This is a genomic window from Aquimarina agarilytica ZC1 (genome assembly GCF_000255455.1).
GTDB classification, from domain to species: Bacteria; Bacteroidota; Bacteroidia; order Flavobacteriales; family Flavobacteriaceae; genus Aquimarina; species Aquimarina agarilytica.
In genome coordinates this window covers 95,105-144,271 of sequence record NZ_JH621247.1, presented here as the reverse complement: position 1 = coordinate 144,271, position 49,167 = coordinate 95,105, and the positions used below count along the sequence as shown (strand labels likewise).

General features: G+C 32.2%; 40 protein-coding genes (1 of these 40 running past the window's edge). 13 read left to right on the top strand and 27 right to left on the bottom strand.

Annotated features, from left to right (window positions below; all coding sequences use genetic code 11):
* The 3 genes from KQA_RS19425 to KQA_RS0201625 all read right to left on the bottom strand — a co-directional run.
* A partial coding sequence (locus KQA_RS19425; protein ID WP_081483224.1) for a DUF547 domain-containing protein occupies positions 1 to 1,100 on the bottom strand: 1,100 nt, incomplete at its 3' end.
* A 59-nt stretch (positions 1,101 to 1,159) separates the two neighbouring features.
* Complete coding sequence (locus tag KQA_RS0201630; protein ID WP_010177430.1) at positions 1,160 to 1,642, bottom strand: dihydrofolate reductase; 483 nt, start codon at positions 1,640 to 1,642, stop codon at positions 1,160 to 1,162.
* A gap of 3 nt (positions 1,643 to 1,645) precedes the next feature.
* Positions 1,646 to 2,092 carry a 2TM domain-containing protein gene (locus KQA_RS0201625; protein WP_010177429.1) on the bottom strand — a complete coding sequence of 149 codons (447 nt, stop codon included), beginning with the start codon at positions 2,090 to 2,092 and terminating at the stop codon, positions 1,646 to 1,648.
* 452 nt (positions 2,093 to 2,544) lie between these two features.
* On the opposite strand from KQA_RS0201625, the gene KQA_RS0201620 reads away from it, so the two are divergent.
* Entirely contained in the window at positions 2,545 to 3,912 is a 1,368-nt protein-coding gene (locus tag KQA_RS0201620; RefSeq protein WP_010177428.1) for a T9SS type A sorting domain-containing protein, read from the top strand.
* Positions 3,913 to 4,126: 214 nt separating this feature from the next.
* Complete coding sequence (locus KQA_RS0201615) at positions 4,127 to 4,426, top strand: isoamylase early set domain-containing protein (protein ID WP_010177427.1); 300 nt, start codon at positions 4,127 to 4,129, stop codon at positions 4,424 to 4,426.
* 500 nt (positions 4,427 to 4,926) lie between these two features.
* Here the strand turns inward: KQA_RS0201615 and KQA_RS20430 are convergent, their stop codons facing one another.
* The gene (locus tag KQA_RS20430; protein ID WP_198283093.1) at positions 4,927 to 6,537 is read right to left on the bottom strand and encodes a hypothetical protein; all 1,611 of its coding nucleotides are present in this window, start codon (positions 6,535 to 6,537) and stop codon (positions 4,927 to 4,929) included.
* A gap of 514 nt (positions 6,538 to 7,051) precedes the next feature.
* On the opposite strand from KQA_RS20430, the gene KQA_RS0201605 reads away from it, so the two are divergent.
* Positions 7,052 to 7,909, top strand: coding sequence for a M57 family metalloprotease (locus KQA_RS0201605; protein WP_010177425.1), 858 nt, complete (start codon positions 7,052 to 7,054; stop codon positions 7,907 to 7,909).
* 155 nt (positions 7,910 to 8,064) lie between these two features.
* Here KQA_RS0201605 and KQA_RS0201600 read toward each other — a convergent pair whose 3' ends face one another.
* The 4 genes from KQA_RS0201600 to KQA_RS0201585 all read right to left on the bottom strand — a co-directional run bounded on the left by KQA_RS0201600 (position 8,065) and on the right by KQA_RS0201585 (position 11,659).
* On the bottom strand, positions 8,065 to 8,889 hold the full coding sequence (locus KQA_RS0201600) for a thymidylate synthase (RefSeq protein ID WP_010177424.1): 825 nt from the start codon (positions 8,887 to 8,889) through the stop codon (positions 8,065 to 8,067).
* A 151-nt stretch (positions 8,890 to 9,040) separates the two neighbouring features.
* Positions 9,041 to 9,661 (bottom strand): bifunctional nuclease family protein, encoded by a 621-nt coding sequence (locus KQA_RS0201595; protein WP_010177423.1) that lies wholly within the window; start codon positions 9,659 to 9,661, stop codon positions 9,041 to 9,043.
* Between the two features lie 177 nt (positions 9,662 to 9,838).
* Positions 9,839 to 10,798, bottom strand: coding sequence for an electron transfer flavoprotein subunit alpha/FixB family protein (locus tag KQA_RS0201590; protein WP_010177422.1), 960 nt, complete (start codon positions 10,796 to 10,798; stop codon positions 9,839 to 9,841).
* 114 nt (positions 10,799 to 10,912) lie between these two features.
* Positions 10,913 to 11,659 carry an electron transfer flavoprotein subunit beta/FixA family protein gene (locus tag KQA_RS0201585; protein WP_010177421.1) on the bottom strand — a complete coding sequence of 249 codons (747 nt, stop codon included), beginning with the start codon at positions 11,657 to 11,659 and terminating at the stop codon, positions 10,913 to 10,915.
* Between the two features lie 355 nt (positions 11,660 to 12,014).
* Here KQA_RS0201585 and KQA_RS0201575 point away from each other — a divergent pair, with 355 nt between their 5' ends.
* Positions 12,015 to 12,992: a pyruvate dehydrogenase complex E1 component subunit beta gene (locus tag KQA_RS0201575; protein WP_010177420.1), complete on the top strand. Its 978-nt coding sequence runs from the start codon at positions 12,015 to 12,017 to the stop codon at positions 12,990 to 12,992.
* Positions 12,993 to 13,060: 68 nt separating this feature from the next.
* Here the strand turns inward: KQA_RS0201575 and KQA_RS0201570 are convergent, their stop codons facing one another.
* From KQA_RS0201570 to KQA_RS0201535, 8 genes are all read right to left on the bottom strand, one after another.
* The gene (locus tag KQA_RS0201570) at positions 13,061 to 14,452 is read right to left on the bottom strand and encodes an MATE family efflux transporter (protein WP_010177419.1); all 1,392 of its coding nucleotides are present in this window, start codon (positions 14,450 to 14,452) and stop codon (positions 13,061 to 13,063) included.
* Positions 14,453 to 14,533: 81 nt separating this feature from the next.
* Positions 14,534 to 21,067 (bottom strand): glycoside hydrolase family 48 protein, encoded by a 6,534-nt coding sequence (locus KQA_RS0201565; RefSeq protein ID WP_010177418.1) that lies wholly within the window; start codon positions 21,065 to 21,067, stop codon positions 14,534 to 14,536.
* Between the two features lie 396 nt (positions 21,068 to 21,463).
* Positions 21,464 to 22,330 carry a PPK2 family polyphosphate kinase gene (locus KQA_RS0201560; RefSeq protein ID WP_010177417.1) on the bottom strand — a complete coding sequence of 289 codons (867 nt, stop codon included), beginning with the start codon at positions 22,328 to 22,330 and terminating at the stop codon, positions 21,464 to 21,466.
* A gap of 1 nt (position 22,331) precedes the next feature.
* The gene (locus KQA_RS0201555; protein ID WP_010177416.1) at positions 22,332 to 22,841 is read right to left on the bottom strand and encodes a hypothetical protein; all 510 of its coding nucleotides are present in this window, start codon (positions 22,839 to 22,841) and stop codon (positions 22,332 to 22,334) included.
* Entirely contained in the window at positions 22,841 to 24,004 is a 1,164-nt protein-coding gene (locus KQA_RS0201550) for a sigma-54-dependent transcriptional regulator (RefSeq protein ID WP_010177415.1), read from the bottom strand. The genes KQA_RS0201555 and KQA_RS0201550 overlap by 1 nt, the downstream gene beginning before the upstream one ends.
* 11 nt (positions 24,005 to 24,015) lie before the next feature.
* The gene (locus KQA_RS0201545; protein ID WP_010177414.1) at positions 24,016 to 24,915 is read right to left on the bottom strand and encodes a mechanosensitive ion channel family protein; all 900 of its coding nucleotides are present in this window, start codon (positions 24,913 to 24,915) and stop codon (positions 24,016 to 24,018) included.
* 374 nt (positions 24,916 to 25,289) lie between these two features.
* Positions 25,290 to 26,402, bottom strand: a complete 1,113-nt coding sequence (dnaJ, locus tag KQA_RS0201540) for a molecular chaperone DnaJ (protein WP_010177413.1) — start codon at positions 26,400 to 26,402, stop codon at positions 25,290 to 25,292.
* A gap of 14 nt (positions 26,403 to 26,416) precedes the next feature.
* Complete coding sequence (locus tag KQA_RS0201535) at positions 26,417 to 26,971, bottom strand: nucleotide exchange factor GrpE (protein WP_010177412.1); 555 nt, start codon at positions 26,969 to 26,971, stop codon at positions 26,417 to 26,419.
* Between the two features lie 357 nt (positions 26,972 to 27,328).
* Between KQA_RS0201535 and KQA_RS0201530 the strand changes: the two genes are divergently transcribed.
* On the top strand, positions 27,329 to 27,979 hold the full coding sequence (locus KQA_RS0201530) for a YceI family protein (protein WP_010177411.1): 651 nt from the start codon (positions 27,329 to 27,331) through the stop codon (positions 27,977 to 27,979).
* 68 nt (positions 27,980 to 28,047) lie between these two features.
* Here the strand turns inward: KQA_RS0201530 and guaB are convergent, their stop codons facing one another.
* The 4 genes from guaB to KQA_RS0201510 all read right to left on the bottom strand — a co-directional run bounded on the left by guaB (position 28,048) and on the right by KQA_RS0201510 (position 33,541).
* Positions 28,048 to 29,520: an IMP dehydrogenase gene (gene guaB / locus KQA_RS0201525; protein WP_010177410.1), complete on the bottom strand. Its 1,473-nt coding sequence runs from the start codon at positions 29,518 to 29,520 to the stop codon at positions 28,048 to 28,050.
* 215 nt (positions 29,521 to 29,735) lie between these two features.
* Positions 29,736 to 31,643, bottom strand: coding sequence for an acyltransferase family protein (locus KQA_RS19415; protein WP_010177409.1), 1,908 nt, complete (start codon positions 31,641 to 31,643; stop codon positions 29,736 to 29,738).
* Positions 31,644 to 31,730: 87 nt separating this feature from the next.
* Entirely contained in the window at positions 31,731 to 32,279 is a 549-nt protein-coding gene (locus tag KQA_RS0201515; protein ID WP_010177408.1) for a GNAT family N-acetyltransferase, read from the bottom strand.
* A 29-nt stretch (positions 32,280 to 32,308) separates the two neighbouring features.
* Positions 32,309 to 33,541, bottom strand: coding sequence for an ABC transporter permease (locus KQA_RS0201510; RefSeq protein WP_010177407.1), 1,233 nt, complete (start codon positions 33,539 to 33,541; stop codon positions 32,309 to 32,311).
* 47 nt (positions 33,542 to 33,588) lie between these two features.
* On the opposite strand from KQA_RS0201510, the gene KQA_RS0201505 reads away from it, so the two are divergent.
* Entirely contained in the window at positions 33,589 to 34,824 is a 1,236-nt protein-coding gene (locus tag KQA_RS0201505) for an exo-beta-N-acetylmuramidase NamZ family protein (protein ID WP_010177406.1), read from the top strand.
* A 38-nt stretch (positions 34,825 to 34,862) separates the two neighbouring features.
* Positions 34,863 to 35,138: a DUF3817 domain-containing protein gene (locus KQA_RS0201500; protein ID WP_010177405.1), complete on the top strand. Its 276-nt coding sequence runs from the start codon at positions 34,863 to 34,865 to the stop codon at positions 35,136 to 35,138.
* On the opposite strand, the gene KQA_RS0201495 is transcribed toward KQA_RS0201500, so the two are convergent.
* Entirely contained in the window at positions 35,135 to 35,653 is a 519-nt protein-coding gene (locus KQA_RS0201495) for a YkgJ family cysteine cluster protein (protein WP_010177404.1), read from the bottom strand. The two genes, KQA_RS0201500 and KQA_RS0201495, sit on opposite strands and share 4 nt — an antisense overlap.
* A gap of 33 nt (positions 35,654 to 35,686) precedes the next feature.
* Between KQA_RS0201495 and KQA_RS0201490 the strand changes: the two genes are divergently transcribed.
* Positions 35,687 to 36,391, top strand: a complete 705-nt coding sequence (locus KQA_RS0201490) for a class I SAM-dependent methyltransferase (RefSeq protein ID WP_010177403.1) — start codon at positions 35,687 to 35,689, stop codon at positions 36,389 to 36,391.
* On the opposite strand, the gene KQA_RS0201485 is transcribed toward KQA_RS0201490, so the two are convergent.
* Entirely contained in the window at positions 36,386 to 36,919 is a 534-nt protein-coding gene (locus KQA_RS0201485; protein WP_010177401.1) for a DUF2059 domain-containing protein, read from the bottom strand. The genes KQA_RS0201490 and KQA_RS0201485 overlap by 6 nt on opposite strands.
* Before the next feature lie 45 nt (positions 36,920 to 36,964).
* On the opposite strand from KQA_RS0201485, the gene KQA_RS0201480 reads away from it, so the two are divergent.
* A complete protein-coding gene (locus KQA_RS0201480) occupies positions 36,965 to 37,786 on the top strand; it encodes a hypothetical protein (RefSeq protein WP_010177400.1) in 822 nt (273 codons plus the stop codon).
* A gap of 71 nt (positions 37,787 to 37,857) precedes the next feature.
* Here KQA_RS0201480 and KQA_RS0201475 read toward each other — a convergent pair whose 3' ends face one another.
* Both KQA_RS0201475 and KQA_RS0201470 read right to left on the bottom strand, forming a co-directional pair.
* Entirely contained in the window at positions 37,858 to 39,576 is a 1,719-nt protein-coding gene (locus KQA_RS0201475; protein ID WP_010177399.1) for a TonB-dependent receptor, read from the bottom strand.
* Between the two features lie 11 nt (positions 39,577 to 39,587).
* The gene (locus KQA_RS0201470) at positions 39,588 to 42,593 is read right to left on the bottom strand and encodes a tetratricopeptide repeat protein (protein ID WP_010177398.1); all 3,006 of its coding nucleotides are present in this window, start codon (positions 42,591 to 42,593) and stop codon (positions 39,588 to 39,590) included.
* Between the two features lie 314 nt (positions 42,594 to 42,907).
* On the opposite strand from KQA_RS0201470, the gene KQA_RS0201465 reads away from it, so the two are divergent.
* On the top strand, positions 42,908 to 43,591 hold the full coding sequence (locus tag KQA_RS0201465; protein ID WP_010177397.1) for a cell division ATP-binding protein FtsE: 684 nt from the start codon (positions 42,908 to 42,910) through the stop codon (positions 43,589 to 43,591).
* 178 nt (positions 43,592 to 43,769) lie between these two features.
* Here the strand turns inward: KQA_RS0201465 and KQA_RS0201460 are convergent, their stop codons facing one another.
* Entirely contained in the window at positions 43,770 to 44,897 is a 1,128-nt protein-coding gene (locus KQA_RS0201460) for a mannosyltransferase (RefSeq protein ID WP_010177396.1), read from the bottom strand.
* Positions 44,898 to 44,981: 84 nt separating this feature from the next.
* On the opposite strand from KQA_RS0201460, the gene KQA_RS18305 reads away from it, so the two are divergent.
* Positions 44,982 to 45,890, top strand: coding sequence for a glycosyltransferase family 2 protein (locus tag KQA_RS18305; RefSeq protein ID WP_040395979.1), 909 nt, complete (start codon positions 44,982 to 44,984; stop codon positions 45,888 to 45,890).
* On the opposite strand, the gene KQA_RS0201450 is transcribed toward KQA_RS18305, so the two are convergent.
* Positions 45,873 to 46,301, bottom strand: a complete 429-nt coding sequence (locus KQA_RS0201450; protein ID WP_010177394.1) for a sugar 3,4-ketoisomerase — start codon at positions 46,299 to 46,301, stop codon at positions 45,873 to 45,875. The two genes, KQA_RS18305 and KQA_RS0201450, sit on opposite strands and share 18 nt — an antisense overlap.
* Positions 46,298 to 47,404 carry a glycosyltransferase gene (locus KQA_RS0201445; RefSeq protein WP_010177393.1) on the bottom strand — a complete coding sequence of 369 codons (1,107 nt, stop codon included), beginning with the start codon at positions 47,402 to 47,404 and terminating at the stop codon, positions 46,298 to 46,300. The genes KQA_RS0201450 and KQA_RS0201445 overlap by 4 nt, the downstream gene beginning before the upstream one ends.
* 89 nt (positions 47,405 to 47,493) lie before the next feature.
* On the opposite strand from KQA_RS0201445, the gene KQA_RS0201440 reads away from it, so the two are divergent.
* Both KQA_RS0201440 and KQA_RS0201435 read left to right on the top strand, forming a co-directional pair.
* Entirely contained in the window at positions 47,494 to 48,342 is an 849-nt protein-coding gene (locus KQA_RS0201440) for a 2OG-Fe(II) oxygenase family protein (RefSeq protein ID WP_010177392.1), read from the top strand.
* Positions 48,342 to 49,167 carry the 5' portion of a glycosyltransferase family protein gene (locus KQA_RS0201435; RefSeq protein ID WP_010177391.1) on the top strand. 323 nt of this gene lie beyond the right edge of the window, so the window shows 826 of its 1,149 coding nt (coding positions 1-826); it begins with the start codon at positions 48,342 to 48,344; the stop codon falls past the right edge of the window. Before KQA_RS0201440 ends, KQA_RS0201435 begins: the two co-directional genes overlap by 1 nt.

Here is a 49,167-nt window from a genome sequence, read left to right as displayed (position 1 = left end):
TTTAAACTCCAGTCGTACTCATTATACTCAACAGTCGCATTATCATTAATTACAACCGTAGAATATTTTTTTATAAATGGAACTAAATCTCCAAAATCGCTTTTATACCATTCAAATATTTTAGATATTTTTAAATGTGTAGCGCTTATTTGATTAAGATTACTATTAATGAACGCTTTTGTTTGACTCGTTAACTTGGCATTCAAATTAGACGCTGTATAAGCAAAGTTACCCAATTTAGGACATGACTTTGCGGCACAATTCACTGCAAAATGAATACGTGGCTCCTTAAATTGAGGTCTTATAATATCATTTTCAATCTGGTTTAATGAATACATTTTCCCATTGAGCGCTATCCACTTTTTATCCCATGGTTTTCCACCTGCAATAGCTGTAATACTATTTACAGGATAATGATCTAAAATTAGCTTTAATGTAAAGGCATTGTAGGCATTAATCCAATAAGCTAATTTTTGGTTAGTAGTCCAAGTAGTTTTTAATGTTTTATTTTGGAGTGAGTTAATATAGCTTTCCAACTCAATTTGATGCGATTTCATCATTTTGTAATTTACATTACCTGTTGACGAAACATATTTATTTAAAAAAGCATCAAATAAAGTATGATCAAATTCCATTGCTCCAATCGATTCCACTTCCTTTGTTGCTATTTTTGCTACTTTATGTTGAACTTGAGTACTTTCTTTTTCAATTTTTTGTACTTTTTTAGAAGTTCCTTCTTTTTCATTTTTGGAGCCTATTTCTTTGACAGGAACAGTTGCTATCTCTTCTTCAATGACTACTCCTTTTGTAGCATCCTTTTTTTTAATTGGTTTTTCGGTATTTTTTAAAGTTTCAACAACTACTTTCTCTTCATCATTTACAACTAAAGGTTTTTCCTTAATTTCTTCTATGAAGTCCTCATCTCCCTCTATTTCTATTGAATCTGTGAATTCTTCACCTTTAATAGCATCTTCAAGCGTTTTTATTCCATTTTTTTCTAAAGATTCCAAAGCAACAACAGTCTTAGTTTCTTTTTGCTTTGCGCAAGATACCATGGCTGTAATACAACATAAAAAAAGAAATAAGCTAAACGGTTTCATAAATCATAACTTGAATGAATGAGTATAGTCGGTTTAATTTGTCTTTACTTAGAAAATTATTACTTTTTTACATAGGTTAAATAGGAAAACGAATAGGTATGTTTTTCATCTGCCTCGTGCTGTTCGTTATCTACTAACTCCCATTGTTCTGTATCAATTTCTGGAAAAAAAGTGTCCGCTTCAAAATTTGCATGTACTCGAGTTAATTCAATACTATCCGCTATTTTCAAGGATTGTGTATAAATTTCGCCACCACCAATAATAAAAATTTTAGCACTAGTACCCGCTAGCTCAACGGCCTGTTCTAATGAATTTGCGATCAAACAACCTTCTTTAAAATAATCATCTTGACGTGTTATTATAATATGTGTTCTTTTGGGCAGCATGCCAGGTAGGGATTCAAAAGTTTTTCTTCCCATTATAATAGGGTGTCCCGAAGTCAATTTTTTGAAACGCTTAAAATCATCTGGCAAATGCCACAACAAATCATTATCCTTTCCTAATGCATTATTTTCAGCTGCCGCAGCAATAAGTATTATCATAATTTATTGTAATTTTTCAGTATCATTTAAATCTGTATTATCTAATAAAATACTTTTTTCCGATACTATATCCTTTGGAATTTCTAAATTCAATTTTTGTTCCATTTTAGCAATTTTAGCTTTTTGTTTAGCCACTAAACGCTCCAATTGTTTCGCTTTCCATTCCTTTCCCATAAACTTACTAAAGAGCACTACTCTAAAAAAGTGTATTAAAAAGAAAAAAGACCACCCTAATACACCAAATACAAACCAATCTAATTCTAAAAACTTATATTCTTTTCCAAAATTAAGTCCCAGGTTTAATACAATCATAAAAATACAGCTCACTAAAAAAACAATAAAATGCCTGTACAAACCTTTTTTTTCTTTTATGCGTGCCTGAGCATGCTCAAAAAGCTCTTTTTGCTCTAAATCAATAGTTGACTCCTTGGATTTTGACCTTGAAAACATATTTTTAATCTATTACATCTTAATACATCAAAGCTAGGAATTTTTAACATAATTACTTTCCTTTTTTTAATACACCTCACAAAACACTTTAAATGATTCTTTTTTATTCTGTTACTAATGAAATTTAAAAAAGACGAGTCCTACGAAATACAACACTCTCACGAAAACGGAAACAATATCATCAAAATATCGGTGATAATTTACACATAAATTTCACCCAAAATTAACTCGGATGCTCTTCCATTTAGCAATAGCGAGATATCCTACAAAAATATAATACCTAGTACAAACCTTCAATTTAACTAATTAACCTACAAACACATAACAATTAAAACAAAAACTTATTAAGTTCAGTTTTTTCTATCAAAACATTTGTAAAAATTCATTTACAAGCAAGCAATTTTCACAATATCTATATGGTTAACAAGTATAATCAATAAAAAAATTATGCTATGAAAATTAACTTATTATCCAAAGCCAAGAATTGTTTATATATTGGTTTCAGCCTTTCGGTTAGTGTTGCGCTATCACAAGAACACATTATTAAAGTAAATTCCAACAACACTTTTGCTTCATTACAGCTATCTGAAAAAGAATATGATAGTTGGATACAAAATGATGACTTTACTACTAGTAAAGAAGTTGTTTCCAACTTAACAAAAGAGCTTTACAATAATTTTGAAGACAACTATGATTTTATTGTTTTTGTCCTAAATGAAAAAGAAGTTCCTACAACTGGCAAAATAGACTATTTTGGAATTAATAATGTAATTAACAGTAAAATTGAAGGCATTAGTTTTACGAATGATAAAAGTGATGATTCAAAATTTTATGGTTCTGATGGAGTGCTTAAATCAATAATGCATTTCCCTGAAAAAGAAGGCATGCTATTTGGTCCTTTTTTACATGAAATTATGCATAATTGGGGCAATTTTGATGTCATTGCCGGGGAAGCCCCTTCAGAAGAAAATGAAGACGGTTCGTTTACTTTTAGTAAAATACCAGGGCATTGGGGATTAACCGGAGGGAGTACTCCTGGACAACTTGGGGGCTTTAAACAAAGTGATTTAATTAAAAACAAAGATGGAAGCTTTACCACTCCGGGGTTTAGTTTTAATGCCAACGGAGGTAATCAAGTACCCTATAACGAATTTGAATTATATCTAATGGGGATGATTCCCTTAGAGGAAGTCGCACCATTTGATTCATTTTCAAATGTAACGGATTTTTCTTTTGAGGAAGATAAGGATACTGGGGATTTTACTTCCTACACATTTAAAGCAGGTGAGGTAATAAGATATACGCCAGAAAAAATATTAAATGATCTTGGCCCTAGAAATCCCTCATATAAAAACTCACAAAAAGAATTTAATATGTTGACGGTAATTATAACTAAAACTGCCCTTACAGAAAAAGAATGGGAAGAATATGATGCCATAATTAAAGTAACCACTCAAAAAGCAGATCACGATGATAAAAGACTCTACAATTTTTGGCAAGCTACTAGGGGAATTGGATCTTTAAATCCAACAATTCATAAAAAAACAAATACACTTAGTATTGATGATATCACTGATCATGATGAAGAATTCAAAATTTACCCCATACCAGTAACAGCTACTCTTAGCATTGAAAATCTTAAAAATTCACCTGTTAAAAATGTGATTTTATGTGATGCTTTAGGTAAAGAAATTAACTCCTACCCTTTAGCTACAACAACAACTATTGATGTGAGTACAGTTGCTAGTGGTATTTATTATTTAATTTTTAAAAATGATCACAAAAAGCTTGTAGAAACTAAAAGACTTGTTATTTATTAAAAATTAAAAAAAACAAAAATAATAAGTGAACATTATATTAATAGCGGCTAAATTTTATGAATACCATCAAAAATTTAGTCGCTATTGTATTAAAAAAGTCTAGTTCGATCAAATACTTATGTTAATTTACTGTAAACTAAATAAGTAACAATAATTTATTTTTAAATTATTTTGTAAATTTAGTAATAGAATTTTTTATTACTAAAACTAAATTATGTCAATTTCAAAACAATTTTTAAAATCTAAACCTGAGTGTAAAGTTACTTTTGTATGGAATGCAAAAGAGGCAAAATCGGTTACTGTTGCTGGTGATTTCAATAATTGGGAAACCACTCAATTACCCTTAAAAAAATTAAAAAACGGTACTTTTAAAGGCTCAATTAATTTACCCATTGAAAACTCATTTCAATTTAAATACCTAGTTGATAATAACTCATGGGTCAATGATGATAGCGCAGATAATTATATATGGAATGATTTTGCTGGTGGCGAAAATGGAGTGTTAGAACTCTAATTTTTATAAGCTTTCTGCCTTATTATTTACATATAATATTCAATTTATCGAAAAACAACTACGTCCTAATTAATAGTTTTGTGGATAAAAACAATACACAATGATATAGTTTTACTTGAACAAAGCTAGACTTAAGTATTCATGTCCATAAACTTGGAGTTATTTCTAATTCTACAGTTAGTTCTTATTTTTCCCTAAAGCTAACCAAGAAGAGATTATATGGTTTAAGAGTAATTATTTTATAACCTTGTATTCATCCTTATTAAATTAAAGCTATTGATTTTATATGGATATGTTATTTTAAGGATTTTCAGAACAAATGAACAAAAGATTTATTTTTTTTTGTGAATAATTGATTTGCAAATACTAAACAGTAACAACATACATATTAACCTCTATTTTATATAAAAAACCTCTGAACAAAATACACTACTATTTATCCAGAGGTTTTAAATGATTTTTAGTCTATAAAAATCTATTAAGTGATGTTACTAGTTATTTTAAGGAGTAAAATCAGCTGCCTTTTTTTGAATGGCACCCCAATCAACTGATAATTTAGCTGCTTCAATAGCTTCTTCCTTTTCACTATCACTCATATTTAACATTTCACTTGCCATTTGGAAAGGTGTTTTGCTATTGTAGTCTTTCATTCTTTCTTTATCCAGTTTAGCTATAGCATAAAGTACAGATGCCCCAACAGGATAAAAATTCCCAGAATTCAACATATCTTTTAGGTCTGCTCTATCCTTAGCTTTCATAGGAATCCCATACAAAGTTCCAAAGAATTTATCATTATTCTTAAAATAGTCTCTTTTTCCCATAAATTCAATCATATGTGGTGCCCCTTCAGAACGCTCTTGATTGAGTGACATATTTTTTATTAGTTTTCGACTAGTAGGATCTAGTTCCATTTCTTTAGATCGAATAGCTACATATTGCTTTAATTTTTCTTTCAACACATTTTTGTCGGTAACATTAGGGAAATCAATCAACACTTCTGTAACTAATATTTGTAACTCCACTAAATCTCTAGTATACGGAAAAGATGATTTATCTTGAATCCCATCAAAATTGAACTTCCAATTTGGATTAAGTGGCCCCTTTTTTTGATGTAATGCATGGAAAGCTTCATGAGTAATTGTGGTTACCGCTGTTTCATTATTTCTACCTAATGTTATGTTTCTAGCGTACACTTGCAAGTAATATCCCTCTTGATTATTTAGCGAATAGTTAAATGTAAAAAAATCATTTCCATTAGCTAATCTATTCATAGCATTGTTCATGGAATCATCAAAACGATATACATTTAATCCCATTGATTCATTAGACCCTAATTTTTTCATTGCACTAGTCACTTTTTTAGGGTTAATTACAAAAGCTTTTTTTGCATTACCCGCACTACTAAAAGACCACGAGTCTGTTTGCACTAAATACATAGGATATTTTTCAAAAAGAAAATCATCAAAAAATTCTTTTTTATTATAGTAATCCACATGACCTTTTAATTGCTTAAAAAGCTCACGATCTACTTCATCTGTATATGAAGTATTTTGTCCTTCATTTACTGGATTAGTTGGCTTTTCCGGTTCTGGTTCTGGATCAGTTGGTATTACTGGTTCTGGATTAGTCGGCTTTTCAGGCTCAGGATCAGTTGGTATCACTGGCTCTGGATTAGTCGGCTTTTCAGGCTCAGGATTTGTTGGTTTCTCTGGCTCTGGATTAGTCGGCTTTTCTGGCTCTGGATTTGTTGGTTTCTCTGGCTCTGGATTAGTCGGCTTTTCTGGCTCTGGATTTGTTGGTTTCTCTGGCTCTGGATTAGTCGGCTTTTCTGGCTCTGGATTTGTTGGTTTCTCTGGCTCTGGATTAGTCGGCTTTTCTGGCTCTGGATTAGTTGGTTTCTCCGGCTCTGGATTAGTCGGCTTTTCGGGTTCTGGATTAGTTGGTACAACGGGAACCATAGGTTCGTCTGGCCTCATAATACCTCCATCATCTGGGTCTTCAATAGGTGGTTTTTCTGGTGTGTTTTCTGGATCCTCCGTAGGATCACAACTAACGATTATAAACATATTGATCAAAAACATGACCAATGCGAATCTCGATAACTTCTTCATAAATGTTTTGTTAATTAGTTAATGTTATTCATTAAAAAACGAAAACCATTACTTTTTTATTTCTTCATAATCGAAAATAATAAGTGAGTAAATTCATACTCAAAATTCAAGTATCAATTAATCTAAAACATACCCTAACTAGTACGTATATCTGAGATTTTTTTAAAAATCCATTACAGTTATATAGTCAACTGTTCGTATGTTCGTAGTAATTTTTAGTCGTTATGTACAATGAATACATTAAAATTCTATCGATAAATCCACTTTTAATTTAAAAAATCAACTTTTATTCCAAGGCTATACTCCTCTTTTTAACTTTTTAAATGGTATATGTTCTAATTGAATAATTTTTATCTCTCAAATAAACTCCTTCCATTTTTTAATCTTGAAATTATATTTTTTTTAACTATTACATCAATAGGGTCTTACACGTACTCAAACGTTATATTACTAACTATAATAGTCAGTCGTTTGCAAACAAAATTTAAATAATTAACTTAAAAATTCACAAAGAATGAAAAAACTTAAAATAGTTGCAATAGCAACAACTGCTATTTTAATGGTCCAATGTCAGGATGAAAACACCGCAGACATTCAACCAACCGAAGAGACAAGTATAGAAAACCAAGAAGCCAATTTAGATTTACCTGTTGTTAATTTCACTCCCGTTAGTAATGAAGTATCTCCAGAAATTGTTAAAGGCTTACAAAATATGGGATATGATACGGTACTAGACAAAATTGAAAACCTAGGGAATCACTACCTTGTGGGAGGTGATATGATCGTAGATAAAGAAAGTATACTTGAAGCTGCTCATACAGATCCAAAAGGTAAACAACGTCGATTTAATAGTATTATGAGATGTAGTGAAGCCCGAGATGTAACCGTTAGAAACTTAATCCCTAGTATCAATACCCAGGTGCGAAATGCACTAAACGACTGGAATAGAATCAGGGGAAGCTTTTTAAGGTTACGTTTAGTAAATGGAGGCAATGCAGATATGACCATAATGCGTGTAAAAGGGGTAGCTGGAGCTGCTGACAGACCTAGAAACGGAAAACCAGGACGAACAGTTTATTTTGATCCTGATTTTTATAAAGGAATCCCCAGAAGAGGTGAAAGAATGCGTTTTGTGATAAGACACGAGATTGGTCACAACTTAGGATTTTTACATACTAATGAAATTGACAATCAAGAAAAAGGGCAACATATTCCGGGAACACCTAATAGGGATCGAAATTCAATTATGAATTCTGCAGGCAACCTTCCTTTTAACCCGGCTGTTTGGCCTTTTAATAATTTTACTGAAGCTGATAAAAGAGCGTTAAGAAAAATGTATGGCGGCAATGCACAAAATAATATTTGTTTTTAACTGGTAAAATAATTCAAATTACTTATGTAACATCATAGCATAAGTAATCATTATTAAACCTGAAAGAGCTCAAACATCAAACTATTGATATTGAGCTCTTTTAAAAATTATGAGATCTTATTTTAGGATAGTCTTCCTATATAACTGCAAAAAGATTAGACCGAAACTTTACCTTTTATGTGCGGATGATGTTCATAATCTACTAATTCAAAATCCTCAAATTTAAAATCAAATAGATCTGTTTTATTAGGGTTCATTTTAATTTTTGGTAAGGGCTTTGGCGATCTAGAAAGTTGTAATTGTAACTGCTCCACATGATCATTATATATATGAGCATCACCAAAAGTATGAATGAACTCCCCTGCCTCATAACCGCATACTTGCGCCATCATTTCAGTTAACAATGCGTATGATGCAATATTAAAAGGTACTCCCAAAAATATATCGGCACTACGTTGGTATAATTGACATGACAATTTTCCATTAGCCACATAAAACTGAAAAAATGCATGACATGGCGGTAAAGCCGCTTTTCCATTAGCCACATTTTCTTCAAAAGAAACAGACGTATCTGGCATTACCGATGGATTCCAAGCTGAAACTAACATTCTGCGACTATTTGGATTCTTTTTTAAAGTTTCAACAATTTCCTTAATCTGATCTATTTCCTCATTATTCCAATTACGCCACTGGTGACCATATACAGGGCCTAAATCCCCATTATCATTAGCCCAATCATTCCAAATACGTACTCCATGGTCTGATAAATACTTAATATTAGTATCCCCCTTTAAAAACCAAAGTAATTCATATACTACAGACTTAAAATGTACTTTTTTTGTAGTTACCATAGGAAAGCCTTTAGATAAATCAAAACGCATTTGATATCCAAAAACACTTCGTGTTCCTGTACCTGTACGGTCTCCTTTTACAGCTCCATTATCCATTACATGCTGCACTAAGTCTAAATATTGCTTCATTTTATTGAGTGTAGGCTTATTCCAATGTAAACTACTGGAATAATATATTTATGAAAAAACAAAAATATAAAATAGGTGAATATTGTTACTTAAAAAAAGTAAATAAGATTACTAATTTGTAAACATTATACAAAAAAGCAGTCAATGACTGCTAGTTTCTGTTTGATATTTCATCGCGAAGTCGGGCCGCTTTTTCATAATCTTCATCCGTTACCGCTTTATCTAATAACTTATAAAGTTCATCAACAGTTAAATTTTTAAAATCAGCTGATGACGATACTAGTTCTACCGATTTCTCATCACTTGAATCCTCTTCTGGACCATCTACATTTTCGGATAAAAATTCTCCATCAGATTGTTGTTTCAAGTAAATTCCTGCTTGATCTAATATATTTTTATACGTAAAAATAGGAGCTCTAAAACGTAAAGCCAATGCTATAGCGTCACTCGTCCTTGCATCAATAATCTCCTCAATGCCATCACGTTCACAAATAATACTGGAATAAAATACACCATCCACAAGCTTATGGATAATAACTTGCTTTACTACTACATCAAACCTATCTGCAAAATTTTTAAATAAATCGTGTGTTAAGGGTCTTGGCGGTCTTATTTCCTTTTCTAATGCTATAGCTATAGATTGTGCTTCAAAAGCACCAATTACAATAGGTAATTTCCGTTCTCCTTCCATTTCGCTCAAAATAAGTGCATAAGCCCCATTTTGTGTCTGACTATAAGAAATCCCTCTAATGTTTAAACGTACTAAACTCATATATTGATAACAATGTTAAGCTAAATTCGGTATAATTTTTCTATTTAAGAAAGAAAAAACCGTATAAAAAAGAAGTTTCATACGGTTTCTATATAAAAAAAACGAATTTATCATTTTTAGCGAAATTCTTACAGCTAAAAATTCAATTCATATAGTTTCTCTTTTTTGTAAAGAATATTAATTTGTTGACTTGAATGCTTTTAACTTTTCAATTAACTGAGGCACTACCTCAAAAGCATCACCTACAACACCATAATCTGCTGCTTTAAAAAATGGAGCTTCTGGATCCGTATTAACAACCACTTTTACTTTACTAGCGTTAATCCCTGCTAAATGCTGAATTGCTCCAGAAATACCTACGGCAATATATAAATTTGTAGCTACGGGTTTTCCTGTTTGACCTACGTGTTCCGAATGTGGTCTCCATCCCATATCACTAACGGGTTTTGAACATGCTGTTGCAGCTCCTAAAACAGTAGCTAAATCTTCAATTAAATGCCAATTTTCTGGTCCTTTTAACCCACGTCCACCAGATACTACGACTTCTGCATCAGCAATACTTACTTTATCAGTAGCTTTATCAATACTTACTACTTCTAAACTACCTCCATTCACACTCGGAGAAAAAGCTTCTGCTTCAATAGAAACACTAGTTTCCTTTAATCCATATGAATTATTTGATACACAAATCACTTTTACATCCGAATTTATTTGTGTTTCCTGAAAAGCCTTGTTTGTAAAAGCTGTACGCTCTACTACAAATGGACTTGTCGATTTTGGCAAACTCACTACATTTGAAACCACAGCTGCATTTAATGCTACTCCTAATAAAGGTGCTGCATATTTACTATTTGTAGATGAACTTAATACAACAACTTTACTTTGTTCTGCTTTAGCAGCTTGCTCAATAATACTTGAGTAAGCTTTTGCTTGAAATTTAGTTAATGCATTATCTGATACTTGAAGCACTTTTGATACTCCATAATTCCCTAGTTCTGATACATCACTAACATTCACTGTCAACGCAGTTACAGTAGTTCCCAATGCATCGGCCACTCCTTTTGCGTATGATGCTACTTCAAAAGCTCCTTTACGTAAGCTTCCGTTATCACTTTCGGCATATATTAAAACTGACATATTTTATATTTTATCATGCTAAATAATTCAGCATATTTTATTCAACAAAAAATTAAAATTAACTATAATTTACAGTTAAAATCAATCACTTAAAGATAATCAAAGCCTTGGTAATTAAATTACTTTAGCTTCTTTGTGTAACAAGTTAATCAACTCATCTAAATTATCTGCTGATACTAAAGTCACACTTCCCTTAGGAGCTGGCTTAGAAAATGAACTTGGTTCAGATTGACTAGCGCTACCCGTTGGTTCTACAACGCTAAGTGGTTTTTTACGAGCCATCATAATTCCTCTCATATTAGGAATTCTTAAATCACTTTCTTCAACCAAACCTTTTTGTCCTCCTATGACTAGAGGCAAGGTTGCTTTTATGGTTTCTTTACCTCCATCAATTTCACGAATAGCTGTAGCCGATGTTCCTTCGACTTCCAAACTAATACAAGTATTTACAAAATTGGCATCTAATAAAGCGGCTAACATTCCTGGCACTACACCTCCATTATAATCAATAGACTCGCGACCCGCTATAACTAAATCATACCCCCCATTTTTAGCTACCGATGCTAGCTCTTGGGCTACAAACAAACTATCTGTTGGGTTCGCATTTACTCGAATCGCATTATCTGCTCCTATTGCTAAGCATTTTCTAATTGTTGGCTCTGTATCTGGACCTCCTACATTTACAACATCCACACTAGCTCCTTGTTTCTCCTTAAACCACATGGCTCTTGTTAATCCAAATTCATCATTCGGATTAATCACAAATGATACTCCATTGGTATCAAACTTAGTATCGTCATCAGTAAAATTGATTTTTGAAGTCGTGTCTGGCACATGACTTATACAAACTAATATCTTCACAGTAAGTATTTTAAATTAGTGTATTTTTTAACTTTTTCACATATAAACTACGCATATCTTATTTTTGAATAATCAATCTATCAATTGCTTACTTAAAAAATAAACTCTTAATTTATTACCAAATCAAAAGTTTTATAAGCGGTTTCTTATATATAAACGAAGTTACAAATTAATTCGCAAAAATACTATGCATGCATAGTATTTTTGCGAATTTTAACAGTCACCATTTAATCTTAAAAATATTTACAGATTCCAAGCTTGTAGCTTGCCCCAACATTGTGGTTTTACTATTTTTGCGTTTAGAGTAACTAAAACTAGCATTCATTTTATGTGATGCTAAAATTTATAAACTTACATGAAAACAATACAATTTAGAGAAGCTATTTGCGAAGCGATGTCTGAAGAGATGCGTAGAGATGAATCTATTTACTTAATGGGTGAAGAAGTAGCAGAATATAACGGTGCATATAAAGCAAGTAAAGGAATGTTAGATGAGTTTGGCGCAAAACGTGTGATCGATACTCCAATTGCTGAACTTGGTTTTGCTGGTATCGCTGTAGGTAGTGCCATGAACGGTAACCGCCCTATTGTAGAATATATGACATTTAATTTTTCATTGGTAGGTATTGATCAAATTATCAATAATGCTGCTAAAATTCGTCAAATGTCGGGAGGACAATTCCCTTGCCCTATCGTTTTTAGAGGACCAACAGCTTCTGCTGGACAATTAGGAGCTACACACTCACAAGCTTTTGAAAATTGGTTTGCCAACACTCCTGGATTAAAAGTTATTGTACCTTCTAACCCATATGATGCTAAAGGATTATTAAAAGCTGCTATCCGTGATAACGATCCTGTTATTTTTATGGAAAGTGAGCAAATGTATGGTGACAAAGGTGAAGTACCGGAAGGGGAATATGTATTACCAATTGGTGTAGCTGACTTAAAAAGAGAAGGAAACGATGTAACTATTGTTTCTTTTGGAAAAATTATTAAAGAAGCATACATTGCTGCAGACACGTTAGCTAAAGAAGGAATTTCATGTGAAATTATTGATTTACGTACGGTACGTCCTTTGGATTTAGAAGCTATTTATAAATCTGTAAAAAAGACGAACAGACTTATCATACTTGAAGAAGCTTGGCCATTAGCTAACATTGCTTCGGAAATTACATACCAAGTACAACAAAATTGTTTTGATTACTTAGATGCGCCAGTAATTAAAATAAATACCGCTGATACTCCAGCTCCTTACTCTCCTACTTTGCTAGCCGAATGGTTACCAAATAATGAAGATGTTATTAAAGCTGTAAAAAAAGTGATGTATAAATAAATATACACCTAAAAATAAATCAAAAAGCTTTCTTTTTTAAAGAAGGCTTTTTTTATGCTTTTACTCAATTAATTAAACTTCTTACTTAAATACAAATAGCGAATATATAATAAGCCACTCGAAACGGTTAAACCTGCAAATAAGCCTATCCAAATGCCCACCGAACCTAAATAGGAAGGATTTCCTAAATAGTATGAAATTGGAAAACCTACGCACCAATAAGCAATAAACAGACATAAAGTAGGAATATTTACATCCTGTAATCCCCGGAGTGTTCCTAATAAAACTACCTGAAATCCATCACTAATTTGGAAACAAGCTACTACGAGTAATAATTTGGCAGCTAGTGCAATTACATTTACATCACTAATGTAAAAAACAGGCAAATAATCTTTCAAAAATACTAGAACAATAGCAAAAACAAATTCTATTAAAAAAACCAATAATAAAATTGAACGCACTATTCGTATTAAAGCTTTAAAATCTTTTTTCCCTAATTGATTTCCTGTTCGTATTGTTGCGGTTACACCTAAACCAACAGCTATCATAAATGTAATAGACGCTACATTAAGCGCTATTTGATTCGCTGCTTGATCCTCGGTACTTAATAAACCAGACAAAAATATTGAAGAAATAAAAATACCAAACTCGAAAAGCATTTGTAATGCAGCTGGGAATCCTAATTTTAATAAGTTCTTTACAATATTTAATTGCAAAATATTTGAAAAGATATTGCTAACATATACTTTAAAATTTTGCTGTTTATAAAATATTAGCAGCATAAAAAACACCATTGAAAACCTGGCAATTAAAGTCCCTATCGCTGCTCCTTCTAATAAAAGTTTTGGGAATCCCCATTTTCCATAAATAAGCACATAATTAAAAAAAACATTAAGCACATTACCTATTATAGTGGCAATCATTGCATATCGAGTTACCGATAAACCATCGGAAAATTGTTTCATAGCTTGAAACATAGCCAAAGGTATAATTGAAAATGCCAGTATATTTATATAAGGATTGGCCAATACCACTACCTCCTCTGGCTGATCTAATAATGTTAAAAAAGGTTGTAATAATTTAATAACAACAAATAAAGCACCACCTAATAAGGTTGATAATGCTATTCCATTTTTTAAAAGTAAGCTTATTTTTAAATAATCTTTTTGACCATCTGCTTCTGCTACCAGTGGAGTGATACTAAGTGAAAAACCTATTGCTAAGGATAATGCCAAAAAAAATAGTCCATTCCCTAAAGATACGGCTGCTAATGAAGAAGCTCCTAATTTTCCTACCATTACGTTATCTATGAAACCAACCATCACATTTCCTAACTGACCTATCATAATTGGGTAAGCTAAACGTAAATTAACAGGGAACTCCTTTATATATTTAGAAAGCACTTTTTTTGAAGCTAAGGTATTATTATTCCAGTAATATTTGGCATAATGTTTCCCCAAGAATCAAATACAAATTTGACATAAAAAAAAGAGGCTGACTAATAAAAGTCAACCTCTTTCAACAAATAAACTACTATTAATTTATTTTATAATAAGCTTTTCGGTACGTATTACATTTCCTTTAGTTTCTAAACGAACTATATACATTCCTGAAGCTAGGTTACTCACATCAATTGTTGTTGATTTTTCATTCAATAACTCTTGAGTAGTAATCACTCTTCCTGCAAAATCTACTAATGTTACTTTTAAAGCAACATCTTCTTCAGTTGGATAAGTAACTGTAACTAATTCAGATGCTGGATTAGGATACACCGTTAACTCAACATCTAAAGCTTTTGCTCCAGCTGCCTCATCATCTTCACCAAAGAAGAATCCATATTCAGCGTTAGCTAAAGCAGTTTCCATTTGCGCCCAAGTTCTGTGGTATCTAGTTGTATAGTCTTCACCTGCATCATAAGCTGCTTTTACTGCTGGATATTCAGGATCATCTTTTAAACCAGAACGAATATCTAAGAAAGTAACTCCTGTTTTAATTTCGTCACCATTAGCCATTGTTCCTGTATAACCAGTTGGTACATGAACAACTTCTTCGAACATACGCTTGTAATCTCCACGTGATTCTGGAGCAGAAACTCCTTTATCATCACGGTAAGTTACCCACATTCTATCTAAGATTTCTTTAGCTAAATTTTTAGCTTCTTCATCTAAAGTAGCATGCTTTCTTGTTGCTGCCGCATAGTAAGTCAATGTTTTAGCTAATGAAGATGCTATACCTAAATCCTTACTAAAGTTAGTAACAGTTACACGTAAATTAGCATTATCACCAGGATTTGCTGCATTCCATGTATCTGGCTCTCCTGACCATTCTAATGTTGCTGGAATATCAAAATCATCGCTTCCAATTAATTTTACATTAGGTTTAACCCATGCAACCCACTTATCCATGATCTCTTTAGCTAATGGGTCATTAGTAATGTAGTAATATTCAGCTACACGTTCTACTGACCAAGCTTGCCATCCAAACCAAGTTCCACTTCCTGGATCATGATATACTGGATTATCATCATAAGCCATATCATAGAAAGTAGATTTACCAGCTGGATAAGTACTATAGTCACCATTCCAACTATTAGTTGCTCCACCTGCAATAGCTCCATCAGCAGATTGTAAATATCTGTAGAATTCCATTTGACGCCCTAAACTTGTTGTCCAATCTCTTTCTCCATTAGGAGTTTGAAGATCTAACTCATCCAATGTAGTTAACGCATATGCCGCAACTGGATTTTGATATCCAAAGTGACAGTGACTTGAACTAATACGGAAAGCCCATGCTGAAGCCGGATCGGCAGATCCTCCCCATGACATGTACCATGACATTAAATAGTGAGCACTATCATATCCAGTACCTGCACTACCTTGTTCGTCTTGAGAACCAATTTTCTTGAAATACTTATCAAACATAGCCAAACGTAAGTAATCACCCATCTTTTTAGTGTTATCTAAAAGTGTTGGATCAATTGCTCCACTTTGCTCTTTTGCATATTGAACTGCCCAATACATTGCCTGTACTGCACGTGCATCAGCATCAGGAGCACTTGTATATCTCCATTGCTTAGCATAATTAGTATCTAAAATAAATAATGGTAAGAATCCATTTTCTGAATTACCAAATTCAAATGACTCCCATGATGGATGAGGAATAGTTTCATAAACTGACTCTTGCTCCCCTCTTTGGAATGTATTTATGTATGAAGGAGTACTTGTTCCATCACCTCTATTTCCATATCCATAAAAGTTATCATTATCTAATAACCAGTGCATTTGATAAACCTCTGGTCCATAAGCTGCTGTTAATTCGGCAGAAACAGGGTCTTGACCAACTGCTGCACCAAAATCTAAAGGTGCTGGGTAACCTGATGGTAAAGGGAATTCTGCCGCATAAGCCGCAGGACTAGAAGCATCATAAGCTGCATTTGTTGGCTGATCTGCTTTAGTTGGAATAATCATTCTTTCCATTTCACTCCAAACTTTAGCTAATGGCTGCCAGTCTTTAGTAATACGACCTTGCATAGCTTCCATCATTAACCAATATGAATATAATTCAGAAGTTGATTCGTGACCATGATCTGGTGCTTCAACAATAAGTGTTTCCACAGAGTGATGCGGAGAACCATCTTTACTGAAATACCCATTAGCTGGATCATAAATTTCGTTTCTCATTTCAGTAAAACGCTCGATATATTTATTATTTACATCAGGTCCTCCTGTTGTAGGATCTGTTGGATCAACCACTACTGGTATATCTTTTCTATCTACAGAAATTGAATTATCCGATACATCAAATGCACCTGATGCTAAATCCGTATCTGTAATTGATTTTCCAGTAACAGATAAAGTACCTTCATAAGAAATACCATATACTAAACAAACTCCAACTGATACGCCTTCAAAATCATGAGAATCAGCTTCAACAACTAAAATATTACCTGCAGCATCCGTAATTAAATATGAATAATTAAGCGTAGCAGTACTTGTTGTTGTGAAATTAATCAAATCAGCAATACCATCTCCAGTAATTGTTTCTACTGCAACAGCACCAGTTGAAGTAGCAACTGTAGCACCATCAACCGTTGGCGTTGGAACATTAGTTCCTGTTCTATCAACTCTAATACTATTTGATAAATCAAAATCACCAGCTAAATTACCTGCATTTTCACCAACAGTAAGTCCTGTTAATCCATCTTCATAAGCAATATGCCATATTAAACAAACTCCTGCAGGTGCTTCGTCAAAATTAACTGCCTCTGGCGTTCCTGGTAAACCTAAAATATTTAAATCTTCGTCAGTTACTACCCAACCAAAATTAGATCCAGTATTTCCTGATACACTTACTCCCGAAACATTATCCGCAATTCCGTCACCTACTGTAAAAGTAAATGGTCCTCCAACTATAGTACCTCCATCAACAGTTGATGGTATAGCAGCTGTCCTGTCCACACGAATACTGTTTGATAAATCAAAGTTACCAACTAAATTTCCTGCATTCTCTCCTGCAGTAAGTCCAGTCAAACCATCTTCATAAGCAATATGCCATATTAAACAAACTCCAGCTCCAGCTTCGTCAAAGTTTACTGCCTCTGGTGTTCCTGGTAAACCTAAAATATTTAAATCTTCATCAGTTACTATCCAACCAAAATTAGATCCCGTATTTCCTGTTACACTTACTCCCGAAACATTATCTGCAATTCCATCATTTACTGTAAAAGCAAATGGTCCTCCAGTTAATGTACCTCCATTAACTACTATTGGAGTATCAATAACGTCCCCACAATCTGGAGCGGTAGATGAATTTGAGAAATAAAGTGTATAATCAGCTGTAGTAGATACAAGAGCTAAATTTTCACCATCTCTTGCAGTGTAATATGTTCCATCAAGACCAGGAATTCCTGTGCCAGCGAATGTAATACTTGGCTGACTTGCACCTAAATTATGAGTTGTTTTATCTCTTAAATCCACATAATAACTAGGGTTTCCATCGGTAGTCTGAATTGCAATACTCCACAATCCATTATTCGCTAAATCCCAATTAAATGAGAACCCAGATAAGTTACCCATACTTGGTGCACTACTACCAAAAGCATACATATTAGTATAATACCCATAAGTAGTTTCTAATGGAGTTGCAATAGGCGCTCCAAAAGTACAATCACCAGTAGGTGGTGTTACCACTACTACTGCATTACGCACTACTTCAATACTATTTGAAGATAATTGGAAATCACCAGATAAGCCTGATATATTTGAATCAACAGCTAAACCATTTAATGCTCCGTTAAAACTCACATTATAAATAAAACATGATCCTGCAGGTGCTTCATCAAAATTAACCGCTTCTGGTGTTGGTGGTAATCCAAGAATTTTTCCTACCTCATCAGTAACTACCCATTGACTTGTTGCTCCACTATTTCCAGATACCGATACTCCCGATACATTATCCGCAATTCCATCACCCACTGTAAATGTGAATGGACCTCCATTTAATGTTCCTCCAGCAACAGTAATTGGTGTTACAACTATAGGTGCATTACGCACCACTTCTACTCTATTTGAAGATAATTGGAAATCACCCGATAAACCTGAAATATTTGCATCAACAGTCAACCCATTTAATGTTCCATTATAACTTACATTATATATAAAACATGTTCCTGGAGGTGCTTCATCAAAATTAACCGCTTCTGGTGCTGGTGGTAATCCAAGAATTTTTCCTGTCTCATCAGTTACAACCCATTGGCTTGTTGCTCCAGTATTTCCTGATACTGTTACTCCAGATACGTTATCTGCAACCCCATCACCTACTGTAAATGTGAACGGACCTCCGCTTAATGTTCCTCCAGTTACCACTACAGGATTAACCGCTGGGTCATTTACATTAATTGTTATCGTTTCTTCAGTAGAATTTAACAATCCATCATTTACTACTAAACTTACTAAATAAGATCCTGCTGTAGTATATATTGTTGATGGGTTTTCATCCGTTGACGTTTCTCCATTACCAAAAGTCCATACATAAGTTAATGCATCATTTTCTGCATCTGAAGATCCACTTGCATCAAATGTAACTGTTAATGGTGCTTCTCCTGAAAATTTATCGGCATTAATACTAGCTACTGGAGCTGTATTTACTGGATCTACTGGTGTAGTAGTCCCGTCTGGTTCTTGTCCAAATACTAAGACACCATTATCATAAACGGGTATATTTACACTTTCAATTTCACTTGATCCAGTAAGGCCTGAAGCTGAAGGATCATTTGAAGTATCGTAAGGCACTCCGTTTGATACTCTAAAATTAATTTGAGTTTCGTTTCTAAAAGCTGGGTCTCCAATTGGTGAAATACTTGGTATATTACTTATTTCAGCATAATACAATGTACCACCTGCACTTTTGATTGACATAGTTGCAGATCCTCCAACTCCATTTAATTGAATATCATAATCATCAATTGTCTTACCCGCAGCTACTCCTTCAGCAATATCAAAATAATAGCGATAACTTAACTTATCCATTACTCTTGCTGGCCATGCTGATCTATTTTGCAATAAAATTTTAACTGTACTTCCGAAAGCATTATTACTATTAAATTTAGAATAACTTCTAATTTCAGTTCTACTTGGAGTTTCCTTAACTGGGAAATTTGCTAAAGTAGATCCTCCAAATTCACTATACATTCTAGCTAATGCTCCAGTAAAGCACGCATTATAATCACAAGCCACCTCATTAGCTATAAAATCTCCTCTATCATCCTCAAACTGATCATTGGGAGAACTTGGCCCTCCTGCTAATGCTCCAAAAAGTGTATGACTTGGCTTGTCTGGTCTATTCTGTAATGAATTTGCCCATGCGCCATGTGCAGCACGATGGTGTGTGTTATTAGCTGGATTATTTCCAAAACCAACCATAAAACTTCTGTTTATTGGATTATCACCAAGTGCATAATTTATTTGTCTTACTGCAAAATCATGATACTTCTTTTTGTTGGTAGCAGATGTTTCTACTTTATCACTATAAATAAAAGCAAGTAATGACGTATTTGATGAATGCCTCAACGATCCCCACTGAGTTAAGTGAGCCTGCCCCCCAGGACTATAAGGTACTCTATCACCGTTAAAACCATCTGTCCAATAATCTAAATGCCTTTCCGCATCAGCTTTATACTTATCTTTGCCCGTTAGCTGTGACATTAAAACATAAGATCCATAAGACTTATCATCCCATGCCAATCCCCATTTGTAAGCCTTGTTACTGCTTTGACCTTCATTACCTAAGTTATCATATTCTGATTCTGCTTTAGCCAAATAAGTAGCGTCATTAGTAGCTCGATATAACCAAGCCGCTCCCCAAACTAATTCATCTTGAAAACCACTGAAAGATCTGTAAAAACCTGCTGCATCTGTTATAGCCTCTGAGTAGACTCCTCTATAATCATCAGCAAATTTATATAACTGTTTCGCATGATCTAATAAGGTTTTACTATATGCAGGATCAGAGTCCTTAAACAAGATACTTGCTGCTGCCATAGCTGCAGCAGTTTCAGCTGCTAAATCTGAACCTGGAGCTGAAGCCGAAATTTTATAGGCTGGTCGATCCATTACCATTACCTCTGACGATCCCCAATAAGCATGGTCCAAACCACCATTACCTACTTGACCATACAATTCTGTTGGCCCTGTGTGACATTTCAATAAATAATCAGTAACAAATTTGATATTTCTTTTAATAATATCTAGCTGCCCAGCATTTTTGTAAGCCTCTTCATATTCAATTGCTCCCCAAGACAATGCAGTAACGCTAAATGCCATTGGGAAATTAAATTTAACATGATCACCAGCGTCATACCATCCACCAGTTAGATCTACTCCAACATCGGAACCATCATTTAGCGCAGAATCTCCACGCCATGTCACCCGGTTCCAAGAAGGAAGTTCTCCTGATTGCTGAACTTCATAGAAGAAAAGCGATTTTTGTAGTGCTTCAGCATAATTGAAACTAGATTGGGCAAAACCCGAAGTGCCAAAAAATGCTAGAGCATACAAACTTAATTTCTTAAGAATCATAAGTTTAATTTTAAGTTATAGTTATTTTTCAAAAAAGTTTATTAACATAAACTTTTCATTCAACTTAAAAATAGACTCATTTTTATCGTAAGCACTTTTATAAACGTAAGAATATTACTACATTAATTTTGTGTAGTATTTTTCTTTCATAAAATATTGTTTTTCAGCATAATAGGTTTTTCGAAAATGTTTTCGTCACTTATACAAAAGACCAAAAAACCAAAAAAACATTTATAAATACTAAATAAATTTTATCCAATTTGATAACTAAATAAAAATACATGTTATCAAATTCTGCCTTTCATCGATTTCAAAATGCAGATTTAACAATTTTAACACAACAAAAATGTCAAAAAAACAAGTTTTAACAACTTAAACTACTAAAATGTTAAAACCTTATTTTTCGCTTTTCAACTGATGTAGGTAATTTCTTAATTCAAAAACAACATCCTCCTCTAATTCAGGCTCTTGAATATCAGTGTAAGCACTTAAACTGTCATATAATGTTTTTGCCACTAGATATCGGGCCACTGGCTTATGATCTGCTGGTATTACATACCAAGGAGCCTGAAGTGTTGAAGTGTTACGAATAGCATCTTCATAACAATCCTGATACGCATCCCATAATTTGCGCTCTTTTAAATCGGCAGGTGAGAATTTCCAATTTTTATCTTTTTTTTCAAGCCTTCTGAGTAATCTATTTTTTTGTTCCCTTTTAGATAAATGCAAAAAGAATTTGAATATTAGAGTTCCATTTTGAGTTAAGTGTTTTTCAAAATCATTAATTTGTTCAAAACGTTGTTTCCAAAACTTATCATCTACGTCATTAACAGAACTAATGTGGGGAATATTTTCCCCTAAAATATATTCTGGATGTACTCTAGTGACCAAAACATTCTCATAATGTGTCCTATTAAAAATCCCAAATTTACCTCGCGCAGGTAGTGCTATATAATGCCTCCACAAATAATCATGATTACGTTCAATTGTACTAGGTACTTTAAAACTGTGTACAATTATTCCACTGGTATTAAAATCTTTAAAAACCTCACGAATTAAACTATCTTTTCCAGCCGTATCCATCCCTTGTAAACAAACTAATACGGCATATTTTCCATGAGCATATAGGGTATCTTGTAGTTTACCTAACTTTTTACGAACACTTTTTAATTCATCCTTCAATTCATCTTCCGATAATCCTATATCGATAGTTGTTTTAGCATCTGAAATTTTAAAACTACTGTTTGCTTTTTCTGCTTTCATATTAATAACCTTTTAATGGAAATTCATAAATTATACCTAAAGTGACTGTCGAAAATTTACCTCCTACACTTTTAAAATTAAATGCTGAACTTAATTGCCACCATTTATTTATGGGAACTAATGTTCTTATTTTTAGTAAAGCACCAAAGCTATTTTTTCCATCCGAAAATGCAAAAATAGCATCGTCTTGCTCTTTTTTAGATAATTCTGCACTGTTCATAATAAAGCCCATACCTCCTGTTATCATCCAACTTTGAAAATTGAACATAATTGAATTTATGGTTATTCCCAATTCGGGTACTATGCCATCTTTTGTATTCAAAACACCTACCTCTGCAATGTAAGTAGAATAGCAATTGGGAGCATAATGTACTTGAAAACTTCCTCCTACATCAGAAATCCTATCTACCTTTGCTGCACCTTGCACACCTACAACCCAAGCCCCAGGTTCATGTTGCGCTAAAATTGAGTTTACTATAAAAAATAAAAATAACGTATTAAATAATTTCATTACTTAGATGCGAATAATTTTACGTCATTTTCACTAATTTCTTTTTCTCCTAAAATTAGTAAACGTTCTACCACATTACGTAACTCTCGAATATTACCTGTCCAATCGTATTTTTGTAGTAGTTTAACAGCTTCATCAGAAAAATCTTTTGGTATTGTCCCTTGGCTTTCAGCTATTTTTTTTGAAAAATGATTGATCAATTCAGGGATATCATCTCTACGATCATTTAACGCAGGCACTTTTATTAAAATTACTGCTAAACGATGGTATAAATCCTCTCTAAATTTTTTGTCCTCAATTTCCTTTTTTAAATCTTTATTCGTCGCAGCAACAACACGTACATTTACTTTAATATCTTTATCACTACCTACACGCTGCACTTTGCTCTCCTGTAAAGCTCTCAATACTTTTGCTTGCGCTGAAAGACTCATATCGCCAATTTCATCTAAAAAAATTGTTCCCCCATTAGCAGCCTCAAATTTACCTGCCCTATCTTTATTTGCTGAGGTAAATGCTCCTTTAACGTGGCCAAAAAGTTCACTTTCGATTAACTCTGAAGGTATGGCTGCACAATTCACTTCAATAAAAGGCCCTTTAGATCGTTCACTTTTTTCATGTAACCAATGAGCCACTAATTCTTTACCTGTACCATTTGGTCCCGTTACCAAAACACGCGCCTCTGTGGGGGCTACTTTTTCAATAATTTCCTTTATTTCAGAAATTGCTTTCGAATTACCAATCATTTCGTAACTCTTGGAAACCTTTTTCTTTAATCGCTTATTTTCTACAACAAGTTCTTTTCTATCTAAAGCATTTCGTACTGTATTTAAAAGGCGATTTAAATCTGGTGGTTTAGATATATAATCAAAAGCTCCCAAACGCATTGTATTTACGGCTGTTTCCAAATCACCATGACCCGAAATCATAACAACTGGTATTTCTGGTTTTACTTTATTTATAGCCTCCAAGACTTCAATACCATCCATTTTTGGCATTTTAATATCACAAAGTACTAAATCAAAATCTTCTTTTTTAATAAGCTCAACTCCTTCTAAACCATTACCTGCTTCCGATACTTTATAGGCTTCATTCTCTTCCGAAAGGATTTTAACCAACACCCTACGTATGGCTGCTTCATCTTCGATAATCAAAATTTTTGACATATACTTATTTTTTAATTATTCCTATGATCACTCAATACACGTATTTCACGTTGAGGGAAAGGAATTTGAATATTATGTTCTCTAAACAATCTAGTAATTTCAAATCGTAATTCACTCCTGGGGATAGCTCCCATAAAACTATCGCTAATGGTATATACTACCTTAAATTGTAATGAACTATCACCAAAATCCTCAAAAAGTACGATGGGCTCTGGTTCACTCAATATTTTTTTATTCTCATGAACCGCTTTAAGTAATAGCTTTTTCACCAAATTAACATCACTATCATAGGCTACTCCTACTGCAACTGTATCTCTAGTTTTTTTACCATTTTGAGTCCAATTAAATAAACTTTTAGTCAAATACTTATGATTTGGTATTACTAAAACTTTATTATCTATAGTTACAGCACGAGTTGTTCTCAACTTTATTTCTTCAACACGTCCTACTTTTCCATCTAATTCAATAATATCACCAACTATTACAGTGCGATCAATAAGAATAAAAACTCCAGATAAAATATCCTGAAATAAAGTTTGTAATGCCAATCCAACTCCGACCAATAAAGCTGCTGAAGCCGCTAAAATTGGTGTTAAATTGATACCCAAAGCCTGAAAAACCATTACACCCACTAAAGCATATATAAAATATTTTATAAAACTAAATAGTGATTCAAACTTAGGTACATTTTCCTTGTCTAGTCTTTTAGTAATTAATTTAGTTATAAAATATAATGCATATTTGGTTACAATAAATGTGACTATAACAATTATAAGGGAAAGAATACTAATTTTAAATGCACCCAACTCTAATTTTAAAGTAAGAATCTCACGTATTTTTTGCCACACATTTTTGTCTAATGTGTCTACAACTTTTTCGGCTATTTTTTGCTGTAGAAATAAAATGATCATGTATTGAATTTAACTAAAAAATATTTTTTATGCTATAATACTCATTTTTAACCTAACTCAAAAAAATACTGGTTATAATAAAGATTCAATCTGTCTAATATGAAAACTGATCAAAAATCTCATTAATCATATAATCATTTTAAATTTTGTATTACTTTTTGTAAGGTTCCGAATTTAACAAAGACTACATAATAAAATTGCTATAAAATAGTTTTAAAATTAGCATACTTATATGAGTTATAAGTATGCTAAAAAACAAAACCCACCCTATTAATTAAAATAGGATGGGAAAAAAATTGCTATGAAAAAGAAAATCACTCGTTTTAACAAGTGTTTTATCAAATATAGACAAAAAATTAGAACTAACGTGTTAATTACGAGAACATATCTTTCACTTTTTCAAAAAAAGATTTTTCTGACTTTTCTGGACTAGGTGAAAAATGATCATCATCCTTCATTTTTTCAAAAAACGTTTTTTGCTCTTTAGTTACAGTTTTTGGAGTCCAAACATTTACATGTACCAATAAATCTCCTTTACCATAGCCATTTAAGTTTGGAATCCCTTTTCCGCGTAAGCGTAAAATTTTACCACTTTGTACACCTTCATCAATTTTAATACGTACTTTACCCGATACGGTATCAATTTCCTTTGATCCACCTAAAACAGCATCCGAAAAACTTATATATAAATCATAGTGTAAATTATCACCTTCTCGTTGTAAACTTTCATGTGCTAATTCCTCTATGGCAACCAATAAATCCCCTGCAAATCCATTTCCTGGCGCTTCATTCCCTTTGCCTGAAACTTTTAATTGCATACCATCCTGCACTCCTGCAGGTATCTTAATGCTTACCGTTTCTTCATTAACAATTAGCCCTTGAGCATCTGCTCCATTCGGTTTTTTATCAATTTGCTGACCACTACCCCCACATGCATTACAAGGAGCGGCAGTTTGCATACGTCCTAGAATAGTATTGGTAATACGAACTACTTGACCACTTCCATTACAGGTACCACAAGTTTTATATGTAGTTCCATCTGCTTGAACTTTTCGTTTTACTTTTACTTTTTTCTCAACTCCATTAGCAATCTCTTCCAAGGTAAGCTTTACACGAATACGAAGATTACTCCCTTTGGAACGACGTTGTCCTCCGCCACCGCCACCGAAGCCGCCAAAACCACCTCCGCCTCCGAAAATATCTCCGAACTGGCTAAAAATGTCATCCATATTCATACCGCCGAAGCCACCTCCACCTCCACCATTTTCAAAGGCTTGGTGTCCGTACTGATCGTAACGAGCTTTTTTATCTGGATCACTTAATATTTCATAAGCTTCTGCTGCTTTTTTAAAATTCTCTTCAGCCTCCGCATCTCCCGGATTTTTATCTGGGTGATATTGTACCGCTTTTTTACGGTAAGCTTTCTTTATTTCGGAAGCACTAGCTCCTTTACTAATACCAAGTATGTCGTAGAAATCTTCTTTCATTATTTCCTAATTAATTAGTTTCCCGTAACCACTTTAGGGTAACGAATGATTTTATCACCAAGTTTATATCCTTTTTCAACTACATCAATGATTTTTCCTTTTAAATCATCACTTGGTGCTGGAATTTGCGTAATTGCTTCGTGGATATCTGCATCAAAAGTATCGGCAGTATTTACTTCAACCTGCTCCAAGCCTTTTAACTTTAAAATATCCTTTAATTTATTATGAATAAGTGTCACTCCTTGCTTTAAAGCTTCATCTTCTGACTTTTCAATCTCTTTACTTGCTCTATCAAAATCATCTAAAACTGGTAATAAGGCTTGTAAAACTTCTTGACCTGCAGTTTTAAATAATTCAACACGCTCTTTTGAAGTTCTTTTTTTATAATTTTCGAACTCGGCAAACAAACGTAAAAACTTATCTTTTTCAACAGCAGCTGCTTCTTTGGCTAGCGTTAACTCATCTTTTTCTTCTACTGGTTGAGTTTCTTTTTCCTCTACTTTCGCATCTTTAGTTGAATCTTGGATTATTTCATCCACTGTTTCTTTAGCTTTATCTTTTGTACTCATGTTACTTTAGTTCTTTTTACTTCTATTTTTTAATGCTTAACCTAAATTATACACCAGAACTTCGTTACCGAAGGTTTTAATAGGTTTAAAACTAGTGTGCAAAAGTACTGCCAATTCAATTGATATGCCAATATGTCATTAAATGTTTTTTGTAAGAATTATTCAAACAAAAAATGATTGTTAAAACCCTAAATATCAAAATCCAAAAAACCTAATAATCAACAAAAAAGACGTTAATAAATTTAAAATTACTTCTTAAAATCAAGTGCCCTTTTAAGAATTTAATAATTAATTAAGATTTAAAAGCCACAAAACCTATACTTTTGAATAGAAAAATTTTAACATAAACTTATTAAAATGAAAAAACAGCTTATTAATATTCTTGCCGTTACTGTACTTACTGCAAGTTTTATTTCATGTAAAAAAAATAAAGAAGTCGAAACTACTAATGCAAAAACTGTTGAACAAGTTGTTACTGCCGAAAAGTTTAAAGCCGTTCCCGCGCAAACTATGATTAAGTGGAATGCACACAAAATAGTTGGAGGACACCAAGGAACTATTAATGCTTCTGCTGGATTAATTGAAGTTAAAGGAAATGACTTAGTTGGTGGAAACTTTATTTTTGATATAAATACAATTAAATGCTCCGATCTTCCTGCTGGAGAAAACTATGACAAATTAATTGGTCACTTGAAAAATGAAGACTTTTTTGATGTAGCTAAACACCCAAGTGCTGCTTTTCAAATTACAAGTGTTACTCCTAAAAACGGAAAATCTGTTATAGCTGGTAACCTAAGCATAAAAGGAATTAAGAAAAATATTGAATTCCCTGCAACAGTTTCTGTAAATGGCAACACAGTAACTATTACTAGTGATGAATTTGAAATTGATCGAACTGAGTGGGGCGTAAAATATAACTCGGGTAAATTTGCTGATCCTGCAAAATTAGGAGATTACCTAATTAAAGATAATGTGGGTATTCAAATTGCAGTTACAGCATCAAAATAAAGCTAACTTGCACCCAATATTTATAAAAAAAAGCGACTAAAAGTCGCTTTTTTTATGAATAGATCTAATTATCTAGAATAATTTGGAGCTTCTTTTGTTATAGTAACATCATGTGGATGACTTTCATTAATTCCACTTGCTGTGATTTTCACAAAACGTCCATTTTCTTTTAAATCCTCAATTGTAGCAGCACCACAATACCCCATTCCAGCACGTAAGCCTCCTACAAATTGATGGATACTTTCATTTAATTCTCCTTTGTATGCAACTCTACCTACAATTCCTTCAGGAACTAATTTTTTAATATCATCTTCCACATCTTGGAAATAACGATCTTTTGAGCCTTTTTTCATGGCTTCAACAGATCCCATTCCTCTATATGACTTAAATTTACGTCCCTCAAAAATAATTGTTTCTCCTGGAGACTCCTTAGTCCCTGCCAATAATGAACCAAGCATTACACAATCTGCTCCAGCTGCAATGGCCTTTGGAATATCCCCTGTGTATCGAATCCCTCCATCGGCAATTACTGGAACCCCCGTACCTTTAATGGCTGCTGCCACCTCAAGTACTGCCGAAAATTGTGGAAAACCAACTCCAGCTACAACACGTGTTGTACAAATTGACCCTGGTCCTATTCCAACTTTAATCGCATCAGCACCTGCTTCAACTAAATATTTTGCGGCCTCACCAGTAGCAATATTACCAACAATTACTTCTAAATCAGGAAAAGCTGCTTTCACCTTTTTCAATACATCAACAACGCCTTTAGTATGTCCATGGGCTGTATCAATAATAACAGCATCTACTCCAACATTTACCAAAGCTGTTGCTCTTTCAACCACATCCGCAGTAACTCCTAATGCTGCAGCAACACGTAAACGACCAAATTGATCTTTATTTGCATTGGGCTTTTGTGTCAATTTAGTAATATCTCTAAATGTAATTAAACCAACTAGAATATGATCTTCATTAACCACAGGAAGCTTTTCTATTTTATTTTTCTGTAAAATTACCTCAGCATCTTTAAGGCTAGTCCCTTCGGACACTGTAACTAAATTTTCGCTTGTCATTACCTCTATTAAAGGTCTGTCAACATCTTTTTCAAAACGCAAATCCCTATTAGTTACTATTCCTGCCAATTTACCTTGTTCATCTACTATAGGAATTCCTCCAATCCTATGCTCACGCATATTCGCTTTTGCATCACCTACTACAGCAGTTAATGGCAAAGTAACTGGATCTATGATCATACCACTTTCAGCTCTTTTTACTTTTCGAACTTCACTAGCTTGTTGTTGGATAGTCATGTTTTTATGTAACACTCCTATTCCACCTTCACGAGCCATAGCAATTGCCATACTCGACTCTGTAACCGTATCCATTGCTGCCGAAATAATCGGAACATTTATGGTTATGTTTTTAGTAAATTTTGTTTGAATACTAACTTCGCGTGGAAGAATTTCTGAAAATGCTGGAACTAATAAGACATCGTCGTAGGTTAAACCTTCTCCAACAATTTTTGATTCGTGTGCTATCATGGCAATTAAGGATTTAATTGCATGCAAATATAATTGTTTCTGACCAGATTGAACTATTTTAATTAATAATTATTACATACTTAATTCATTAAGTAAAAAATTAACAATATACTGATCTGCAACAATTTAAACTTAGTAAGTTTTAAAAAAAAATGAACCCTATCTATTTATCCTTCATTACCGTGTAATGCCCCTACTATAACAGTGGCTAATTGTTATTTTTTTAATGGATTTCCATATTGTTTCAAGTATCGTTCTCCAAGTAAACGTGCTCCACTTGTATTTAAATGATTACTATTACGGTATACTATATTATCATTAATTTCATAATCACAATAATTACCGTTACACATTACTGTATTCAGATTAACAATCTTTATAGTTGGGAATTTTCTTTTGAATTCATATACTATATAATCGTCTGGTCTTTTATAAAAAGGCACCAAAAGATCTTCTTTTTTAATCTTAGCAATATTCCTTACTTTAAACATCTTCATCTTATGTAGATCCATAGGAGTGGTTTTTCGTAATGGATCTATTACAATTACTTTTTTTCCCGTTTCCACTAACTCCCCTACAGTTTTAAGTACCAACTGGTAATTTTTAGATTTTTTATCTAAGAAACGCTCCCAATTTGCTGCTAAAATTACATATTCATATTTTTTTGCTAAGGCTAATCTTTTTTCTCCAAATTCTGGATCATATCTATATTCCCCTGTAATATCGTCAACATCTGCTAACACCGGATAGCCTCCTGCTGCACTATCATGAAAATACATATGGGCATCGTTTGCTAACACCTCTAAAAATGCCGCGGAATGATTGGCAAATGAATCACCTATAAGCATACCATCTAATTGATCTTTGGGAGTACCTAAACCACACTCTTCAATATTTCCAATCCTTAACTTCCTATAACAATTACGTCTCAATTTACTTGGAAAATTAGCATCCTTATCAAATTCACTTAGCGCTGTAAAACGATTTGGAAAACCATTAAAATGGTCTATGACTCCATATAAGCTTACACAAATGATAACACTAGGTAATAGCACTTTTAATAATGTGTTTTTAAAATCATAAATGTAACGATACCTAAAAGGTTGCTCAATAAATTTCCATGACAAATAGGATAGTAAAATAGTTAAAATAATTACTCCTAATGCTATCGGTTTAGTCAACTCAAAACCTAAATATTTTACATAAACTAATAATGGCCAATGCCACAAATACATAGAATAAGAAATTAACCCAATAAAGACCAAAACACGAATTTTTAATATAGTATTAAATACTCCCATTTTTGATGCCTCTTTTCCAGAAATAATAAACAAACTAGCACCTAAGCATGGCCATAAAGCATTAATCCCAGGAAAACTATCATTTTGAGTAAGTAACAATGCAGGAAGCAGCATCATAAAAAATCCCACACTGGAAATTATATGGTTTTGAATTTTAGAAAACTCAGGTAATTTGTACCAAAAAATTGCTAACACCCCTCCCATTAACATTTCAAACAATCGTGCCGGCAATAAAAAGTAAGCCATTTGCATATTTATGTGTGTTAAAAATACCGAGAGCATAAAACTTAAAAACAGTAACACAATCACTCCTAACAACCTATTTTTTAAATTGAACTTTTTGTGCAATAACAATAGTAGTGGAGGCCATATGATATAAAACTGTTCTTCAACAGATAACGACCAAGTATGCAACAAGGGGATTAATTCTGTACTTTCGGCAAAATAATCATTACTTTTAATCCATAAATGAAAATTATTTGTACTTAAAATAGTATGAATAATAGTTCTGGAATAATTTTCAAAATCATCTGAAAACAATATAAAATAAGCAGGTATTGTTACAATAAACATGATAAAAACCAATACTGGAATAATACGTCGTATTCGTTTCAAGTAAAAATTTTGGAACGAAAAAGTTCCCTGACTCATTTGTTTATTAATTGAGCTTGTAATCAAAAAACCCGATATCACAAAAAAGATATCAACCCCTACAAAACCTCCACTAATACTTGTAAAACCTGCATGAAATAAAATAACAAGCATTACTGCTATAGCTCTTAATCCATCAATATCGGGTCTATAAAAGTGTTTTTTACTCATTCCTCATTTCAATTAATTAGAAAAAAAGCAAAATTACATTAATTATCAATAGCACATTGAATATTAAAATTGAATTATACCCTATTACTAATGCCAATCCCATAACAAAACATTCCACTCATCGGTAGTATCACAAAAGGTAGAAATAGTTTTAAAACCAACTTTTTCATGTGCCTTCATGGATGGAATATTACTTGATGACACCTCAGTTATACAATACTCAAATTGCTCAGAATAAACTTCTTTGTGTTTTAAATATAGCTTTTCAAATAGACCTTTACGTTTATACCCATCTGCAATACATATTTGTCCCATTACATAATAATTCAATTCACTTAATTTTTTTCCTCGGTATTGAATACTTTCAAAAAGTGTAAACATGGGAATAAGTACAGGAATCAAGTCTTTAAATTCTTTAAGCATTACTAAAGCATAGCCTATTACTTCATTTTTATCACTAACTATTATTTGACGTGCTTTTGAATTCAACTTTTTTAGCACTTCAAAATCATGTTTTACAGTCACAAAACCTCTTTCTTTTTTATTACTTATGGAGACATTATCTAAGTGATTTTCTTTTTGAATAGCTAAAATCTGATGTAAATCAGCATCATTATCAACCAGTCTTGCCTTCATTAAATTAAAAAATTATATCGTACAAACAACTATTGAAACTTAATTGCTTTTATAGGAGCTATTTTTGTAATTACGTAAGATGGTATCCAAAGTACTAAAACACATAATACTAATGTTCCTATATTTAAAGCTAAAACTTGCTGAATGGTGATATGCACTGGCGCGTATTTCACATAATAATCCGAAGGGTTTAACGTAATCACTTTAAAAAAGTACTGAATCCCTATTAAAACAAGCCCAATTAAGTTACCCCAAAAGAGCCCTTTTAAAATAATGTATGTAGCATTATACATAAATATTTTACGAATACTCACATTAGAGCTCCCCATGGCTTTCAGCATTCCTATGAGTTGTGTTCGTTCTAAAATAAGCACTAAAATCGCAGTAATCATATTGATCCCCGCCACTAATATCATGATACCAATAATACCCGCAATATTAAAATCGAACATATTCAACCATTGAAAAATGTTTCCATATTTTTGAGAAATGGATGTACTATCTAAATTAGATGGAATGTTTTTATAAACGGCCGCATTGATACGATTTACTGCATCAAAATCAGTAACAAAAACTTCAAAAGCACCTACCTCATCTTTTTTCCATTTATTTAAACGCTGTATGTGTCTCACATCCGCTATCACAAAGGCTTTATCAAATTCTTCATAACCCGAATTGTAAATTCCAGTAACTACAAAGGAACGTAAATTGGTACGCGCTTTATCATTTTTTAAAAAATAAGTCACTACTTTATCTCCTAGCTTATAGCCTAATCTATTGGCTAAATAACTAGATATAAGCACCTCTTCATTTATTTTTTCATTATAATTAGGCAACCTTCCTTGTTCCAAATAGGTTTCAAATACATCCCATTTATAATCCGACCCAACTCCTTTTACTAGAACTCCTTCAAAATCGGTTTCTGTGCGAACAATTCCTGCTTTTGTAGCTACTCCTTGTATATGGGTGACCTCGGGCACTTCAGAAAAATTAGGATAAAAAGTTTGATTTGTGGTAATCGGTTTTATAGAAACTTGACTTGAATTATTATCAAAGTTAGAAATTTCAATATGCCCATTAAAAAGTGCTATTTTTTCACGAATTTTACGTTGTAAACCAACACCTGTAGCGATCGCAATAAGCATCATTATGATCCCTAAAGCAATAGCTATAATGGCTATTTTTACAATAGGTGATGATATATTTTTGGCAAAAGCCTTTTCTTTAATCAGCCTTTGGGCTATGAAATACTCAAAATTCAATGTATACTAATCCGTTTAATCTTCGAAAAAGATATTTTTCATGGTTAATGACCTTTTTCAAAAATACATTTTTAATACTAGTCTTCCCCTTATTTTCTTGTGGAAAACCAAATCCTTCAATAAAAACGGCTTCTAAAATTGATCATACAGTCATTTCTTCTGTTAAAGAAAAAAAGAAAACAACAAGTATCTTAACAGGCGCGCAACAAATAACTTCCTATTTAAAACTTCTTAAAGAAAAAAAAATAGCCGTAGTCGCAAACCCTACCAGTATTATTTTTAACATAAAAAAACAACCTATACATTTAGTAGATTCTTTACTAAGCAGGGGGGTTAATTTAAAAAAAGTTTTTGCTCCCGAACACGGGTTTAGAGGTACTGCCGACGCCGGTGAAGTGATCAAAAATGGTAAAGATATTGCTACTGGCCTGCCTATTGTTTCCCTTTACGGGAAGCATAAAAAACCTAATCCCGAAATGCTTTCGGACATTGATTGTATTGTTTTTGACATCCAAGATGTTGGCGCTCGTTTTTATACTTACATTTCGACACTGCATTATATTATGGAAGCTGCTGCTGAGGCCAACATCCTAGTTATTGTGCTTGACAGACCCAATCCAAATGGACATTATGTGGATGGACCTATCCGACAACCGAAATTTAAAAGCTTTGTTGGCTTACACCCTATACCTATAGTACATGGAATGACTATTGGTGAATATGCCAAAATGATTAATGGCGAACAATGGTTAGCCAACAAACTAACATGTGAACTTAGCGTTATCCCTTTAAAAAATTACACCCATACCACTGCCTATTCCTTGCCCATAAAACCCTCACCAAATTTACCCAATGATCAATCAATAAATTTATATCCAAGTTTGTGTCTATTTGAGGGCACTAATGTAAGTGTAGGTCGAGGCACAGATTTACAATTTCAACTATACGGAGCTCCAAATTTTTCTAAAACAGATTTTAGCTTTACACCAACTCCTAAACCCGGTGCTAAACACCCTAAATTTGAAGCAAAACTATGTTATGGCGAAAATTTACAACAGCATAAAAAACTGGACCAATTACATTTAAATTGGTTACTTAAGGCTTACAAACAAAGCCCTAATAAAAATGAATTCTTTACCTCATTTTTTAAAAAATTAGCTGGTACAGATCAACTACAAGAACAAATTGAAGCCGGAATGACTGCTAAACAAATTAAGGCTACTTGGCAAAAGGATTTAGATCAATTTAATTTGATTAGAAAAAAGTATTTATTATACCCGTAATATTTTATCGGAAGTTATCTTTACCACAAAAAACAAACATGCTTCAAAAATTTAGAATACTGGCTTTACTCGAAGGAATTTCATTCCTAATCATTCTTTTTATAACCATGCCATTAAAATATTTATTTGAAAATCCCATGCCCAATAAAATTATAGGAATGGTACATGGTGTTTTATTTTTAGGTTATGTTGTTTTTGCTATTTTCCTAAAGACTGAATTAAAATGGTCGAACAAACAAACGGCTATTATTCTTTTATGCTCTATTATTCCTTTTGGAACTTTTTGGGCCGATAAAAAATATTTAAAAAATTAACGTTGTTTTTCTTTTTTATTTAGCACTCCAAACTGTGCTTTAAGCTTTTCAACCATTCTATATGTAGCCGGACAAATGGATGTATTTGCTAAAGTTACTTTGTTTAGTTGGTGGAAACGTTTCCTATTTGTATGTGGATATTCCGAACATGCCTTTGGACGTACATCATATATTAAACAATAATTATCATGAGCCAAAAATTCACAAGGAGTAGTTTTAAAAACCTGATCTCCATCACTATCCACTTTAACATACTTTTGTTCAAAATCAACTGCTTTCATTTTTAAATGTTTCGCAATACGTTCTGTATCTCGATCAGTAACAATGGGCGCAGTTGTTTTACAACAATTGGCACATTCCAGACAATCTATTTGATCAAATGTTTTGTTATGCAAATCTTGCATTATAACATCCAATTTTTTCGGAGGTTTTTGCCTCAAACGCTCTAAAAACTTCTTATTCTCTTTAAATTGCTCTTTTGCCTCTTTTGGTAGTCTATCAATTTCCTCTTGCATACAGCAAATGTAAAACATAACTTTACACCCACCATGGAAAATGACATTTTTGGCGCCGCCATAACGGACTACTTTGAAACTCGCATTCCAAATTCAATTATTGTAAAATCAAATGAATTTGATGATGATGAAATTCCTATTCCTTACTTGTTTAGAACTTTTAATGAAATGCCAAAAGTTGAGCAAAAAGCGCTTGATTTATCTTTTGGAAAAGTACTCGATGTAGGCTGTGGAGCTGGTAGTCATTCATTGCACCTTCAAAACGAAAAAAAATTAACCCTAACTGCTATTGACACCTCAGCTGGAGCTGTGGAAATTTGCAAAAAAAGAGGAGTTACTACTGTTTTAAATGAAGATTTTTATATTCATCAAGGCACGTATGATACCATTTTACTATTAATGAATGGTAGTGGTATTGTAGGAACATTAACTAATTTTGCTTCTTTTTTTAACAAATTAAAAAGCTTACTAACCTCCAATGGACAAATCCTTATAGATTCATCGGATCTCATTTATTTATTTGAAGATGAAAATGGCGAATATTGGGTAGATGCTGCACAAGGCTATTATGGTGAAATGCAATACCAATTGGAATATAAAAACAAAACCAGTCAAAAATTTGACTGGCTATATGTAGATTACAATACATTACAACGTGCTGCAGCATTTAATAATTTTAACTGCGAGTTAATTATTGAAGGAGCACATTATGACTATTTAGCTAGATTAACACTATAGATCATAACCTTTTTCTGTAAGTCTTGCTGTCATAGACTTATATAATGCTCTACTCCAATTCTCACTAATTTCACTTACGGATTGATTTAATGCATCACTTTCTTCTAAAATCTTTTTACCGGTTGGTGAATTATAAAAAAATGACATTTTATCACGATCATCCTGAGTCAACTTTGTTTGATCCGTTATCATTTGTTGACCCGTTGGCGTTTTGTAAAACTCAATCATGTCATTAACTTCCGTTTGATCAAAATGTGTGCGGTAAGCCGAAACTAACATGGCTTTAATTTGATTAATTGCTGTAGGTTTTTGCTGATTTAACTCCTCCCATACCGTTTCTGGAACATTCTTTGATACGTATTGTTGTTTTAACATCACTAACAACGAACTTACAGCATGTTCATATTGTTCTGTAGTCCCATTAATATTTAAATACTGAGTTATTGACTCAGTTAATGTGGATTGTTGCGCTGTGGATTGTAAGGAGAGTATTAAAAATAATACTAAACTAAAACATTTGAATTTCATAAATAAGTATTTTTTGCGTTAGACAAATGTAATAAAATCATAAGAATGATATCTATTAAAACTTTTTTCAAAGTAATTGCACTAACTATATTCATTGTAGCCTGTGCAAGTGATGACGATTCAAACGGCAATCGGAATCCTCGAATACTAAATTTACAAAGTACAGGAAACTCTGCAAATGAACTATTAAGTTCAAAAACGCATAACAAATTGATTTTAGAATTAGTTGCTGTAAAAGGTTTTGAACCCAAAAAAGAAGCCGTAGAAAATCTTGTTAATTTTATTGAAAAAAGAACATTTAAATCAAACGGTGTTCAAGTTATTCAACGTAGCATTGCTAGCACCAATAAAAAAAAGCTTAGCATAAAACAAATTGATAGCATTGAACAAAAAAACCGCACACAATTAAGCACGCCTAACCAACATGCTATTTTCATTTACTTTAGTGATGCCGATGCTAATCCAGAAAACTCTGAAGGAGAAATGAATAATGATAACGATTCTATGTCTAGTTTGGTTTTAGGCTCTGCTTATCGAAATACATCTATGGTTGTTTACGAAAATACTTTAAAAAAAATAGTTAATCAAAGTAATTCAGTTATCCCCGATGAAGTTTTAGCTAGAGTTGAAACTTTTACATTACAGCATGAATTTTGCCATTTGCTTGGTTTAGTTAATTTAGGAACTAGAATGCAAACACCTCATGAAGACACAGACGAAAACGGTAAGCCTAATAAACATTGCAATGTTAGAGGTTGCCTTATGCAAGCCAACGCACTTTTTGAAAGCAATTTAATGGGAAACATAAAAGCATTAGAACTTGATCCTTTATGTGTAAAAGACCTACAAGCCAATGGAGGTCGCTAATTAAACAATTAAATTAAGAGTTCCTTAATAAATATTGGCAATAAACAAACTCAGCATCCAAGTTCACATAGCTAAAATTTATACTTAGCACCTACTAAAAGTTGAATTCCCTGTACAGGGTAGTCTAACCAACGTTCGTAATTTTGTCCTGTTAAATTATTCCCTAATGCAAAAGCCGACCATTGATCTGTAATTTTATAATCTGCACGTAAATTAAGATCAAAGTAACCGTCTAATTCTGTATATAAATCACTATTTAATCTATCACGGTCTTCTCTAACTCCCACATAAAAAATATTAGCTCCAATACTCCATGCACTATTAACAATATAATTCCCCCTAGCACTTGTTGTAAAAGCGGGTATATTTAAAGGCTGCCTTGGTGTCTCATTATATCTAGCAAAAGTTGTTTGCAAAAGTACATTAAATAAACCTTGCTCCTCATAACCAACTTCGGCAGTAATTTTTGCCGCTACATAATCTTGATAAAAATATCCAAAAGAATTATTAAACCCATAATTCAAATTTTCTGTTGCTGAATTCAATATCGGATTTTTAATAAAAGAGGCATAGTCTTTTACAAACTCCGCTTCTCCCTTTAACATGTATGAAAATTTTTCTTGCCATTGTCCTTGCACGCCTCCAAATGCATTAAATACCTGATTTGTTGGAGTGATTCCAATTCCAGGAGCAACAAACGGATTTTTTTCAATGGCTTCATGATATGTATTTTGTTTTAAACCACCTGTAGCTCCTCCGAAAACACTTAAATTATAAGCGTTAAAATTATAATTAGCGGTTAAATTAGGATGGATTGTTAATTTTAACTCACTATTTTCAAAATCATTACTTAAAAAACCTGAAACTCCAATTTTGACATCTACCCCTTTAAAATTTAATGCTATAGTAGGCTGAACTCCTAATATTAAAAAACTATATTTCGAACCTTGAAACACATTATTATCTGCAAACTCACCACTTAAATAATCAAAAATTATGGGTATCGAAATAGGATAATCATCCAAAGGTGCTGTAAATTTAGGATTCAGTTTTAAGTTATTTTCTGTACTCTCATAATCATCTCTAAAATGTCTAAACCTAACATTAGCCGTATTAAACACCTCATGATCTAACTGTAAATTCCCTCCTAAATTAACATCAATAAAACTATGTGATGGATCAATGGCATTAAATTGTTCTTCGGGAATTTCTAAATTACTGGATAAACCATACCAATTATACAATTGATGTTGTGCTTCTAAGTCTATTGTCCATTGTTTACGTTTTTGCTGTTTTCCAAAGCTTAGTTGTACCCCCGTATCATAAAAAAAGTCGTCAAGCCTTACCTTTTTGATACCGCCTTGAGATGATTGATGCTCCAACAAAGCTGTAAATTGACTTTCTTTATTTATATCAATACTACTAAATACTTCAGCTAAAACATTTCCAAAATTTCCTGCTCCTAATAACGCATAATTTTTAAATGAGGCTTCTGGGGCTTCTTTTTTTACAGCAATTGATTTTGTTTTTTCGGGCACAAAAGTACTTGCCACTGGCACGGAATTGATCTGAAACTTTAAGGGTTCCTTAATAGATGCTTCTTTTTCATCAAAATTAGGCTCTGGGTGAATCTTAAAAGCATCATTAATCGTAGGATTAAATGTTTTTACTATCACCACCTTTTCGGTACTCAAAGTATCGTTTTCTTCTTTTTTTGTTTGGGAATAACCTAATACTCCAATAAAAAACACAACAAATAGTACACTTCTATTATTAAAAAATAAACTCATAAATACGTTACTTATTCTTTGATTGATGAATTTGTTTTAGCTTCCTCTGCTTTAATTTTTTGTAGTAATTCTTTAGCTTCACTTATAACCTCGGGGTAGCTTGTAAACTCCTTTACTATTGATTCTAACAAATAAGTAGCTTGATAGGCATCCCCTAATCCATAAAAATTCTTAGCCATAAGTACTAGTCCTTTAGCTCCAAACTCTTTATAAGCCGAATAATCTTTTGCTAAACGCTGCACATAATTATTTGAAATTTCGTAATCTCCGTTTTGATTACTAAAATTAGCTAAGTTATATATCGCCTCGGCACCTAATTTACCCGTAGCTATTTTTGCTACTTCTGCGTAGGCTTTTTTTGCTATTCCTGTTTTTTGAAGTGCCAATGCTGCTCTAGCTTTATAAATTTGAGCATCGGCCTTAATACTCGTTTCAATAGTTGAATTGACTAGTACTTTTTCCGAATAAACTAATGTTTCTTCAAACTGCTTTTGTTCATAATATGATTTCATCAAATTAGATTGGGCAAATATGCTATTTTGAGTAAAATCAGCACTTTCTTCTAAACGTTTTAAAAATGAAATAGCTTTATCATAAGATTTGTTTTCCAAATAGGTTTGCGAAATTTTATAAAGAGCCGTTTCTGTGTATTCATTTTTATCCATTTCAGCAACAGCCAAATAATGAGGCAAAGCTTGTTGTTTATCCCCTTTTTTAGTATACAATTGTCCTAAATAAAAATGACTATTCAGCTTATGTAAACCTTTAGGAAATTGTTTCAAGTATTTTTCAAAACCAACAATTGCTTTACTTATATTATTTTCCTGGTAGGGCTTTTCTGCTGCTTCGTAGGTGGTATTATCCAATTCCTCATTAGAAATATCAACAAAATCTAATGATTTAACCCATTCCGCATACTCATCTGTTTTTCCTAAATCAATGTACACCAAGCGGGCTGTTTTAACGGCTTGCAAAGCTTCTGTAGTATTTGAATGCTCTGCTACTAAAAGTTTAAACTTATCTAACGCCTTTTGTGATTTATTATCGTTATAAAAAATTAAGCCTTCTTTTAAAAGTGCTTTAGAAACAAATGCACTTTTAGGTAATTCACTTCTAAGTTGCTTGTAATTTTCTAAACCCTTATTGATATTATTTTTAGCCACATATGCATTAGCTAAAGCATAATAAGCATCATCCCTGTAACCCGAATCTGGGAAGTTAATTAAAAAAGCCTCTAAATCCTGTATTTTCCGATCATGCTTATTTACAAAACCATAACTAATTGCTTTTTGAAAATGAGCATAATCTGCACGCTTGTGCTTTTGAGCTATGGATTTATTGTATGTTTCCATTGCTGGCCAATAATTAGCCGTCACAAAATAACTATCTGCCAAACGCAATGTGGCATCTTGTAAATAAAACTGCTCTGGATTTGAAGCTATAAATTTCTTAAAATAATCAATTGCCTTGTCATAGGCTTTAATTTTAAAGTTACTGTAACCTAACTGGTAGGTTGTTAACTTTAATTCTTCCCAAGTATTATCACCACTTTCTTTTACCGCTTTATAATTTGAAATTGCTATTACAAAATCCTCTAACGCGTAGTAACTTTCTCCTTTCCAAAACTGAGCACGTTGTGTAAAGTCAGGTAAGGCATCTGTGGAAATTGCCCTATCAAAAAGAAGAATCGCTTCTTTAAAATCTTTTTCCTTAAACAACTCCAACCCTCTATAAAACAACACTTTTTGAAATACTTTTTTATTTTCCGTTCCTTTTCCTGAATCTAAAACTACTAAAGCTTCCTTGTAATTTTTTGTTGACAAATAAGAATCTACCAACAACGTGGCTATTTCTTGCTTGTGCGATGAATCTGGATATTTTAATAAAAATGTTTTTAACACTGCGGGCACACTTTCAAAAGAATTCCCTATTTCGTAACTTAATTTTGCATAATTATAAGTGGCGTCCTCTTTTATAATAGCTTCAAAATTCATTTCCGAAGCATTCTTAAATGCATTTAAAGCCTGTTGCTTTTGTTCCGATTTTAAATAGGCATCCGCTAAGTGATAATAAGCATTTTGAGCTACTGCATTTTTACCTGCTATGATTTTATTAAATTGAGAAACTGCTTTGCTATACTCCCCTTGTTTGTAATATGAATACCCTAATAAATAATAATCGGTATTACTCCATTTTCCTTTGTTTCCCTTATAAGCCTCTAAATACGGAACTGCTTTTTCATAGTCTTCAAGGTTAAAATAACTTTCCCCAATAATTTTATTTAGTTGTGATTTATCTTTGGTATTTGCATTCACCAAGCGAGGTTCTGCATTATCAATCGCTTTTTGAAACTCCCCCTTTTTAAAATTACGATCTGCTTTGTAATAAGATAAGCTCTTATTGTAATTTTCAGAATCACTTACTTCATTAAAATAAGTATCTGCTTGGTCATAATCATTAGCCTTGTAAGCTATATACCCCAGATAATACTTTGCTTGCTCTCCATATTTTTCGGAGCCTACAACGCGCTCTAATGATTTTTTAGCATCATCATATCTTTTTGAATGATACAATGAATATCCTTTATTAAAGTAAAAGGTTTCAAGTGCTGGTGCACTCAAACGCTGCTCATCAACATCTTGATACCATTTACGGGCTTGCGCATACTTTCCGACACTAAAATAGTAACTCCCTACTCCAAAAAAAGCACTATTACGTTTGGGGTGCGTAGGGTAATCAGTTACAAAATTTGTCATTAAAACATCGGCTCCTCTCTGTTGCATTTGCACGGCAGATTGAGCAATGTAATAAGAAGTATTTGCTTTTACATTTTGATCAACAGTTGTAGCTTGTACTTTTCTAAAAAAACTTTGAGCTGCAGCAAATTCTTTATTGTTGTATAAATCAACTGCTCTTTGATATAACCCGTTGGTGGTGTTATAAATTTCGGTCTGCTGTGCTAAAACCAATGATGATATCAACACAAAAAAACAGGTAATAATCGAACTTTTCTTCATGAAATTAAAAAAATAAACCCTATTCCAAATATATTAAGATACTCCCACTATGAAGGAATTAATTTACAATAATTACTAAATAAGTAAAACTTAAAAATTCTTGAAATATTTTGCCTTCTGCAGCTATCAAATTCACAAAATACAAGCTTAAAATTGATAAAACATCCTCAATAACAACATACTTTTCTAAAATTAAATTGCTTCAGTTTACCCTATACTTACCTATTCCTTATTTTAAAAACACTAAAACCTTTACTTTATTTTGCAAACTGATTTAGTTTTATAATTTTACCATTACAATTTACAGGAGTATTATGAGTGAAGCAGTGCTAAAATTAACTAATGTTACTATTTTTCAACGTGAAAAAGCAGTATTATCCAACGTTTCCTTACAAGTCTTAAAAGGTGACTTTGTGTATCTTATCGGAAAAACTGGCTCTGGAAAAAGTAGTTTTTTAAAAACACTTTACGGAGATTTAGCGCTTGTCCAAGGTGAAGGAGAAATCGTAAATTTTAAACTTAATGGACTACAAGAAAAAAAAATCCCTTTTTTAAGAAGAAAACTTGGTGTTGTTTTCCAAGATTTCAAATTACTTAATGATCGTACTGTTAATAATAACTTGGCATTTGTTCTAAAAGCTACGGGATGGAAAGAAAAAGACAAAATAGAAAACCGCATTAAGGAAGTACTCACAAAAGTTGGCATGGAATCAAAGGGTACTATTTACCCTTATCAACTTTCGGGCGGTGAGCAACAACGTATTGCTATTGCTAGGGCTTTATTAAATAATCCCGAACTTATTTTAGCCGATGAGCCTACTGGAAACTTAGACCCACAAACTTCCCTGGAAGTAATGGCCCTACTCAAAGAAATTAATGCCAATGGGAATACTATTTTAATGGCCACACATGATTATGCATTACTTTTAAAATATCCTTCAAAAACCTTAAAGTGCGAAAATCAAAAGATTTTTGAGGTGGTACAAAGAAAAAATTAATTTTAAATCATTTTGTATTCAATAAAAACTCTAGATCGCTTTGTTTCAAAAAACACGAACTAAGGTTAAATTCATACATAATACACTAAAAAACGTTTATCTTTTTTTTAAATAGTTTCATAACAATCATGCTTCTATTATAAAAATATTAACGTTAATTTATTCAAGACTAACAAAACTATGTGATTTTATTAGTCTCAAGGTAGTAGGATAACTTTTTAACCAAGTTCAACGATTCATAATTTTTCAATACGCGAGCTCGTTCACTTGAAAATTGATAATCCTTACCAAAAATTTCTTGTATACTTTTCTGGAATTCAGATTTTGTATTGGCTACATAACATAGTTTTAGTATATTTTTATCATCAACTATATTAGCATTCACAATACAATATTTCCCTTTATACAAAGCATTAAACACCTTTAATTTAGTTCCAGACTCTTGTAGTGATACTAATATATTAACATGTGCTTTTGCCAACAGATCTTCTAAAACCTCTTCTTCTCTAATATTTATATATTTTATGTTTGAATAATTTTTTATAATTTTCTTGATACGATTTGGCAAAACAGAACTAGCTATAACCAGTTCCTGTTTTAAATTATAAAAAAGTGAGCATATAAAAATTGCCGACTCTACATTATCTGAAATTGAAAGATCACCATGATAAAGAGCGAATTTGCTTTTAGAATTCATAGTTTCTTTCACCTTTTTATTTCCATGAAACACAGGCAGGAATAGTGTTTTCCCTTTAAAAATCGAATTAAAATAACTCGTATCTCTTTCCGAAAGTGTCAATATTATATCCGCTTTTTTCAACACAGACTGATATCTTTTTAACTTCCAACCTTCTATATAAAAAATAAGCTTTTTAAAAAAACAAGACTCACTCTTAGCTATACCAAAATAATATTCATGCTCAATATTGTGAGTTCTTACTAAAGTTTCATTATTAAAATGAAACTTTTTAAGAATATATGTAGTTTGAATACTTTCAAAAAGCACAGGAATATTTGTCTTATTTGTTATCCTTGCATACAACTCCTTTGAATTTCTTGATTTAACACTAAAAGGTATTAAACTAAAAAAATTATAAAATAATTTGTTTCTTTTGTACAGATAAACCTCTTCACATAGTTTTTCTAAAACCGAGATATTAACTCTATCATCATAAAAAATATGCAAATATACCTGATAACCTATTTCTTTTAGTGCCTCTATCTTATAAAAAACATCAATAACCCCTCCATAATTTACAGGGTAAGGATTATTAAATGCTATAATTTGAATTTTTTTTGATGCCAAAACTTAAATCTTAATTAAAACAAATATTAGTAATTTTCTTTGTCTAGAAAAAATTACTTTTATTTACTTATATTTTTAATTTTTATGACACCATTTTTTTCAGTAATAATACCATTATACAATAAAGAAGATTTTATAAAGACCACACTAGATTCTGCTTTAAAACAGAATTTCATTGATTATGAAATAATAATTATAAATGATGGATCAACAGATAACAGCTTATCTGTTGTTGAAAAAATAAATGATAAAAAAATTAAAATTTATTCTCAAAAAAATAGCGGTGTTTCAACAGCACGTAATAATGGGATAAAATTTGCTAATGGAAAATACATCGCTTTTTTAGATGCTGATGATTATTGGTTTCCTAATCATCTTTCTGAATTAAATAGAGCTATTTCCGCATATCCAGAGTATAAAATTTTCTGTAACAATTATAAAGTAGAAACTAAGAAAAACACGTATAAAGAAAACCGTTTTAGTTATTTACCTAAACCAGAATTTGAAGACTTATACATTATTCAAAATTACTTTAAAAGCAGTTTAATTGCCGATATCGCATGGACCTCTGCAGTTTGTATTGAAAAGAAATTAATACTTGATAATGATTTCTTTTTTGATCCAGATATTATATCCATACAAGATATCGACTTATGGACTCGATTAGGAATAAAACATTCATTTATATTTAACAAAAGAGAAACAACAATTTATGCACTATTTGTTTTTGATTCTTTATCCGACTCAAAAAATATAGACAATAAAGCGCTATTAATTTCAAAAAATAAAAATTCTGAAGGCAATACACCTTATTTAAAATCTTATTTAGACCAAAATAGGTTTGCTATTGCTAATCAATACAAAATTTTAGGAAAAAAAAGAAAATTCAAAGAATTTAAATCACAAATCAACTTAAGCAATCTATCTTTTAAAAGATTAGTACTATTACATTTACCTCATTGGTTGATAAAGTTATTATTGAATTTTAGGTAATTTTAATCTTAAAAAAGTATGAAAATCTCTAATATAATCCTCCTCCAAATAAACTTCGGAAGCTAATACTAAACAGACAGCTCCAGAAGAAAAATTTTCAATTTCGCGCCATATCCCAGGGCATAAATATAAACCTTTGTTAGGCTTATTCATTGTGAAGGTTTGCTCTTTTTTTCCGTCGTTTAAAATTATATCAAAACTACCACTAACTGGAATTAAAAATTGATGCAATTCTTTGTGGGCATGTCCACCACGCCTAGCATCACTTGGAACATCATATAAATAATAGATCCGCTTCGATTCAAAAGGAATACTATCTTTTTCAATTACAGAGAGACTCCCTCTACTATCGTCTCCTTCTATTTTATCGAGCTCAATAATGTGACAATCATTAATTCTTGTCTTTTTCATAATTCATTTAATAAAGTCTCCCATTTTTTGGCAATATAAAAATTATCAAAATATTTTATGCTTTCAAATGTACCTTGTACACATTTATTATAAAACTCAACATCTTCAACCATTTTATTTAAAGCTAAACTAAAAGCTTTAGTTGTTTTTGTTGTCACTAAAATACCATTTACCCCTGTTTCTATAATTTCTGAAGGCCCAGAAATGAAATCTAGTGTTACTACAGGTGTTCCTAAAGTTAGCGACTCAATTAACGTCATCGGAAAACCTTCAAAATTACTAGTCATTACTGTAAATAATGCCTTTTTAACATATGGCATTGGATTAGGTGTGTAATTTTTAAATATAACATGATAAATTAAATTTAGTTCCTTTATTTTATTTTCTATAGTCGGTTTATCTGGCCCTTTTCCCACCAAAATCAGTGGTATCCCCAATTCAGATAATTTAGACATAGAATAAGCTTCCAATAAAAAAAGTAGATTTTTACTTTCGTTATCAAATCTTCCATAAAATAAAACATAATTGGTTTCCAAAATATTTAATTCGGCTTGAGCACTTTCAACTATCTTTTTTTGAGAAACCGGGTAGTTAATTGTTCTTACATTATCAAAGCCATAAGTATCCTCCACAATTTGTTGGGCTTTTTTAGAAACAGCAATTAAAGAATCATTCTTATATAAATATCTTGCTTGCCATTTTAATTTTGGAAAACTTTGAGGTAAATATGAATTATGCATAATTCTGACAACAGGAATATTTTTAAATATTAAATTGTTAAAAATCAATTCTTTTAAAAAAAGTGGTCGTGTTCTTCCATCAATAACAACATCAAAATTTATTTTTTGGAATAGTTGATAAGCATCTAAAAACTTACTGATCTTTCTTCCAAAAACTGTTTTATAATTTTTAGTACTCCCTAAAGCGTAATATTCACCCCCATGCTCAAATTCATTTTCATCAATAATCGAAATCAAAGTAACAGAATGACCTAAATTTTCTAAAATTTTAGAAATGGTCCCCGTTGAACGCTCTGCTCCACCTCTTGATAATGAAATAACAATGACTGCTACGTTTAGCTTATTCATTTTGGATGATATCATTAATGTAAATTATTAGTATTTTGCACTAATATATCGAATAATATTTCAATTTATTATTTTCAACACAAACCAACTTAGTTATTTTAATTTTGGATAATTCACTAGAAAAACACACTTGCGCTCTTTTAATTGATAATGAGCCATTTTCATTTAATGTTTCTGGATCATTTTTTAAAGGAAAGCCAGAAGTGCTTTATCAATCTCAAGGCAATATTTTAGAAAATACTGAATGGGAATCTGAAGGGTTTAAAATAATTTCTGCTTTTTCTGATATCGAATTTAAATTATTAAGTAATTCAATTAAAAAAAATATATTAAAAGGGATCAAATTAGCAGGTATAACCGTTACTGAAAACGATTTTAACATTGGAGATTACCATAAATATATAACCAATCAAGAGAATCATTTAAAGGTAATTAATCACACCAAAAACTTAAGAAATGAAGATTTCGATCTTGATTTTGAAAAATTAGCTTTAAAATTTAGTAAACACACAAATACAAAACTAACCCCATATATTAAACAATTACAAAGCTCTCATATTCAAATACGAATAAGTCGCCCAAATAGCTTAGACATCAATCCTCCCCATAGAGATGGCTACCTTGATTATTGGAAGAATATTTTAAATATTTGGATTCCTATTGCAGGTTGCAATGAACACTCTTCCCTACCTGTAATTGAAGGAAGCCACCTTATTCCTGAAGATCAAATTATTCGCACCAAAGCTAAGGGGGCATATATAAATGGTAATCAATACTATGTTCCTTGTATTATCAAAACAACAAATGGTCCTTTCAAAATGTTTAGACCAAATCCCAAAAAAAATGAAGCTTTAATTTTTTCTCCATTTTTAATTCACGGTGCTGCTATCAATAAAAATACCGATGTTACAAGAATTGCTTTAGAACTCCGTTTTGATAAAAAAGAAGATTAATGAAGATACTTTTAGTTGGAGAATACAGTGGTTTCCATAATTCATTAAAAAAAGGCCTTACAAATTTAGGTCACGAAGTTACTATTATTGCTCATGGAGATGGATTTAAAAATTATCCTGTAGATATTAATTTAGGCATCAAATATTTTAAAAAAAACCGTTTATTAAATTTTATAAAAAATGGGTTTTATACATTTTTTAAAATTGATCTTTCAATGCTTGAATTAAGAAATCAATTTAAAAAAACAGTTCCATTACTTGAAAAGTACGACGCTATTCAATTTATAAATAGCATCGCTTTTTTAGGAACTCCTAAAACTGAAAAAGTATTATTTAATAGTATTACAGCATATAATAAAAACATCTATTTACATGGAGGTAGTATGGAAACTCCATGGGTAGATTATATGCTTAACAAGCATATAAGTTTTTCTAGTTTAACTCCTTACATAAAAGATAAGAGCTTAAAAAAAGAATTTCAATATGCCTTAAAATATCTTGAAACAAATCATGTAAACCATTTCAATTATTTATTAAACCATATTAAAGGGATAATACCAAGCGATATTGATTATGAAATTGTTTACAAAGGCACTCCTAAGGCCCTAAACATGATCCCTACCCCTATTGATCTATCAAAACTAAAATTTACAGCTTTAGACTTGAGTAATAAAATCAATATTTTTTGTGGCATTAATACTACTAATCAACTGGCCAAAGGAATTCCCTATTTTTTAGATGCGCTTGATATTATTAAACAAAAATACCCAAGCAAAGTAACTGTAAAAATTACTCGAAATTTACCCTATAACGAGTATATGAAAG

What these genes read in the sequence shown, in the direction of transcription:
- KQA_RS0201630 (WP_010177430.1), bottom strand. Translation starts at nt 1,642, where the DNA reads ATGATAATACTTATTGCTGCGGCAGCTGAAAATAATGCATTAGGAAAG.
- KQA_RS0201625 (WP_010177429.1), bottom strand. Translation starts at nt 2,092, where the DNA reads ATGTTTTCAAGGTCAAAATCCAAGGAGTCAACTATTGATTTAGAGCAA.
- KQA_RS0201620 (WP_010177428.1), top strand. Translation starts at nt 2,545, where the DNA reads ATGAAAATTAACTTATTATCCAAAGCCAAGAATTGTTTATATATTGGT.
- KQA_RS0201615 (WP_010177427.1), top strand. Translation starts at nt 4,127, where the DNA reads ATGTCAATTTCAAAACAATTTTTAAAATCTAAACCTGAGTGTAAAGTT.
- KQA_RS20430 (WP_198283093.1), bottom strand. Translation starts at nt 6,537, where the DNA reads ATGAAGAAGTTATCGAGATTCGCATTGGTCATGTTTTTGATCAATATG.
- KQA_RS0201605 (WP_010177425.1), top strand. Translation starts at nt 7,052, where the DNA reads ATGAAAAAACTTAAAATAGTTGCAATAGCAACAACTGCTATTTTAATG.
- KQA_RS0201600 (WP_010177424.1), bottom strand. Translation starts at nt 8,889, where the DNA reads ATGAAGCAATATTTAGACTTAGTGCAGCATGTAATGGATAATGGAGCT.
- KQA_RS0201595 (WP_010177423.1), bottom strand. Translation starts at nt 9,661, where the DNA reads ATGAGTTTAGTACGTTTAAACATTAGAGGGATTTCTTATAGTCAGACA.
- KQA_RS0201590 (WP_010177422.1), bottom strand. Translation starts at nt 10,798, where the DNA reads ATGTCAGTTTTAATATATGCCGAAAGTGATAACGGAAGCTTACGTAAA.
- KQA_RS0201575 (WP_010177420.1), top strand. Translation starts at nt 12,015, where the DNA reads ATGAAAACAATACAATTTAGAGAAGCTATTTGCGAAGCGATGTCTGAA.
- KQA_RS0201565 (WP_010177418.1), bottom strand. Translation starts at nt 21,067, where the DNA reads ATGATTCTTAAGAAATTAAGTTTGTATGCTCTAGCATTTTTTGGCACT.
- KQA_RS0201560 (WP_010177417.1), bottom strand. Translation starts at nt 22,330, where the DNA reads ATGAAAGCAGAAAAAGCAAACAGTAGTTTTAAAATTTCAGATGCTAAA.
- KQA_RS0201555 (WP_010177416.1), bottom strand. Translation starts at nt 22,841, where the DNA reads ATGAAATTATTTAATACGTTATTTTTATTTTTTATAGTAAACTCAATT.
- KQA_RS0201550 (WP_010177415.1), bottom strand. Translation starts at nt 24,004, where the DNA reads ATGTCAAAAATTTTGATTATCGAAGATGAAGCAGCCATACGTAGGGTG.
- KQA_RS0201545 (WP_010177414.1), bottom strand. Translation starts at nt 24,915, where the DNA reads ATGATCATTTTATTTCTACAGCAAAAAATAGCCGAAAAAGTTGTAGAC.
- dnaJ (WP_010177413.1), bottom strand. Translation starts at nt 26,402, where the DNA reads ATGAAAGAAGATTTCTACGACATACTTGGTATTAGTAAAGGAGCTAGT.
- KQA_RS0201535 (WP_010177412.1), bottom strand. Translation starts at nt 26,971, where the DNA reads ATGAGTACAAAAGATAAAGCTAAAGAAACAGTGGATGAAATAATCCAA.
- KQA_RS0201530 (WP_010177411.1), top strand. Translation starts at nt 27,329, where the DNA reads ATGAAAAAACAGCTTATTAATATTCTTGCCGTTACTGTACTTACTGCA.
- guaB (WP_010177410.1), bottom strand. Translation starts at nt 29,520, where the DNA reads ATGATAGCACACGAATCAAAAATTGTTGGAGAAGGTTTAACCTACGAC.
- KQA_RS19415 (WP_010177409.1), bottom strand. Translation starts at nt 31,643, where the DNA reads ATGAGTAAAAAACACTTTTATAGACCCGATATTGATGGATTAAGAGCT.
- KQA_RS0201515 (WP_010177408.1), bottom strand. Translation starts at nt 32,279, where the DNA reads ATGAAGGCAAGACTGGTTGATAATGATGCTGATTTACATCAGATTTTA.
- KQA_RS0201505 (WP_010177406.1), top strand. Translation starts at nt 33,589, where the DNA reads ATGACCTTTTTCAAAAATACATTTTTAATACTAGTCTTCCCCTTATTT.
- KQA_RS0201500 (WP_010177405.1), top strand. Translation starts at nt 34,863, where the DNA reads ATGCTTCAAAAATTTAGAATACTGGCTTTACTCGAAGGAATTTCATTC.
- KQA_RS0201495 (WP_010177404.1), bottom strand. Translation starts at nt 35,653, where the DNA reads ATGCAAGAGGAAATTGATAGACTACCAAAAGAGGCAAAAGAGCAATTT.
- KQA_RS0201490 (WP_010177403.1), top strand. Translation starts at nt 35,687, where the DNA reads ATGGAAAATGACATTTTTGGCGCCGCCATAACGGACTACTTTGAAACT.
- KQA_RS0201485 (WP_010177401.1), bottom strand. Translation starts at nt 36,919, where the DNA reads ATGAAATTCAAATGTTTTAGTTTAGTATTATTTTTAATACTCTCCTTA.
- KQA_RS0201480 (WP_010177400.1), top strand. Translation starts at nt 36,965, where the DNA reads ATGATATCTATTAAAACTTTTTTCAAAGTAATTGCACTAACTATATTC.
- KQA_RS0201475 (WP_010177399.1), bottom strand. Translation starts at nt 39,576, where the DNA reads ATGAGTTTATTTTTTAATAATAGAAGTGTACTATTTGTTGTGTTTTTT.
- KQA_RS0201470 (WP_010177398.1), bottom strand. Translation starts at nt 42,593, where the DNA reads ATGAAGAAAAGTTCGATTATTACCTGTTTTTTTGTGTTGATATCATCA.
- KQA_RS0201465 (WP_010177397.1), top strand. Translation starts at nt 42,908, where the DNA reads ATGAGTGAAGCAGTGCTAAAATTAACTAATGTTACTATTTTTCAACGT.
- KQA_RS18305 (WP_040395979.1), top strand. Translation starts at nt 44,982, where the DNA reads ATGACACCATTTTTTTCAGTAATAATACCATTATACAATAAAGAAGAT.
- KQA_RS0201450 (WP_010177394.1), bottom strand. Translation starts at nt 46,301, where the DNA reads ATGAAAAAGACAAGAATTAATGATTGTCACATTATTGAGCTCGATAAA.
- KQA_RS0201445 (WP_010177393.1), bottom strand. Translation starts at nt 47,404, where the DNA reads ATGATATCATCCAAAATGAATAAGCTAAACGTAGCAGTCATTGTTATT.